Source organism: Streptomyces sp. NPDC091376 (assembly GCF_044757085.1).
Classification (GTDB): Bacteria; Actinomycetota; Actinomycetes; order Streptomycetales; family Streptomycetaceae; genus Streptomyces; species Streptomyces pratisoli.
In genome coordinates, this window is record NZ_JBIVUF010000008.1 from 1 (window position 1) to 54660 (window position 54660).

The following is a 54660-nucleotide window of genomic DNA, read 5'->3' on the forward strand; positions in this document are numbered from 1 at the left end:
CCTTGCCCGCGTCCGTACCGGCCCACAGCTTCGGGCACGGCCACCTCCGAAGTCGTTGCCTGTATTAGCCCCAGCAGACGACTTCGCCAGCATGTCCTTACCGAGCGATCCTGTCGCGCGCATCCCCATGAGTGGTCGAGTCGTCGCGGGATGCCAGGCGGCCAATCGTTTGAAGCCACCACCGGGCTGGAGACACGCAGCCACACCCAGCACCCCTGGGCCTTCCGATCCTACGAGTGACCGGAATCAACCCAGCAACAACGTAAGGAGACACGACCCGCACCGGGGTCGCTACTTCAAACCCCAACGCCTGCATGCAGACAAGGCCTACGACATACCTGAACTGCGAAAATGGTTACGCGGAAAACGCATCGCCGTGCGGATCGCCCGCAAGGGCATCGAGTCCAGCGAACGAGTCGGCCGCCGCAGGTGAGTGATCGAACGGCCAATGTCCTGGCTGACCGGCTACCGCAGACTCAACCACCGCTACGAACGCCACCCCGTAACTACCTGGCCTTCCTTGGCCTCGCCGCCGCCCTCTGCTGCTATAACCGCCTCATCCGCCTCACCACATAGGACACAGTTTTACTGATTTACAGGAGATTGTCCTTCGCATTGAATCTGAGATCATAGCTGTGGAAGCCGCAAGCGTTTGTCGAGCAACCAGTTCGTGACGTGGTCCGCCGGCAGCGCGGGCGAGACGACCCAACCTTGGACCACATCCGCCCCCATGTCCCGTAGTCGCTCCCAAGTCTGCGCGTCCTCCACCCCCTCTGCGACAGTTGTCAGCCCGAGTGCGTGGGCGAGGTCGATGGACCACTGAACCAAGGCCGCGTCACGCGGGTTGGTCGTCAACCCGGCGATGAACGAGCGATCGATCTTCATCTCGTCCACGGGGAGGTCGCGTAGTCGAGAGAGCGAGGAGTGCCCGGTGCCGAAGTCGTCGAGTGACACCCTCACCCCGAGTCGTCGCAACCCGGCGAGGGATTGGGCAGCTTGCCGGCAATTGTCGATCAGAGTGTTCTCGGTAATTTCCAGGCGCAGCGAGTTTGCCGGGACCTGGTGGAGCGTCAGGCTGTTCGAGACGCGTCGAGCGAAGCCAGGACTCATCACATCCCGAGGGGAGATGTTGACCGCCACTGGTACGTCAATTCCCAGGGCTCGCCACCGCGCCGATTGTTCGATGGCGACATCGAGCAAATATTCTGTCAAGCGGGGCATCAGCCAGCTGGCCTCCGCCACCGCGATGAACTCATCCGGGGGGACGAATCCCTGGCCGCCTCTGTTCCAGCGCACCAGCGCCTCTAAGCCGACGGTCAGCCCTTCGAATGTGACCTGAGGCTGATAGTGCAGGTGCACATCACCGCTCGCGAGAGCGTGCCAGAGGTCAGCCAGGAGTCTGCTTCGGTCGGTCTTCCCGAGATCCCGTGTCGCGTCCCACAGCTGCGTCCTCTGGTTGTCTCTGCGGGCATCACGCACCGCCGCCTGGGCGCCGCGGTACAAAGCATCGGTGCTCTGGATGCCATCCCGCTGGACACAGATCCCGGCGGTGGCCTCCAGAATGAGGCGCCGCCCGTCGATCTGGACGGGTTTGGCGAGTTCGGACAACAGTAGTTGAGCGAGTTCCACCAAGGACGCGGGTATCTCGGGCTCGGTCAGCAGGAGCGCGAAATCGGAATTTCCGGTCCGGGTCAGGATTCCCCGTGGGCGCTCACGGCGCCGCGCCACCTCAAGGCGGCTGGCGCTTAGTGACATGAATCGGTTCGCGAGGTTCGGTCCCAGTGTGTTGCTAATCGAATGGAAGTGGTCGATGCCGAGCCAAACCAGCGCATAATCCGCCCCCTTCGGGGACGGGTTCATTCGACGGGCTTGCCCCACCTGCCCGGACTCGATCGTCCGCCCTGGGTTCACGTGAATCTATCCCCACTGCCGGATCGGCCATCAATAAGAACAGCGACATCAGAATTCATGAGACCACACCAATCATGCGGGTAAGATATATCTGGGATGGGACCACATTAAGTCTCGAAAAGCGCGAAGGATGAGCACCGGATACGCAAACTTTCGGGCAGTGCGAGATGACCGATGTCCAGCGTTCGCGGGTGCCTGTCGCAGGGATTCGCTCGAGTCGAGCGATAGGCGGCGACGAGCCGCGCGAACTCGGCGCTTTGGGTCGTGGCCAGTCGGGACGGCGTCTTCGAAGTGCAGTGGCTGCGACAGTCGAGCAGCAGGGGATCTTCGCCGACGTCGAGATGCCCGCTGAGCGCCGCAACTTCGCCGACCGCCAGGCCCCGCCCCGGTCGGACACCTGTGCGGCTGGGTAGCAGATGTGACCTCAGAATGGCCCGATGAGTCATTCTCGCTATCCCGCAGCGGGATACCCTGACAACGTCGCGATCAGACGGCCAAGTAGTCCCGATTCGAGATCCACGTACGCGACCGGCCGAGTCGCAAAGTTCCTCGTCGACTCCAAGAGTGATAATGGAAGTGCCTATGGGGAATCACCGCAGGGCAAAATATGCGATCGTCGGTGCGACCCTCGCTGCCGCTATCGGATGCGCGGCCGGCCCCGCGCTTGCCGCGTCGCCCGTTTCGCCCCTTAATGCTAAGGCCAATCAGCATGCTTTCTGGCCGGCGACAAGGGCGCCACCGCGTATGTCGAAAAAGGACGGAAAGATGCTGAGTGAGCGCTTCGCTCTCAATACTTACTACGGCGAACGGAGCCGCTCCGACGCCTGGATCCGGACCGGCCACGGATGGGCTCGGACCAATGACCGCGACCTCGACGGCGGGATCAGCGGCTCCGCAATCTCCCACAGCCCGTCCGGAACAATCCAACTCCACGTACCCCGACCCATGAACAGCCCAACGAGCACCACATGGGACACGGTCTTAGGAACCCTGGGCAGCCGCCGACCGTAGTCGGCGGAACTCCTCCGCCATGGCCGGGAGCGTCCAGTGGGCATTCAGTCCGCTGGGATTGGGCAGAGCCCAGATCCGGGTGTCGCCGATCATCCGGTCCTGCGGACCGATACGCGCCTTGCGGTCACCGAAAGCCGTCCGGTACGCCGTCACCCCGGCAACCGCCAGCCAGCGGGGCCTGAAGCGCTCCACCTTCTCGGTGAGGAGCCGGCCGCCTTCGCGGAACTCCTCGTCGCTCAGCTCATCCGCCCGTGCGGTCGCCCGGGCTGCGACATTGGTGATGCCGAGCCCGCAGGCAAGCAGCTCCTCCTGCTCTGACGGCTTCAACTGCCGGGCGGTGAAGCCCGACAGATGCAGCGCCGGCCAGAAGCGGTTGCCCGGACGGGCGAAGTGATGGCCCGTCGCAGCCGTCATCAGGCCGGGATTGATGCCGCAGAACAGGACGGAGAGCCCGTCCGCGATCACATCGGGGACCAGGCGATCGCGGGCGGCCTCCAGCTCGGCGGGAGTGATCCGGGGCATACGAGCGGACCGCGTCAGAGGATCGAACCCGGCGTGTACGCGGCGGCCTCCGGGTGCTGCTTGGCGATCTCCTCGATGCGGGAGACCACCGAGGCGACCTGGTCGCCCGCCGCGCCGGTGAACGACAGCTTGTCCGCCATCAGCGCGTCGAGCTGGTCGCGGTCCAGCGGGATGCGGTCGTCGGCGGCGAGCTTGTCGAGAAGCTCGTTGCGCTCCGCACCCTGCTCGCGCATGGCGAGGGCCGAGGCGACCGCGTTCTCCTTGATCGCCTCGTGAGCGAGCTCACGGCCGACGCCGGCGCGCACGGCACCCATCAGGACCTTGGTGGTGGCCAGGAACGGGAGGTACCGGTCCAGCTCGCGGGCCACGACAGCGGGGAACGCGCCGAACTCGTCGAGCACGGTCAGGAAGGTCTCCAGCAGACCGTCGAAGGCGAAGAACGCGTCCGGGAGGGCGACCCGGCGCACGACCGAGCAGGAGACGTCACCCTCGTTCCACTGGTCGCCCGCCAGCTCGCCCGTCATGGAGGCATAGCCGCGAAGGATCACCATGAGGCCGTTGACGCGCTCGCAGGAGCGGGTGTTCATCTTGTGCGGCATGGCGGACGAGCCGACCTGGCCGGGCTTGAAGCCCTCGGTGACCAGCTCATGGCCGGCCATCAGCCGGATCGTCTTCGCCATCGAGGACGGCGCGGCGGCGAGCTGGACCAGCGCCGTGACGACGTCGTAGTCCAGCGAGCGCGGATAGACCTGACCGACGGAGGTGAAGGCGTGAGAGAAGCCCAGGTGGCCCGCGATGCGCTGCTCCAGTTCCGCGAGCTTCGACGCGTCCCCGCCCAGCAGGTCCAGCATGTCCTGGGCGGTGCCCACCGGACCCTTGATGCCCCGCAGCGGGTAGCGGCCGAGCAGCTCCTCCAGCCTGCCGTACGCGACCAGCAGCTCGTCCGCGGTGGTCGCGAACCGCTTGCCGAGCGTCGTGGCCTGCGCCGCGACGTTGTGGGAGCGGCCTGCCATCACCAGCTCCGCGTACTCCCCGGACAGCTTCCCGAGCCGCGCCAGCACGGCGACCGTACGGTCACGCACCAGCTCCAGCGAGAGCCGGATCTGCAGCTGCTCGACGTTCTCGGTGAGGTCGCGGGAGGTCATGCCCTTGTGTACGTGCTCGTGACCGGCGAGCGCGTTGAACTCCTCGATACGCGCCTTCACATCGTGCCGGGTGACCTTCTCGCGGTCCGCGATGGAGGCCAGGTCGACCTGGTCCAGCACCCGCTCGTAGTCCGCGAGGGCGGCGTCCGGCACCTCGATCCCGAGGTCCTTCTGTGCGCGCAGCACGGCCAGCCAGAGCTGACGCTCCAGCTTCACCTTCTGCTCGGGGGACCACAGGACGGCGAGCTCCGCGGAGGCGTAGCGGCCGGCCAGGACGTTGGGGATGCGAGGCTTTGCAATCACGTGTACGGAGTTTACCCGCCGTCCACAGCGGCTCGTGAACGTCCGCACACTCCATGGAGCACCAGGTCAGGGGCTGCCCGCGCGTTCGATCGCAGCGAGTCCGTGAGACGGATGTGACACGGATGGGCGAGTCCGTGAGACGGATGTGAGACGGATGAGAGACGCGGTGAGATGGGCGGCGGCCCGGAGCCGGTGGGATGCGACCGGCTCCGGGCCCTGATCGGAACCCATTCGATCAAGGATTCCCGATCATGCGAGTCCGTATGGAGCTGAGTGCGGAAACCCGCGTCCTTCTCGTCCAGCTCGCCAGGCGACTGGGCCGGCTGGACCCCGGACGGTGGCTGACCGCGTTCACCCGTGACTCACTGGCCCACGTGCTCGCCGAAGGCATGCACGACATCGGCGAGGCCCCTCGCAACGCCGAAGGCGCGCTGCTCGCAGCCTGCCCGCCCATCCCCGACGGGCACACTCGGCCTCAGGGGCTGTGCGCAGCGCCCTCGCCATCGACGCCGGGAAGCGGCCACGCCGGTTCCGGTGCTGGTGCCGGCACCCCTCGGCGGACGACCGTAGTCAGGTCATTGCGGCGCTGAGGGCCGGCGTCAGGCGGACAAGGGCCTGGCATTCGGCCGGCAGTGGCGGCCCGCTATGCGCAGCGGGAGCTTCCGCTTCCCTGAGCAGCTCGACCAGCGACGTCCGGGCGCGAGCCACCCGGGAGCGGACGGTGCCGACAGGGCAGTTGATGGCGGCGGCTGCTTCGGCGTAGGGCAGGCCCAGAAGTTGGGTGAGCACGAAGGCTTCGCGGCGCTCGGAGGGGATCAGGGCCAGGAGCTCGGCGAGCGCGATCCCGTCCTCGAAACCGGGCAGCCCCCGGGGTTGTGTGCGTTCGGCGGCGGACTGCCAGTCCTCCAGGTCCGACACCCTTGGCCGGGCCGCGGTGTGGCGGAGGTTGTCCACGACGGTGCGTCGGGCGATGGAGAGCAGCCAGGTGCGGGCGGAGGAGCGGCCTTCGAAACGGTGGAGGCTGCCGAGTGCGCGCAGGAACGTTTCCTGGGTGAGGTCGTCAGCGGCTTGGGGATCGGCGCTGAGGTAGGCGACGTAGCGCCAGACGTCGCGGTGTATGGCACGGACGAAACGATCGACGGTGCCGGGGTCTCCGTCGCGTGCGGCGAGTGCCAGTTCGGTGACCGTTTCATCGGCGCCGTGCGTGCGGCGTGGCGGGGTCTCGTCGGCGTGCGTGGGGTGTGGGGGCAGGGCAGGAGTCATCGCTTGATGTCCTTCTGAATCCGGGATCCGGGCGCGCGTCGGCAGCGGCCGGTGTGCGGTGGTACGGCCTCTCGAAGAAGGGGCCGATGCCCGAGGCGCGCGAGAGTGCGCGCGGTCGGGGAGCCGGCTGTCAGATGACAGCTGTCCCGGGGGGCGGACCTCGCATGGTGATGGCGTGTACGAGGAGCAGGCGTCGCAGGGCGCAGGCCCGTCGGGCCCGGCGGGCGCGGATGCGGGGCCGGTGCGGTGGCGGCGCGAGGCGGAGGGGAAGACGCAGCGGTGCGATCAGCCAGGCCGCGAATGAGCGCAGGACGCGGAAGGCGGCCTGCTCTCCGTGCGCGAGCCAGAGGCCGCACAGGAGCGCGGCGAGGAGGTGGGCGGACAGCATCCCAGCCGGGGACATTCCGCCCATGTCGTGGCCGACGGGCATCACCGAGTTGACGGCGTCGGCGGCGTTGTCGGCCATGCCCTGCATGGCGTGGTGTGCATGCTCCGGTCCGACCGGACTCGTCATCGTCGACGAGCCTTCCGGCACCGGGTGCAGGTGCCCGCTGTGGACCGTTCCGGCCACGCTCGGCAACTCGGACACGGACACGGACACGGACACGGACTCGGACTGGGGCGAAGGGCCCGACTCAATGGCTCCGGACAACAGGTACCGGACCCACTGGCGGGCGAGCGAACCATGGTCGGACACAGAGGGATGCACTGCCGCCTGGGCGAGTGAGAAGCCCGAGTGCATGACCGCCTGGGCCGCGACGGCCGCTGACGTCACGACGAGGACGCCGCGTTCCCGGGCGGCTAAGCGCCAGGCGATCGCGGTCGTGGCGCCGAACGCCGCCGCCACGGCCCACCAGGGGACACCCCTGTCCGACATGAGCAGGTGGCCGAGGGCTGCGAGCAGCACGCAGGTGGCTGCGAACATCGCAGCCCGTACCGCGCGGCAACATCGGCCTGGAGTCATGGCGGGCACATCCTCGCATCCCTCTCGTGGCCGACACAGGTGGGTACGCAGGGTTTCGATGCCCCATCTCAACAACTCCTATGTGGCGCACGGCACAGAAGTTGTGGGGAACTCCAGAGCCGGCTCGGCCGACTCCTGGCGTGACGTGGAGATTCTCAACCGGGCCGAACGGAGTGATGGTTGAGCGAGGACAGGGTGACTGAGAAGGCACCGACAGGGGGATCGAGAGGAGGGCTGACGGCGCTGCTCACATGTGCCATGGCCTTCTCGATGCTGCAACTCTTCCTGCTCGGCGCGCTCGGCCCTCGCCTGGTGGACGACCTGGGCATCTCCGCCACGCTGCTGGGGCTGACGACCACGATCGGGTTCGGTACGGCGGCTGTTCTGTCGCCTTCGAGCGGCCGGATCGTGGACCGGGTCGGCCCGAGGCGTGCGCTCGTCACGCTCTTGCTCGTCTCCGCCGTCGCTCTGGTGCTCATCGGCGCGGCGCCGGGCGCCGGGATCCTCCTCGCTGCGGTCGCCGTGGGCGGACTGCCGCAGGCGCTGGCCAATCCGGCGACGAACAAGGCGATTCTTGCCACTGTTCCGCCGGCCGGGCGGGGCTCGGTGACCGGGATGAAGCAGTCGGGTGTGCAACTGGGTGCTTTCGCGGCAGGGCTGCCCCTCACGGCGCTGGCCGCCTGGGCCGGGTGGCGCGGGGCGGTATGGACGGCCGCGGGCGCGGCAGTCGTGGCTGCTCTCTGGGCGCTCCGCGTGCTGCCGGCCGATCCTCCCGCGAAGCCGACGGCACCGCGCACGTCCCTGTTTCCGCGTGGAGCCATCGCGTGGCTCGCGGGGTTCTCTCTGCTGCTGGGGTGTGGAATCGCCTCGGTCAACACCTACCTGGCCTTGTTCGGGGTCCGGGAACTGGGGATGGGGCCCACGGCCGCCGGTGCCCTGGTCGCGGTGCTGGGTGTTGCCGGGATCGCAGGCCGGGTGGGCTGGTCGAAGGCCGCCACGCCGGGTCGGGCCGAGTGGCTGCCGAGCCGGCTGGCCGCAGGGGCTGTCCTGGCGGCGTTGCTGCTGGCGGGTGCGCTGTTTGCGCATCAGCTGGTCTGGGCGGCTGCTGTGGCGGTGGGCGTGTTCGCCGTGTCCGGGAACGCGGTCTCGATGGTGCTGGTGATGCAGCGCGCCGCCCCTGGACGGGCGGGGCAGGACTCGGCACTCGTTTCGGCCGGATTCTTCGCCGGGTTCGCCGTGGGGCCGCCCGTGTTCGGGTTGCTCGCTGAGGCGGGCCGCTACGGGCCCGGATGGCTGCTCGTCGCTGCGGAGTTCGCCGCCGCCGGCATCGTGGCGTACGCGTGGGCCCGGCGCGAGCGGCGCAAGAGCGCGGTTGCGGCATGACCGCCGCCGGAGAGTGGGCCGATCGCGCGCTTGCGGACGTTCTGGAGCGGGTGGCGGTCACTGCGTCGCAAGTCGGGGAGCGCTTCCCGCTGTTCGCCGATCCGGACAGCGGACGCTGGACGACGACCCGGCGCGGTACGTGGACCGGCGGGTTCTGGGCCGGGTTGCTGTGGCTGAGGGCCCACTGCACCGCCCATGGGGCGGACCGTGCCCTGGCTTCGGCGTGCACGGGGCGGCTGGCGGACTGGGTGGACGCCGACACCGCCACCCGCGGGCTGATCTTCTGGTACGGAACCGCGCTTGCGGACGGAGCCGGCGAGGCCGCGGCGGCCGCCGCGCTCCGCAACAAGGCAGCCCGCGCCTGCCTGTCCGCGGTGGAGCCCGAACTCGGCCTGGTGCCCTGGGGGTCGGCGTTCGCAGGCGAGCGGCTGCTGGCCCGGGTGGACGGCGTACCCGGCATGGTGCCGCTTCTCACCGAAGCGGGCCCGGAAGGTGCGACGGCCGCCGCCGCCCACCTGCATCGCCATCTCGAACTCTGCCTCGGTGACGGCGCTCTCGTCCCGTCGTGGCGCTTCGACACGGACACCGGCTGGCACGCGTGCGACGATCCGCCCTCCGGCTGGAGCCGCGGACGGGCGTGGCTGCTGCTGGCAGTGGCCGACGCGCTGCTCCGTCCCGGCGTCGTGGCGGGGAACACGACCCGTCTGGAGCGCGCAGCGGCGCAGCTGGCCTCCGTTCAGGAAGAACCGTACGGACGCCTTGTCCCCCTGGCCGATGAGACGCGGCCCGACGGCCCGCTGGACACCTCGGCCGCCGCGATCACGTCAGTCGCGCTCATGAAGCTCGCCCGCATCCCCGGGCCGCGATCGGCGGAGTACTCCCGTCGCGCCGACGCGATCCTGGAGCTTCTCGTCAGCGCGCACCTCACCGGACCCGGTGAGAGGCGTCCCGCCGGGATGCTGCTGGACGGCTGCTACGACGCGGCACGAGGCACCGCCACCTGCCACGAGCTGGTGTGGGGCGACTTCTTCCTCGCACTCGCGCTCGCCGCGCACACCGGCATCGTCGACCTCCGGTGCGTGTAGCAACGGCGCCGTAGGTCTAGGCGTGGTGGCCGCGCAGGACCCGTCGTGCGACGGACGTGATGTGCAGCTCGTCCGGGCCGTCGAGGATCCGGGCGGCCCGACCGGTACGCAGGAGCGCCGGCAGCGGCGTGTCCGGGCCCAGCCCGGCGGCGCCGTGGACCTGGACGGCCGCGTCGGCCACGTGGTGCAGCATGCGGGCCGCGGCGACCTTGGCCAGGCCCACTTCGACATGCGCGTCCAGTCCGGCCGCGATCCGTGCCACAGCTTCGTGCACGAGGGGGCGCGTGGTGCGGATGGCGAGCAGCGACTCGAAGACGTGCTGCTGGACCAGTTGCCGGCCGGCGAGCGGGCCATGGGATCCGGTACGGACGTTGGCGCGTTCACACATGAGGTCGAAGGCCCGTTGTGCCTGGCCGAGCCAGCGCAGACAGCGCAGGATGCGGCCGAGTTGAAGCCGCTCGCCTGCGATGGCGACGGCCGTACCGCGCTCGCCGAGCAGATGGTCGCCCGGGACGGTGACGTGGTCCAGGTCGATCTCCCACTGCCCGCCCGCACCGAGCACGGGCAGTTCTCGGACCACGCGAAATCCGGGACAGTCGGTGGGGACGAGGAAGAGGGAGAGTCCTGCGCGGTCGGATGGCTCTCCGTCGGTGCGGGCGAGGACGGTCACCAGGTCGGCCTCGCCGGCCCCGGAGGTGAACCATTTGCGGCCGGTGACGGTCCAGTTCCCGTCCGTCGACCGCACCGCACGGGCGCCGGTCATGAACGGGTCGGTGCCGGGAACGTCCGGTTCGGTCATTGCATAGCAGGTGCGGAGGCCACCTGCGGTCAGCGCCTTGAGGTACTGCTCGCGTACGCGGGGGCTGCCATGGCGTTCCAGCATGAGGACGTCCAGCAGGGGAGCGGAGCCCAGGGCGGCAGGACCGTGGTCGCTCGCGCCCTCGACCTCCGCCAACCGGGAGTACTGGAGGAGAGGAATCCCCTGGCCACCCAGTTCGACGGGCAGTGGAAGGGCCCACAGCCCCGCCCTCCTGGCCTGGTCCTGCAGATCGCCCAGGGCGGCTGCGGCGGCGGGGCCACCTGCGTCCAGTACGGGCTCGCACGGCATGACCCGGGCACGTACAAAGGCCGCCACCCGAGTCTTCACGTCCGCGATGTCGTCCGTGCCTTCATCGGGAGCGGACGTCACATCGCCTCGACTCTCCATCGCTCTTCTCCGCTCTGCCGGGAACCCGTACGAACGACAGTCCGACTGTCTCTCCGTGGAACTGGTCGGGCGCACGCCCGTCCGGGTTCCCGCGTTCCGCGTATTCCCCGCTCGGCCACCGCCGCGCAAGGAGAGGAGAGGCATGGCGTCACCAGCCACCACGCAGACGGTCCGGCCGCTCGACGGACTTCGGCTCGGCGCCTCCGGACCGCCGGAATCGGCCGGGCTCGTGGCTCGGCACCTGCGGCTTCTGGGAGCAGCCGGCAAGGAGCTGGAGCCGGCCCCGTCGGAGCAAGGCCGCGCCGCCCGCATCACGCTGAGCGGAGGCGACTTCTCCGAGGGGGAAGCGCGAGTGACCTGGGCGGACGACGCCGTCAGCGGGATCACCGACGAGACCACCGCACAGGCCGCCACTGGCATCATGGCCGTCCACGGTCGGCGCGACGGAGAGCCGCGCGGCCTGGCCGCCGACTACGCCGCCACGGCAACAGCCGTTCTGACCGTTCAGGGACTCCTCGCCGGGCTGCTAGGCCAGGCCCGCGGAGGCCCGGCGGCACGCGTGGCCACGAGCGCGGAACGGGCCGGGCTGCTGACCGTCTCCCAGTACCTCGCCGCGAGCGGAGCCGACGAAGGCGAGGCTGCCGAACTCGCGCCCGGCGGACCGCCGTTCACCGCAGGCGACGGCACCCTCTTCGAGCTGGAGACACTGGACGCCGGAGCCTGGGCCGCGTTCTGGCGCGCCCTGGACGCGCCGGCCGACGCCGTACGGGCCGGGTGGCGCCCCTTCCAGTTCCGGTACGCCACGGCCTGCGCCCCCTTCCCGCAGGCGCTGCACGCCACCACGCTCGCCCACACGTGGTCGCGGATACTCCGAGCGGCGTCGCAATCCGGTGCGCAGGTGTGCCCGCTGCACACCCTGTCCGCACGCGCCGCCGAGCACGACGGAGCCGCCCCCTGGTCGCTCACCCTCTGTGGAACGGGGCACCGGCGCCCAGTAGTCGCCCCTGCCGCGACCGGGCCGCTGTCCGGACTGACCGTGCTGGAGGCGGGCCGTCGTATCCAGGCACCGCTCGCCGCCCATCTGCTGGGGCTGCTGGGTGCTGAGGTGATCAGGATCGAGCCTCCCGGCGGTGATCCGCTGCGCGGGATGCCACCCGCCTGCTCAGGCGTCTCCGCACGCTGGCTCGCTCTGAACCGGGGCAAGAAGGCGGTCGAGGTGGACATCAAGGCGGAGTCCGACCGGCGTCGGCTGAGGGAGATGGCGGCACACGCCGATGTGTTCCTGCACAACTGGGCCCCGGGCAAGGCGGCCCAGCTCGGCCTCGACGCGGACGACCTGGCCGCCGTCAACCCCGCGCTCGTCTACGCCTACACCAGCGGCTGGGCCGGTCGGCTCCCCGGGGCGCCGATGGGGACGGACTTCATGGTGCAGGCCCGCACCGGAGTCGGCGCAGCCGTCCGACCGGCGGACGAGACTCCCGCCCCGTCCCTGATGACGCTGCTCGACGTCCTGGGCGGCCTCCTCGGCACCGAGGCCGTCCTCGCCGGACTGCTGCTGCGCGAGCGCACCGGCCGGGGCGTCCGCGTCGACTCCTCCCTGCTGGGTGCGGCCGATCTCCTCACGGCACCCGCGCTGCACCGCGTTGCCACGGGCGGCGACGCGCGGCGACCGGCCGGATTCCGCCGCCCTCTGCGCACGGCGGACGGCTGGATCGCCCCCACCGACCCCTGCGCGGTCGCGGCCCGTGCGTACGACGTGCGCCAGATGTCCACCGGCGAGGCGCTCACGCTGCTCCGCGAACACGGCCTCGCCGCCACCGCCGTCACCACGGACCTGGCCGACCTCCAGCACGATCCGCGCTTCGCCGGCTCGATCAGCCGAGACGCGCATGGTGCCTTCGCCGTTCCCGACCCCTGGAGCTTCATGTGACCGTGGCCCTGCACGACCTCCTGCCCGCCGGCCTCCGCCGTTCCTGGGCGATCGACGGCACCTGCCCCGACCTCGACCTCTACAGCCTCTTTCGCGCCCGGCAGATCGCGGACCTGCACCGCACCGCCGTCCTCGACGCCAAGGGGAAGCTCTGTTACACCGCACTCGACCGGAAGGTGCGATGTCTGGCCACCGGCCTCAGAGACCTCGGCATAGGCCCGGGCGACGTGGTCGGCGTCCAACTCCCCAACAACCGCAACGCCGTCATCGCCGACCTCGCCCTGGCCGCACTCGGCGCCGTGGCGCTGCCCTTCCCCGTAGGCCGCGGCATCCTGGAAGCCGAATGCCTGCTGCGCCGGGCAGAAGCCGTCGCCGTCGTCGCTTCCGTCGAGCACCGCGGCAACCACCATGCCGCCGACCTCCTCGCCCTGGCTCCGTCCCTGCCCGCCCTCCGCCACGTCATCGCGGGAGGCCCCGGCAGCGTCCCAGAAGGAGCGATTCCCCTCTCCCGGTTGCTGCGCTCGGACCCGAGCGCCTTCGTCCCGGCACGCCCCGACCCGGACAGCGCGGCCCGCATCCTCGTCTCCTCCGGATCCGAGGCCGAGCCGAAGATGGTCGCCTACTCCCACAACGCCCTGGCCGGTGGCCGGGGCAACTTCCTCGCCTCGCTCATGCCCGACAGGACCCCGCCGCGCTGCCTGTTCCTGGTGCCACTCGCCTCGGCCTTCGGTTCGAACGGCACCGCCGTCACCCTCGCCCGGCACGGTGGAACACTCGTCCTCCTCGACCACTTCACCCCCGAGGCCGCACTCGCCGCGATGCGGGAGCACGAGCCCACGCACATCCTCGGCGTGCCCACGATGGTGCGCATGATGCTCGACCGGCTCGACGGCAAGTTCGACGCCTCCGGACTCGACGCCTCCGGACTCGACGCCTCCGGACCTGACGCCTCCGGACTCGACGCCTCCGGTGGGAGACTGCCTGCACCCACGGCGCTGGTCCTCGGCGGCTCCGCCCTCGACGAGGCCACGGCCGAGCAGGCCGCCCGCGCGTTCGGCTGCCCGGTCGTCAACCTCTACGGATCGGCCGACGGCGTCAACTGCCACACCGGGCTGGACAGCGACACCCCGGCGGCGGACGGCCATGGTGTCGTCGCGGGACGCCCGGACCCGCGCGTCGCCGACATCCGTATCGCCCACCCCGCCACCCACGAACAGCTGCCGGACGGAGCGATCGGGGAGATCATCGCGCTCGGCCCGATGACACCGTTGTGCTACGTCGCTTCGCCGGACCTCGACGCCCGCTACAGGACTCCCGAAGGCTGGGTACGCACCGGCGACCTCGGATACCTCGACAGCGACGGCACACTGCACATCGTGGGGCGCCTCAAAGACGTCGTCATCCGCGGCGGCGCCAACATCAGTCCCGCGGAGGTCGAGCGGGAACTGGTCACCCATCCCCTCATACGCGACGTGGTCTGCGTCGGCGTACCGGACGAGGTGATGGGCGAGCGGCTCGCGGCCTGCGTCGTAGCGCGCACCGCCGACGCGCCGACGCTCGAGTCGCTGTGCGCGCACCTGGCGGAGCGGGGACTAGAGCAGCGCAAGCATCCGGAGCGCCTCCTGGTGGTCGCGGAGCTGCCACTGACCCCGGCGGGCAAACCCGACCGGGCAGGACTGCGCCTACGGCTGACCGACGACTCCGCGCCGCCGGAAAGCCGGCGGACGGCAGCTGCCCTGGCCGAGGCAAGCTGACGCGAGGTCCGGAGGGCAGGGCCTGCCCTGCCCTCCGGACCTCACTGCTCGTTATGCGGCCCGGCCTCGCCGGACCAGACCGGCCACCACGTCCACGACGAAGAAGGCAGCCAGCGTCACGCCGAAGACCGGCAGCGCCCAGCCGAGAGCGGCGACCGCCGGAACGCCCAGGACGAGCACGGGCAGCGGCAGCCCCCGCCAGGTTCCACGGGCCGGTGCCTTGCCGACCACCGCCGTGCGGTCGTCGCGGGTCGGGCGGCGCTGCCACCACATGCGGTAGCCCCAGACGGTCACGGCGATGAGGCCGATCGCGATCACGGCCAGGACGATCTGGTTGACGATCCCGAACAGGATCCCCATGTGCCCCTGCACACCGAGCTTGCTGAGCTTGGCCGGCAGCGGGTAGTCCGCCCACCGGCTGTGGGCGGTGATCTCGCCCTTCTCGGTGTCCACGGCAACCTGGTCGTAGTGCACGGGCCAGACGTTGTCGCCCTGCGCCACGACCCACGTACTCGCGTCGTCGGCGGGAGGCGTCACCTCCACCGTTCCGCCGAGACCGGCGCCCCGGGCCGCGGCGAGGGCCGCGTCGAAACCGGCCGGATCCGCGGAAGCGGGCTCATGAGCGGCGCCGTGCCCGGCGTGCTCCCCACCCTCACCCTCCGCCGGCGGCTCCGCGCCGGGAAGCGTCGTGTCCAGCGCGGGCGCGTGGGCCTCGGCCGCGTCCAGCAACTGCCCGAACCGCTCGCCCGCATAGTGCGACCAGGTCAGGCCGGTGGCGCTCAGGAAGAACAGACCGAGTGCCAGCCACACACCCGTGGCCGCGTGCCAGCTGCGGGTGCGGCGTACGCCCCGGGCGGAGCGGTCGGGAAGCAGAACGCCCCGCGCGGACTTGGCCCGCTGTCCACGGCTGCGTCCGAGCCAGAGCACGAGACCGCCCGCGACGATCACCCAGAGCCAGCTCGCGGCGACCTCCGAGTAGAGACGGCCGGTCTCGCCCAGGTGCAGATTGCGGTGGAGGTCGTCGAGCCACGTGGTGAGCGGCGTCGAGCCGTACCAGGTGGTCAGCTCGCCCCGTACCTCGGCCGTGTACGGGTCGACGAACACGGTGCGCTGCTTGTCACCGAGCTCCGGCAGGGACAGCACCACGCGCGTGGTGTCCTCGGGACCGGGCGGGGTGACGACGGAGGCCAGGGTGCCCTCCGGGTGGGCGGACCGGGCGGCCGCTATCTGCGCCGCGAGCGGACGCGGCGCCTCGCCCACCTTCTCGACGCGCAGTTGGTCGCCGTAGACCAGCTGGTCCAGCTGCGGCGTGAAGGTGTAGGCCAGCCCGGTCAGGGCGGCCACCATCAGGAAGGGCGCGACGAACACGCCGGCATAGAAGTGGAGCCGTACGAGCAGGGCCCGTACGCCCTGCCAGGACCGGCCGTTCCCGGGGTCGGACGCGGGGGCCGGGGCGGGCTCGGCGACGGCGACCGCTGCCGGCGCGGCAGCGGAGGCGTCGGTAGGACCGTCGTCGTTCTGTGGTGGTTCTTCGGTTCTGGAAGACATGCGTGCTCCTCAGTGGGACGCGTCCGCAGGGTGAGCCGAGGACGTGGCGAAGCCGGTGAAGGACGTTCCGCCGGTGTGGCGGTGGGACGTGATCGCCCCGGCCCGGCCCCGCCCGTACGCATGCCTCACCGACGCCGGAGAACAGCCGGCGCGGGAGAACACGGAGAGGGGGCCGTCAGGCCGGGGCCACTGAGGGAGGGCCCCGCCGGGTCCGGGAACAGGCGAGCAGCACCCCGAACCGGGGATGCACCGACGACAGGGTCGGCGGCCGACGGCGCGGGACGACGGGCAGGACCAGGCGATCGCGGAAGCGGAATGCCGGCACGACCAGCGCGGCCAGCCCTCGCAGGACACGCTCTCCGTAGATCACGCACAGCGCGGTCCCGAACACCGCGACCGCGTGGGCCGACGTCATGGCAGGAGAGAGGGAATGCCAACCACCGGCACCCGCCATGTCCGCCGCAGCCATGGTCGAGGCCACGTCCATCTGCATGCCGGCCATGTGATGTGACGCATGGCCCGCTTCAGGCGTCGACAGTTGATGGAATCCGAGGTGGAGAGAGAACTGCGTTGCGCCCAGAGCCAGCACCGTGACATCGAAGCGGCGCCGTCGGCTTCCGAAAAGCACCGCGCCGAGGACCGTCAGCGCGACGAAGACGATCGCCAGCGAACCTGCGCCAGGCAGCCGTCCACCGGCCGAGACATGGCTCACCGCGCCCAGAAACAGGCATGCCGAAGCGCAGAGCAGACCTCTTCCGGTCCGCCCGGCCCATCGTCCCGGTCCGCGCATGGGCACAACCTATCCAGCATGTACACGGCGGTGAGCTATGTCTGCACGGTGCATCGAACGGTCGGACGGAGACGGCGCCCCCGTGGAGGAGCCACCACTGCGACCGGGGGCGGTCGTTGAGTGGTGAGCGGACGTGTGTACTCGGCCGGGTGCGTGGCGCGTCCCGGCTGCTCTGTGGGCGGGATCATGCGGGGTGCCGGAGGGGGCCGTGGCCGGGGAGCCCGTGCGGAGTCCCCGGCCGGAGGACGGCTTTTCCGTCTCGCCGTGGGTCTAGGACCTCATGGCCTTCGCCAGCTCGGCTGCCGCGTTGCGGTACACGGGCAGCAGGTCCAAGTCGTCTCCCGGATAGTTGACGATCCTCACCTGCTCGGCACCGGAGTCGGGCAGGACCGTCCCGGTCGACATGTGTGCGTTGTCCAGGACCAGGAGCGGCTTCTTCCGCGACAGCTCGGCCAGCTGCGCCGGGGTCACGGCCTCGGGCCCGTAGGTGCCGACGGTCGTCGCACCCGCCAGCTTCGCCGCCCACGCCGTGAAGACCTGACTGACCACGTCAGGGCTCTTCCCGCCCGGCCAGGCGGCCTTCAGGTCCTTGGACAGCTTCGCGTGCTCGGTGGCGAACGTGGTCTTCCACGTCGCCGCGGCGTCCTCGGTGCCGAACAGCTTGCCCAGCCGCGCCACTTCGGCGTTCACCTTGTCGGCGTCGTTGTCGAGGTTCACCTCGACCAGCTCTGCCTTGGAGCCCGCGGCTTCCTTGATCTTCTCGGCGTACGGTTCGAAGGGCGCGTAGAGCACGAAGTCGGCCTTGGCGACAGCCGCGAGGTCGGAGGGTTTCGGGTCGTAGTCGGGTGCGTGGTGCACGGACTGGGGCACGATGACCGTGACGTCCTCGGCGCCCGCGGCCTTCGCGAAGGCGCCTTCCCAGGTGGTGGTGACGACCACGACCGGCTTCCCCTTCGTGCCGTCGGCGCCGGCCTTGGACGACGTGTCGCTGTCGGTGTCACTGCCGCAGCCCGTGATCAGCGCCGCCAGCGCTGCGCTCAGTGCGAGGAGGGAAGTGATACGGCCGCGGGTGCGCGCCATGAGCTGATTCTCCGTTCGGGTACGAGATGGACCGCGAGGACGACTGCCCCCGCGGTCAGGACGAGGACCGGCCCGGGAGGCCAGTCGAGCCAGAGGGCGATGAGGAACCCGGTCAGGTTCACGGCGATCCCGATGCCGACCGCCCAGAGAGAGATCGACTTCAGTGAACTGCCCAGGCGGCGTGCCGAGAGCGCGGGCAGCAGGGTCAGGGCGTCGACGAGCAGGGCGCCGGTGAGCTTGATCGCGCCGGCGACCGACACCGCGACCAGGACCAGCAGCACCAGAGTGAGCATGCGGACCGGGACACCCGAGCACTGGGCGAGTTCCCGGTCGTACAGCAGCAGGGCCACATCACGGCGCCGCCACCAGAAGAGCCCGGGTACGGCGAGCGCGAGTCCGCCGAGGACGATCAGGTCCGTCGTGCCCACGGACAGGATCGACCCCCACAGCAGCGCGAACGCGCCGGAGGCGTTGACGCCGGAGACGGCGAGGACCAGCAGCGCGGCCGCGATGGCCAGGCTCATGAGCAGGCCCATCGCTCCCGACAGGCCGTCCGGTGTCCGGGCGAGCGGTGCGACGCCGGCCCCGGCCAGGGCGCACGCCACCAGCGCGCACAGCATCGGGTCGATGCCGGTCAGAAGGCCGAGCGCGATGCCGAGCAGTGCGACGTGCATCATCGCGAAGCGCACCGGCATGATGTCGAGTCCGACGATGACCACGCCGATGACCGGTAGCCCGACAGCGGCAAGCAGCAGTGCGAGCCCTGCCCGCTGCACGGGGACCAGTTCGAGGAGCGCGCCGACGTCGGCCGTGGCGAGGGTCACCGGACCTCCCGAAGGCGTCCGGCGGCCATCTCCAGTACCCGATCGCAGCGTTCGGCCAGTGCCCGGTCGTGGGTGACGACGACCAGAGTCACCGGGAGTGCGGTGAGGACCTCCGCCGCTTCCTCCTGGCCGGAGAAGTCCAGGGCGGCGGTGGGCTCGTCGGCGAGCAGCACCTGGGCCCCGGCGGCCACGCAGCCGATCGCACGGGCGAGATACATACGCTGCAACTGGCCGCCGGAGAGCGTGTGCAGGGGCCGCGTCGTCAGCGGTCCGACACCGAGCCGGTCCGCCGCTTCGGCGGCATCCGCCGCCGCACCACTACTGGCCAGCAACTCGTCACCCAGGAGCGGGAACCGGCCTGCGGCCGGCTTCTGCGGGACCCAGGCGCAGGCTCGCCGCCGCCAGGCCCATTCCGCAGGTGAACGGGCGTCCCGGCCGCCGACGAGGATCCGGCCCACGACCTGGCGGTGCAGGCCCAGTACGGCGCGGAGCAGGGTCGACTTCCCGGAACCGTTGGTCCCGGTCAACGCGACGCGCTCTCCCGCGGCGATCTCCAGATCCACGTCCGACACCGCCTCGACCCGGCCGTGGCGGCAGGCGACCTCCCGCATGCGCACATCCAGCCCGCCCATCACATGCCTTTCCCTCGGTCCGCAGCCGCATCGGTGTGGCGGAGCCGCAGCCACGCCCACGCGGCAGTAGTCGGATGAGGAGTTCGTGAGGTTCCCGCGGCGCGGAGGCTTCTTGCGGTACCGGCCCCGATCAGGTCGTGCCCCGGGCCCGCGTGACCGACCTCGAGCGCCCATGGTGCGCGCGTTCTCCACGCCCCGGAGAGCGGGACGTGGACCCGCAGCCGCCGCGCAGCCGGACACGACCCCGGCCGGACGGCTGGCCGGACGGACGGGCGGACTGCCTGCCGGGCGCCGCGTGCGGCGTGCCGGCGGCCGGTGATGGCGCTACGACCGGCCGCAGCCTGATGGGTCGTGTGGGCGGGCCGATACGAAGCCGCCGGTGTCCCTTCGAGGGACACCGGCGAGGGAGGATCTCAGGGCGGGCCGAAACTCCCGTTGAGTGCGTTCCCGGAGGCGGCGGCGTTGCCCTGCCTCTCCTGGCGGTTCACGCAGGCCGGGCGTCCCGCACCGAGGTGTGCGTTGCTACGAGAGGCCGCTCTCGTGACGGGTCGTCCGCGGGCTGCCGTCCGGGGCTGTGTACGGCAGGAGCTCGGGTCGCTTCGCCGGGCGGCCGTCGCCCGAGGAACGTCCGGTGAGTCGCCGCCCGATCCACGGCACCAGATGTTCCCGCGCGAAGCGGACGTCGGCGGTGCGCCGGGTCGTCCAGCCCGGGCGCGCCTGCGGGGGCAGCGGCGAGCGCCAGTCGTCCTCCGAAGCGAGGCCGAGGGCCTGCCATACGGCCTCGGCCACCCTGCGGTGCCCCTCCGCGGTGAGATGGAGCCGGTCGACGTCCCACAGGCGCTGGTCGCCGAGAACCTCGGTTCCGTACAGGTCCACCACGAGCGCGCCGTGCCGCGCCGCCAGGGAGTCGATGTGGTCGAACAGCTCCTCCATGCGGGGCCGGAAGCGCTGCATCACGGGACCCTGGCGGCCGGGGCTGCGCATCAGCACCAGCTGCCGGCACGCCGGAGCCAGCCGTTCCACGGCCTCCTCCAGGAGGTCTCGCACCCGGCCCATGTCGCACTTCGGGCGCAGGGTGTCGTTGAGCCCGCCGACCAGCGTCACGACATCCGCCCGCATCGCGGTGGCGGGTCCCACCTGCTCCTCGACGATCTGGCCGATGAGCTTGCCGCGGACGGCGAGGTTCGCGTACCGGAAGCCCGGGGTGCGGGCCGCGAGCCGCGCGGCGAGGAGGTCGGCCCAGCCCCGGTACGAGCCGTCGGGCAGCAGGTCCGACATGCCCTCGGTGAACGAGTCACCGACCGCGACAAAGCTGGTGTATGAGGCATTTATCTCCATGGCGGAGCGATCCTACCGCGCGGTAGGTGCCCTTCTGCCCCGGGCCCTGGTCCGGCGACCCAGGGGGCGCCCCTGGGCCCGACGGCCCAGGGGGGCACCCCCTGGGCCCGGTGCCCTCAGCGGGCCTGGCCCGGCGGCCCGACCAGTTCCCGCAGCACGTCCTCCATCGTGACCAGGCCGGCCAGCGTGCCGTCCTCGTCCAGGACCGCCGCGAGGTGGGTGCGGCTGCGTCGCATCGCGGTCAGGACGTCGTCCAGCGGGGTCACCGCACGCACCCGGGCGATCGGCCGCATCGCCGTCACCGGGAAGGGCATGTCGCGCGGAGCCTCGTCCAGGGCGTCCTTCACATGGAGATAGCCCAGGATCTTGCGCGTGCTGTCGACCACCGGGAAACGGGAGAATCCGGACTCGGCCGAGAGCCGCTCCAGTTCCTCGGGCGTGGTGCCGACCTGCGCGTACACCACCCGCTCCACCGGCATCACCACATCGGCGACCGGGCGGCGCCCCAGTTCCAGGGCGTCGTGAAGTCGCTCGGCCGCCCGGTCGTCGAGCAGCCCGGCGGCTCCGGAGTCCCTGACCATCCGGGCCAGTTCGTCGTCCGAGAAGGTCGCGGCGACCTCGTCCTTGGTCTCCACCCGCAGCAGCTTCAGCAGGCCGTTCGCGAAGGCGTTGATCGTGAAGATGACCGGGCGCAGCGTCCGGGCCAGTGCCACCAGCGGCGGACCGAGCAGCAGGGCCGTCCGCGTCGGTTCGGCCAGTGCGATGTTCTTCGGCACCATCTCGCCCAGCAGCATGTGCAGGTACGTGGCGACGCCGAGGGCGATCACGAACGAGATCGGGTGGATCAGGCCGTGGGGCACTCCGGCGGCGTTGAAGACCGGCTCCAGCAGATGCGCGATGGCCGGTTCCGCGACCACACCGAGCACCAGCGTGCACAGCGTGATGCCGAGCTGGGCCGCGGCGAGCAGCGCCGAGACGTGTTCCAGGCCCCAGATGACGCTGCGGGCGCGCCGGTCCCCGGCCTCCGCCTGCGGTTCGATCTGGCTGCGCCGTACGGAGATCAGGGCGAACTCCGCTCCGACGAAGAAGGCGTTGACGACCAGCGTCAGAAAGCCGACGAGGAGCTGAATCGTGGTCATCGCGAGAACCTCCCACTGCGCGAGCCGGCGGACCCGCCGCTCCCGTCGGGCCCACGCGTGTCGGACCTGTCGCTCCCGTCCGACTCCGCCGACTCCAGCGGGACGTGGATCAGTACGCGTGCCGCCCGCCGCCCGGAGGCGTCCACGACGTCCAGCCGCCAGCCGGACAGTTCGATGCTGTCGCCGACGGCCGGGATACGGCCGATCTCCGTGGCGATCAGCCCGGCGAGGGTCTCGTACGGTCCTTCCGCGACCCGCAGCCCGATGGCCTCCAGCTGGTCCGTGCGGGCCGCACCGTCGGCCGACCACAGGTCCCGCCCGTCCGCGTCCTCTCCGGCCCTGGCGAGGTCCGGGGTCTCATGCGGATCGTGCTCGTCGCGGACCTCGCCGACGACCTCCTCGACGATGTCCTCCAGTGTCACGACGCCGGCGGTGCCCCCGTACTCGTCGATGACGACGGCCATGGTCCGTTTCTCGGACAGCCGGTCCAGCAGCCGGTCGACCGTGAGGGTCTCGGGTACCAGCAGGGGATCGCGGAGCAGCGCGGTCACCGGGCGGCGCGACCGTTCCTCCGCCGGTACGGCCAGGACGTCCTTGATGTGTGCGATCCCGACGACGGTGTCCAGGCCGCCCCGGTAGACGGGGAAGCGTGACAGTCCGGTGGCGCGCGTGGCGTTGGCCACGTCCTCCGCGGTCGCCTGCAGATCGAGGGCGGTGACCTGGACACGGGGGGTCATCACGTTCTCCGCCGTCAGCTCGGCGAGCCTGAGGGTGCGGACGAACAGTTCGGCGGTGTCGGCCTCCAGCGCCCCCTCCTTCGCGGAGTGCCGGGCCAGCGCGACGAGCTCCTGCGGGCTGCGCGCGGAAGCCAGCTCCTCGGTCGGCTCCAGGCCGAGCCGGCGCAGTATGCGGTTGGCCGTGTTGTTGAGATGACCGATCAGGGGACGGAAGGCCGCCGAGAAGACGCGCTGAGGGGTGGCGACGACCTTGGAGACGGCGAGCGGGGACGAGATCGCCCAGTTCTTGGGGACGAGCTCACCCACCACCATCAGGACGATCGTCGACAGGCCGGTACCGATGACGAGGGCCGCCGACGAAGCGACGGACGGTGAGGCGCCGAGCGCCTCGATCGGCCCGCTGAGCAGCTTGGCGATCGACGGCTCGGCGAGCATGCCGACGACGAGATTGGTGACGGTGATGCCGAGCTGAGCGCCGGAGAGCTGGAAGGTGAGTCCGCGGACGGCCTTGAGCGCGCTTGCCGCGCCGCGCTCGCCCCGTTCGACCGCGCGTTCGAGGTCGGAGCGCTCGACCGTCGTGAGGGAGAACTCCGCCGCGACGAATCCTCCGCAGGCGAGGGCGAGGAGCACTGCCACGAGAAGCAGGAGCACTTCGGTCATCGGTTCACCTCCGTCCCATGATCGGCCAGGGGGAGGAGGATCGCGCGATGTCTGCAACTGGGAGGCTCGCCCATGGGCGGACGCTCACACCTTTCGTTCTCTGTGGATGGAGCATCCATGGTAAAGCACGGGTAAAGCGCACCCGGGCCATGGGGCGCTGAGCGCCTCTCCGGCTCCCGTGAGAGGTCCCGTGAGAGCTCCTGTGAAAGGCCGACGCGAGAGGCCGGTGCGAGAGGCCGGTGCGAGATGCCAGTGCGAGAGACTGCCGCGAGAGGTCGATCCGAGAGGTCGCGTTCCGGTCAGTCCGTGAGCGGCTTCACCCAGCGGCTCCACTGCGGCTCGGGCGCGTAGCCGGCCGCCCGCCAGGCAGGGTGGGCCTGCTCGTTCCGGTCGAGCACCATCGCGTCGCCCCGCCGCCCGCCGAGTCGTACGAAACGGTCCTCTGCCGCCGCCAGGAGCGCCCCGCCGATGCCGCGCCGCCGGTGGTCGGGGTGTACCGCGAGCCGGTAGAGGTGACAGCGCCAGCCGTCGAACCCCGCGATCACCGTGCCCGCCAGGTCGCCGTTCCGCTCGGCGAGGATCAGTGCCTGCGGGTCGCGGGCGACCAGCCGCTCGACGCCCTCCCGGTCGTCACTGATGCTCGTGCCCTCCGCGGCGAGCTTCCAGAAGGCGAGTACGGCATCGAGATCGGTCGGCAGCGCGGCCCGGATCCGTAGATCATCCATGGCCGCCATCCCATCACCCACCGGGCCGCGCCGTCGAGGCGTTTCCGGCGCGCGGCCCCGGCATCACGTGCCGCGCAGCTCCTCGATCACTCGGCCGAAGGCCTCCATGGACGGGTCGAGCACCGTGAGGTACGAGAAGCCGTACCGCTCACGCCGCGCGCGCAGCTGGTCGGCGATCTGCCTCACGGTGCCGACCGCGAGCAGCGGCAGATCCAGAGCCTGCTCCTCGCTGAGATACGGGACCCGCGGAAGCGGCTCCCTGACCGCGGCCCGGCGGTCGTCGGTTGAGGACGAACGTGCCCACCCTCGGCCGCTCCGTCGCATCCGCGGCGGCGATCATCGCGGGGAACGGCGCCACCATAACCAGGTGGTCGGGCACCAGGATGACGTCGTAGCCGAGCTCCTCGGCGCGCCGGCACCGCTTGCGCCACTCCTCGCCCTCCGCGGGCGTCGTCATGCTGACCCCGAACCGGAACTGCCGCATCAACCACCCCTTTCCGAGCCGGATGTGCCTATCGGGACCGTGCGTTGCCGGACCGTGCGCTGCCGGTTCAAGCACTGCCGGATGGGGCGTTGCCATGGGTGACGCCGAGAACTCGACGGCCCGGCCCACTCCGTTGCCTCTCTCCCCTTGCCGACGCTAGCGCAACGGCGCTAGCATCGCGGTGTGGCCAAGACACAGTTGAACGTGCGTGTGGACGAAAGTACCGCCGAGGCGGCGCGCCGGCGGGCGCAGCAGCGCGGGGTGAGTGTGAACCGCTACATCGAGGAGCTCGTCAAGCAGGACGCGGGCGAGGTGGGTCGCACCTTCGTCGAGGCGGCGGCCGACTTCATGAAGCAATACGAGTCGGTGTTCGCCGAGGAGTTCGGCACGACCGGGACCGCCGGTTCCGAGTCGACGACAGGGTCCGGGGTCCGGTCCGCCAAGCACAACGAGCCCGTGAAGCGCGGCGAGCGTTGAACCTTTCGATCGACCTCGCCTGGCTCCTCATGGTCGCCGAGCACAAGATGCCCGGCGATCCGCAGGTCACCGACTGGGGCGCGCTCATCGCCGCCGTCAGCCGCCATGACGCGGAGATCTTCGGGACCGCCGTGTACGACGATCCGTTCACGCGCGCGGCGGCCCTGATGCAAGTCCTCCTGCACGTACCGGCGCTGGAGCACTCGAACGCGATGTTCGCCACGGCCGTCGCGTACGGCTATCTCGTCGCGAGCGGACTGAGGGTGTCCACCTCACCGGAGCGGGTCCGCGACCTGGCCCGGCTGGTGAAGGAGGGCAAGACCGGGGTCCTGGGCATCGCCCGTGAACTGCGGCAGTGGATTCAGTGAGTGTCCTCGTGCGGTCGGCGCGCCACGCCCAGCACACAGCAGGACGTGGGCAGTCGGGGACCCTTGTCCGGCACCCGCAGCCTCCGGTACGTACCCAGTTCGAACCCGGCCGCCTCGATCGCCGCCAGCGGGTCGCGGGACGTGTGACAGCCCCCGAAGAGCCGTGGCCACACCGTACGGTCCAGGCCCCGCTGCACGGTGGCCATCGCCCCGCCCGGTGCCACACCGTGCTCGAAGAACCGCAGCTCGCCTCCGGGGCGCAGCACCCGCCGCATCTCGGACAGTGCACGCGATAGGTCACGTACGCTGCACAGCACGAGTGACGCCACCGCCCCGTCGAAGGCCTCGCTCTTCACCGGCAGGGCCTCCGCCGCACCCGGGACCACATCGACCGGGACGTCCGCGTGCAGCGCGGCGGTCACCGCCAACTTCCTGAGCGTGCGCTCCGGTTCCAGCGCGACCACCTCGGACACCGCCGCCGGGTAGTGGGCGAAGTTCAGCCCGTTGCCCGCACCGATCTCGATGACCCGTCCGGACAGCCCGGCCAGCAGCTCCTCGCGGTATGCGGCGATACCGCCCCTGAGGTCGGCCGACACACTGAACCGGGCGTAGAAGCGCGCGAAGACCGGATGGTGCACGGCGTCCCGGGGCACTCTGGCACTGCGCGACGGCATGGGGGGCCTCCTCCGGCTGGGCGACGTACGGCGTGCGGCGAGCGGCGTACGACCTGTGGCGTGTGACGTTGCGACCGGCCACCGCCCGCCGCGCGTCGTCCGCCACCGTCCGAACCCGGGCGAACGCACGGATACGGAGATTCTCCCCCCGGACGCCCCGGCTCAGTCAGCCCCGTTCATCCGGCCCCGCATCCGCCAGGCGACCGACCGTCCATCCACCGGGCGACGGGCCGTTCATCCGACAACGACAGCAAAACAACGACAGCGACAGCGACCGCTCCGTCAGTCGCCGACGAAACAGAACTCGTTGCCCTCCGGGTCCCGCAGCACCTGGAACCGGCCGTGGGCGTCGGTGACCACGGCTCCCACCAGGGTGGCGCCGAGACCTACGGCCTCGGCCGCGGCCGCATCGACACCACCCGCGTCCACGTCCAGGTGCAGCCGGTTCTTCACCGTCTTCCCCTCGGGCACGCGCTGGAAGGCGACGCGGACGAAACCGGGCGGATCGACGTAGGCCCAGTCCGCGCTCCGCTCGACCGCCTCGCCGCCGAGCAGCGCGGACCAGAACCGGGCGAGTGCCGCCGGCTCCGCGCAGTCGAAAACGATCTCCTGAACCTGTGCTCGCATGGCGCTCAGCGTACGGCCGCGGCGAAGGCGTCCACGTCCCACACACCGCCCAGCGCAGGAGCCAGCCAGCGCGCGGCCGTGGCGCGGAACGCCTCGGGCGGCAGTGACCCGGAACCCTCGGGCACGGCCCCGAGCAGTGCGGTTCCCGCCGAGTCCGGGAGGTCGGCCACATTGCAGCGTGCCGCGAGGTCCGGCACCTCGGGCCAGCTGCCCACGACGACGCCCAGTGGTTCCAGCGAGCGGGCGCGCAGGGCCTCGGTGGTGAGTGCCGTCGCGTTGAGCGTGCCGAGTCCGGCGTGGGCCACGACCAGCACCGGCGCGCCGAGCAGCCGGGCCGCGTCGGCGAGCGTGCCGCCCCGGTCGTCGAACCGTACGAGCAGTCCGCCCGCGCCCTCGACCAGCACCAGATCGTGCTCGGTTGCCAGTTTCGCCGCGGCGTCGGCGACGTCGCGCGGGCCGATCGGGGCCATTGCGGCCCGCCGTGCGGCCGTCGCGGGGGCGAGCGGCTCGGGGAACCGGGCGAGTTCGACCCCCGTCACGCCGGAACCCGCGAGCCGTGCGGCTTCCTGGGCGTCACCGGACTCGCCGTGCGCGAGCCCGGTCTGCGCGGGCTTCAGCACCGCCACGGTCCGTCCCTGTGCGGCGGCGGCAGCGGCGAGGGCCGCGGTGACCACGGTCTTCCCGATCTCGGTCCCGGTGCCGCTGACGACGATGACGCCCATGTTGCTCCCTTGCTGCTGCACCCTGCTCATGCCGGAGGTCCGGGGACGAGGCCCCGGGTCAACCCGCCGCCGCGGCCGCGCACACCGCTCGTGCGATGCGCGAGAGATCCTCGTTGCCGGTCACGTACGGCGGCATCGTGTAGATCAGATCGCGGAACGGACGCAGCCACACGCCCTCGCGCACGGCCGCCTCCGTCGCCGCCGCCATGTCCACCTGGTGGTCGAGCTGGACGACGCCGATCCCGCCCAGGACGCGGACGTCCAGGACCCCCTCGAGCGCCGCGGCGCCCGCCAGTCCCTCGCGGAGTCCGGCCTCCAGACGCTTGACCTCCTGCTCCCAGTCCTGGCCCAGCAGCAGGTCGATCGACGCGCACGCGACCGCCGCCGCCAGCGGATTGGCCATGAAGGTCGGACCGTGGGCCAGCACGGGGACGTCGCCCTGTGAGATCCCGTCCGCCACCCTGCCCGTGCACAGCGTTGCCGCCATGGTCAGATATCCGCCGGTCAGCGCCTTGCCGAGACACATCACATCGGGCGAGACGCCCGCGTGTTCCGCCGCGAAGAGCCTGCCCGTGCGCCCGAACCCGGTCGCGATCTCGTCGAAGACGAGCAGCACATCGTGCTCGTCGCAGGCCTCCCGCAGCACCCGCAGCCAGTCGGGGGAGTGGAACCGCATCCCTCCGGCCCCCTGCACCACGGGCTCCACGATCACCGCGGCCAGTTCGTCCGCGTGGCGCCCGATCTGCTCACGCAGATGCTCCGCGTACGCGGCGTCGCAAGGCCGTTCGTACCCGGCCGGCGGAGCGTCCGCGAAGATCTGACGCGGCAGGACGCCCGACCACAGGTCGTGCATCCCGCCCTCGGGGTCGCACACCGACATCGGCTGCCAGGTGTCCCCGTGGTACCCGCCGCGCCACGTCAGCAGCCGCTGCTTGCCCGGCCGGCCCACGGAACGCCAGTACTGCAGGCACATCTTCACCGCGACCTCGACGGACACCGAGCCCGAGTCGCAGAGGAAGACGTGCCGGAGCGGTTCCGGGGTGATCTCCACGAGCCGTGTCGCGAGCCGGACGGCGGGCTCGTGGGTGAGGCCGCCGAACATCACATGGCTCATGCGGTCCAGCTGCCCGCACGCGGCCTCGTTGAGCACGGGGTGGTTGTAGCCGTGGATCGCCGACCACCACGAGGACATGCCGTCCACCAACTCGGAGCGCCCGTGTGCCGGTTCGGCGAGCCGGAGCCGTACGCCGGACGCGGACTCCACGACCAGCGGGTCCGTGCGGCCCGGCATCGGGCCGTACGGGTGCCAGACATGGGCCCGGTCCAGGGCGACGAGCTCGCGCGCGGCGGAGCTACGCATTGGGCGCGAGGTCCGTTCCGGCGCCGCGGCGCCGCACGGCCACCAGGTCGGGGCGCGCGGCGGAGACGCTCTCGGTCTCCGGAGCGGTCTCCACAGCAGTGCTGGTCCCGGTGCTGGTCCCCGTGCTGGTGCTGGTCCCCGTGCCGGTGCCGGTTTCGGTCCCGGTGTCGCCGCAGGGCGCGCAGCCACCGCCGCCGCCCGAACCGCAGCCGCCCGCGACGGCGTCCGCACGGTGCTCGGGCAGCGTCGTCGTGTCCGTGCCCTCCACTTCGAAGCCCGCGTCCGCGATCATGTCGAGGTCCGCCTTGCCCGCCTGGCCCTCGCTCGTCAGATAGTCACCGAGGAAGATCGAGTTGGCGAGGTGCAGCGCCAGCGGCTGCAGCGTCCGCAGATGAACCTCACGTCCACCCGCGAGCCGTACCTCCACGTCCGGGCAGACGAACCGGACCATGGCGAGGATCCGCAGCGCCCGCTGCGGCGTCAGATTCCACTCCTTGGCGAGCGGCGTGCCCTCGAACGGGATCAGGAAGTTCACCGGCACCGAGTCCGGGTCCAGCTCGCGCAGCGCGAACACCACGTCGACCAGGTCCTCGTCGCTCTCGCCCATGCCCGCGATCAGACCCGAACAGGCCGACAGACCGGCGGCGTGCGCCTTCTGGACGGTGTCTACACGGTCCGCGTACGTGTGGGTGGTCGTGATGTCCCCGTACGTCCCCTCGGACGTGTTGAGGTTGTGGTTGTACGCGTCGGCGCCCGCGTCCCGCAGCCGCTCCGCCTGGCCGTCGGAGAGCAGGCCGAGACAGGCGCACACCTCGACGCCCTCGTTCTCCTCCTTGATGGCCTCGATGGTCTGCGAGACCCGGTCGACGTCACGGTCCGTCGGCCCGCGGCCGCTGGCGACCAGACAGACCCGCTTGGCGCCGCCCGCGACCCCCGCGGCCGCCGCCTTCGACGCCTCGTCCGGCTTCAGCCAGGTGTACTTGAGGATCTCCGCCTTGGAACCGAGCCGCTGGGAACAGTACGAACAGTCCTCGGGACACAGACCCGACTTGAGGTTGACCAGATAGTTCAGCTTCACCCGCCGCCCGAACCACTGACGGCGCACCTTTCCGGCCGCGGCCACCACTTCGAGCAGATCGTCGTCGGAGGTCGCCAGTACGGCGAGCGCTTCTTCGCGGGTCGGCAGCTCACGCCGCAGGCCCTTGTCCACCAGCGTGTTCAGGAGGTCCATGGCGCAGATCCTCGCCTACCGGACACCCCGCGGCCAAGGAGGAACTCGACAACACCCGCCGATTGAGGTGTGTGTATGGCCACACTCTGACCTCTACCGTCCCCGGCTAGGGTCTGTGCGCTGCCTACAAAAGGACCGGAACATGCCCCAGGTGCCTCAGGATCCTTTCGACTGGACCGACGACGCGGCGCGCCACCGCGCGGACGCCGGACTCGTCCGTACACTCCGGCCGCGTCCCGCCACCTCCGCGCTGCTCGATCTGGCGAGCAACGACTACCTCGGCCTGACCCGGCGGCCGGAGATCACCCAGGCGGCGGCCGAGGCCGCACGGCGGTGGGGCGCCGGCGCGACCGGCTCCCGGCTCGTCACCGGCAGCACCGAACTGCACGCGGAACTGGAACGTGAGCTGGCCGAGTTCTGCGGATTCGAAGCGGCGCTCGTGTTCTCCTCGGGCTACGCGGCGAACCTCGCGGCGCTGACGGCGCTCGGCGCGCACGGGTCGCTGATCGTGTCGGACGCCGGCAACCACGCCTCGATCGTCGACGGCTGCCGGCTGTCCCGCGCCGAGACCGCCGTCGTGGCGCACGTCGATCCGGAGGCCGTACGCAAGACCCTGGACGCCCACCCGGGGCGGCGCGCCCTGGTCGTGTCCGACTCGGTCTTCTCGGTCGACGGCGACGCCGCCCCGCTGCGCGAGTTCGCCGAGGTGTGCCGTTCGCACGGCGCGGCCCTGGTCGTCGACGACGCACACGGTTTCGGCGTCCTGGGCGACGGAGGAAGGGGAGCCCTGGACGCGGCGGGCCTCGCGGGCGCCACGGGCGTCGTCGCCACGCTCACCCTGTCCAAGTCCCTGGGCAGCCAGGGCGGAGCGGTGCTCGGTCCGGCACGGGTCATCGACCATCTCGTCAACGCCGCGCGTACGTTCATCTTCGACACCGGCCTCGCGCCGGCCGCGGTGGGCGCGGCCCTCGCTAGCCTGCGGCTGCTGCGCCGCGAGCCCGGTCTCGCGGACCGGGCCCGGGGCGTGGCCACCACGCTGTACGAACGGCTGGCCGGCGCCGGGCTGACCGCCGTACGCCCGGACGCGGCCGTCGTGTCCGTCCAGGCGCCGTCACCGGAGTCGGCCGTGCGCTGGGCGGCGGACTGCCGGGAGGCGGGACTGGCCGTCGGATGCTTCCGGCCGCCGTCGGTTCCGGACGGGATCTCGCGGATCAGGCTCACCGCGCGCGCCGATCTCACCGATCGGCAGATCGGGACGGCGGTCTCCACGATCCTGGCGACGGCGCCCGCCGGCTGACCCGTCCCCCGGATCAGCCGCCCGCGCCCTCGCGCAGCCCGCGCACGAAGCCGGTCCAGGCAGCGGGCGAGAACACGAGGACGCACAGGTGGGTGTTCTTCGAGTCGCGCACGGCCAAGGCGCCGTCGGCGCACCGTGCGGTCTCCACGCAGTTGTTCATTCCGACACTGCGGCTGCTGCGCTGCCATCCAGTGCGCAGCCGAGGGCGAACACGTGCGTCGTGAGCAGACATTGGGGGGTGCCTTCCCTACGCGCTGTCGCCGATTCCGGCGATGAGATCCAACGAGTCCTGGAGCGAGAGCGCATGCGCCTGCATGGTGCGGAAAGCGGCGCCGTACGCGTCGAGGTCTTCCTTCCGTTCGAGGTAGAGACTACTCGTCAAGTGGTCAAGGACAACCACGTCCAGATCAGAAGTGTTCGGGAATGAGAAGATAACGAAAGGTCCGGTCAGTCCCACATAGCCACCGGTCGAGAAGGGGAGCACCTGCAGGCGCACATGCGGGAGTTGGGCCATCTCCACCACCCGGCGCAACTGCCCGCGCATCACCCGGCGGCCGCCCACCTGCCGCCGCAGCACCGCCTCGTCCAGCACCGCGCTGAAGCTCAGCGGCCGCTCCGCACGGAGCACCTGCTGACGGGCGATGCGCACCTCCACCAGCGAGTCCACCGTGGCCGTCGGCGCTCCTTCGAGCGCGGAACGGGTCACCGCCCGTGCGTAGTCGGCGGTCTGCAGCAGTCCGGGCACCACCGACGTCTCCAGCGTCCGCGCCGTACTCGCCTGGGACTCCAGGCTGATGAAGTCGCGGTACTGGGGAGGGATCACCCCGCGGTAGGCGTGCCACCAGCCCGTGCCCCCGCCGTCCGCCGTGCCCGCCAGCGTCCCCAGCAGCTCCCGCAGCCGCGGATCGGCCACCCCGTAAGCGTCGAGCAACCGGGCCACATCGGCGGGTTTCACCCCGCTCGCACCGGTCTCGATACGGCTCACCTTCGACTGGTGCCAACCCGCCAGGCGTGCCGCCTCCCGGCTGGTGAGGCCCGCGTCCAGCCGCAGGCCGCGCAGTTCCTCACCGAGCTTGCGCCGGCGCACCGCGGGACCGTGCCGCATTCCGTCCCCTCCTCCGTTCCTCCTTCGGTCCCCGAGTGACCGGCGTACGGCCGGCGCGTGACCGGCCGGCGCAGCGCAAGTGTGCGCCCAAATACGTTCTCGCGTCGCAGAGTTCACCGCTTTGAGCGACAGATATATGCATATCAAGGTGGATCGGCACCAACAGGGGCGGCACAGTGGCACTCTGACGGCTAGCGCACACTCTGGCGCACAGCGCAGTCCGAGGCTGTTCAGGCACCGCATCCGCTGCGTGCCGCGCTCCCGCAGCCCCGGTGGGAAAGGGACAGCTCGCCATGGCCGACCATCAGGAAGCCTCCATCACCCTGCCGAGCGATCCCGCCTCGGTCCCCGCCGCGCGGAGATACGTCTCCGAGGTCCTCGTCGAGTGGGGGCTGCCGAGGGAGGACGACGCGGCCGACACGGTCCGTCTCATCGTCTCCGAACTGGCCACCAACGCCGTTCAGCACACCTTCGGACAGTCACCCACCTTCACGGTCGACGTCCGTCTGGAGCGCGACGAACAGCTGTGCGTCGGTGTGACCGACAGCCATCCGCGCTGGCCGCAGCGGCTGCCCGCGGCGGTGCAGCAGGACAACGGCCGCGGCATGGTGATCATCCGCTGGCTCGCCGCCGAGTGCGGGGGCCGGCTGCACGTCAGCCCCACCCCGGAGGGTGGCAAGACCGTCTGGATCGCCATGCCGTGGAGCCCCGCGCCGGCCGTCGTCCGCACCGAGCATGGGGTGGTCCCGTCAGGCGGGCTCCCCGGCGACCCCGCTCCGCAGGGGCACCGGCTGTGAGCCCTCCACGGCATCCCGCCGTCTCGTACGCGTACGGACGCCCGCGGACGCGTACCGGCCGCGCCGTGGAGGGCCGTGACCGCTCCTCTCGTCCGTCGGGGCCCCGAACGATGCCGGGGCCCCGGACACCTCAGCGCACGCGCCCGTAGCGCACGCTCTTGGACCAGATCTTGCTCAGCTTCACCACGGAACCGGTCTTCGGCGAGTGCCAGATCCTGCCGCCTCCCGCGTAGATGCCGACGTGGTACACGTATCCGCGGGCCTGGAAGAAGACCAGGTCACCGCGCTGCCGTTGGGAAGCGCGGATATGACGGGTCCGGTTGTACTGCTGCTGGGCCGTGCGCGGCAGCTTCTTGCCGGCCTTCTTGTACGCGTAGAGCGTCAGTCCCGAGCAGTCGAAGCGGTGCGGTCCCGTGGCCCCGTAGCGGTACGGAGAGCCCTTCTTCGACGCGGCCACGTTGAGTGCCTTCGTCGCGTGTGCCGCGGTGGCATGGGCCTCGGGCGCGCCGCCCGGCAGGACCAGCGAGCCGCCGACTGCCGCGATCGTGAGTGCCGAGACGGCACCCGTCCGGGACAACAGGGACGGGAGATGTGTCTGCGCAGTCATGCGCAACCCTTCGTCAGCCGCCTGTGAAGGATGACCTGTCGGGTTCGGACCGGCGAAGACGCCCGGCCGCGTACGCGGCTTCACCCCAAGGACCGGCCATGATGTGCGGCCGGCCCGTACTGCTCGGGTCCTCCACTCCTGCCGAAGCCCTCATGTCGACCAGGCATCCGGTGCGGCGGCAGGACTCGGCGTCCGCCCGGACCGCCCCGCCGCGGTGGCGGGGGCTTGTCGTCCCAGGGATCTTGACCCACGAACTGCCGGATTTCCTCTTAGAAACGGCGTTTTGTGAGGCTCCTCACCAATAACCTATTCGAGTGGACAGAGCCGTTTGGCGGACAGGGCGTCGCCCGGTGACGAGCGCTGTACCAGCGGCGGAACGGGCCGTTGCGCCAGTCGGCTCAGCCCACGGCGCAACTTGCCCGGTGCCTGTCGCGAAGCCGCGACTGGTCCGGATGGGCGACACCCACTCGTACGCCTCCGGCGTGCCGCGAGGTGTGCGGTGGCCGTCGGGCGCCGGACCGTCAACTCGGCGACTCCGGAGGTACGGTGATTCTCGACGCCCTGCGCTCCCCGTCCAACACCCGCAGCGCACGGGCCAATGTCGGTGCGTGCAGCTCGCTCTCACCGCGCATGTGCATGACCGTCAGCGCGTCCCGGAGCGCCGTGGCCCGTACGACGAGCGCCTGGGCGGCACGAAGCGCGCCGTAGGTGTGCGTGCCGCGCGCCGGGTTGATCCTTCCGAGCTGATCGACGACTTCGAGATAGCTGTCGATGAACTCACTTTCGGCACGCGTCAGTGCGGGGAGCGGCGGCAGTTCGGGCAGCACGGCCGGTTCACCGGCCGTGGAGGGAAGTCATGGAAGTCTTCCGGTTCTTGACGATGTGATCGATCAGCCCGTATTCCACGGCGCCCGTGGCGTCGAAGACCTTGTCACGCTCGATGTCCTCGGCGATGCGCTCGGCGCTCCGACCGGTGTGGCGTACGAGCACGGCGGCCATCAGCTCCCGCATCCGCAGCAACTCCCGAGCCTGGAGATCGAGATCGGTCGGCTGCCCTTGCACCGGCTCCGCCAGGGAAGGCTGCTGGACGACGACCCGGGCACCGGGCAGGGCCATCCGCTTGCCCGGGGTGCCTGCCGCCAGCAGGACCGCGGCCGTCGAGGCGGCCCGGCCCAGACACGTCGTGGCGATGTCGCAGGTCACCACCTGCATCGTGTCGTAGATGGCGGTCATCGCGCTGAGGGAACCGCCGGGGGAGTTGATGTAGAGCGCGATGTCCTGGTCCGGGGCGGCGTACTCCAGGTACAGGAGCTGCGCGATGACGTCGTTGGCCGAGGTGTCGTCGACCGGTGCGCCGAGGAACACGATCCGCTCGGCGAGGAGCTTCGCGTACGGATCGAGGGTGCGGAGCCCCGCGCTGGTGCGCTCCGTGAACTCCGGCAGGACATGGCGGGCGGACGGGTGGTTCATGGCGTACCACTCCTCATGCGGCCGCGACGGTGCGGCGGCGTCTGTGGGCAGCGTCTGACGGCGGCGCTTCTGTAAAAAATGTACAGGACGTACAGGCCGTTATGATGGGGAGCATGGCCTATGAGATTCCGGTGACGCAAGCACGGGCAGAGCTCGCCGAGCTGATCAACCGTGTCGTGTACGGCGGCGAGCGCGTGGTCGTCACCCGCCACGGAAAGCCGCTCGTGGCCCTTGTCTCGGCCGCTGACCTGGAGCGACTGGAGGCCGCGGAGCACCCGGCCGAAGAGGCCGTGCTCCCCTCGGTCTCGACGCTGCGCACCTCCGCGCCGTCCGCGCCGTCCGCTCCGGGCGAACGCGGCCGCTTCGGCATCGCGGCGGAGCATCGTCCTCCGGGCACGGGCGGCCGGGGCGTCTGAGCGGTACGGCAGGACCGGCGGGAGGGCGGCGTGACCGATCGTCGGCAGGCCCGGGACGGCCTGCGCGCCCTGATGTCCACGCGGGTGCCAAAGATCAGTTAACGCGCCGGAAAAACTTCCGCCCTAACGTTCAAGCCTTGGCAGTGGAACGTCTGTAGAACGTCAACAGATCGTTGACGTCAACCAGCGTCCGCTGCATCCGGATCCGTCCGGGCGGGACGATCGTGAGGTGGAATCGTGCAACTGACGCCGCATGAGCAGGAACGGCTGCTCATCCATGTTGCCGCCGATGTCGCGGAGAGGCGCAGAGCCCGCGGGGTGAAGCTCAACCACCCCGAGGCCGTCGCGCTCATCACCACGCACATCCTGGAGGGTGCCCGCGACGGGCGCACCGTCGCCGAACTCATGGTCTCCGGGCGGAAAGTGCTCACCCGCGACGACGTCATGGCGGGCATCCCCGAGATGATCCACGACGTCCAGGTCGAGGCGACCTTCCCCGACGGCACCAAGCTCGTCACCGTCCACGAACCGATCGTCTGACGGGGGAGCGGCGCCCATGATTCCCGGAGAGATCCTGTACGCGGACGAGCCGGTCCGGCTGAACGAGGGCCGCGAGACCACCCGGCTGACCGTACTCAACACCGCCGACCGGCCCGTCCAGGTCGGCTCCCACTACCACTTCGCCGAGGCCAACCCCGGACTGGACCTGGACCGTGCCGCGGCGCGCGGGTTGCGGCTGAACATCGCGGCCGGCACCGCCGTCCGGTTCGAGCCCGGCATCCCGGTCGACGTCGAACTCGTACCGATCGGTGGCCTCCGTGTCGTCGCGGGCCTGCGCGGGGAGACCGGAGGCGCGCTCGATGGCTGAGCTCAGCCGTGCCGTGTACGCGGACCTGTTCGGGCCCACCACGGGTGACCGGATCCGGCTCGCCGACACCGAACTGCTCGTCGAGATCAAGGAGGACCGCTCGGGCGGGCCCGGTCGCGCGGGCGACGAGGCGGTGTTCGGCGGCGGCAAGGTGATCCGCGAGTCGATGGGCCAGTCGCGCACGACGCGAGCGGAGGGCGCCCCCGACACCGTCGTCACCGGCGCGGTGATCATCGACCACTGGGGTGTCGTCAAGGCCGACATCGGCATACGTGACGGGCGCATCACCGGCATCGGGAAGGCCGGCAACCCGGACACGATGGACGGCGTCCACCCGGACCTGGTCATCGGTCCGGAGACCGAGGTGATCGCGGGCAACGGCAAGATCGTCACCGCCGGGGCGATCGACGCCCACGTCCACTTCATCTCGCCGACCATCGTCGACCAGGCGCTGACCTCCGGCATCACCACGCTCGTCGGCGGCGGCACCGGACCCGCCGAGGGCACGAAGGCGACCACGATCACTCCCGGCCCCTGGCACCTCGCCCGGATGTTCGAGGCGCTCGAAGCGTTCCCCGTCAACATCGGGCTGCTCGGCAAGGGCAACACGACGTCCCGCGAGGCCATGTACTCACAGCTGCGCGGCGGCGCGCTCGGCTTCAAGATCCACGAGGACTGGGGCGCGACGCCGGCCGTCATCGACGCCTGCCTCGGCGTGTGCGAGGAGACCGGCGCGCAGCTCGCCGTGCACACGGACACGCTCAACGAGGCAGGGTTCGTCGGCGACACCCTCGCCGCGATCGCGGGTCGCACCATCCACGCGTACCACACGGAGGGCGCGGGCGGCGGGCACGCACCGGATATCATCACCGTGGTCTCGGAGCCGCACGTCCTGCCCAGTTCCACGAATCCGACCCGGCCGCACACCATCAACACCATCGAGGAACACCTCGACATGCTGATGGTCTGCCACCACCTCAATCCGGCCGTGCCCGAGGACCTCGCCTTCGCCGAGTCGAGGATCCGGCCGTCCACGATCGCGGCCGAGGACGTGCTGCACGACATCGGCGCCATCTCGATCATCTCGTCCGACTCCCAGGCGATGGGGCGCGTGGGCGAGGTCGTCCTGCGGACCTGGCAGACCGCGCACGTCATGAAGCTGCGCAGGGGCGCCCTCCCCGGCGACGGCCGCGCGGACAATCTGCGGGTTCGTCGCTATGTCGCCAAATACACGATCAACCCCGCCGTCGCCCAGGGCCTCGACCACGAGATCGGCTCGGTCGAACCGGGCAAGCTCGCCGATCTGGTGCTGTGGGAACCGGCGTTCTTCGGCGTCAAGCCGCAATTGGTCATCAAGGGAGGCCAGATCGCGTACGCACAGATGGGCGACGCCAACGCCTCCATCCCCACACCGCAACCGGTGCTCCCGCGGCGGATGTTCGGCGCGCTCGGCAGGGCCCCGGCCGCGGGCTCGTTCAACTTCGTCGCCGGGGCGGCGATCGAGGACGGTCTGCCCGAACGCCTCGGGCTCGGGAAGCGATTCGTCCCGATCCGCAGCACCAGAGGCGTCACCAAGGCCGACATGCGGGAGAACGACGCCCTGCCGCGCGTCGAGGTCGACGCCGACACCTTCACCGTGACCATCGACGGCGAAGCGGTCGAGCCGGCACCGGCGGAGGAACTGCCCATGGCCCAGCGGTACTTCCTGTTCTGACCATGAGCGACGTCATGGATGCACGCGCGCCCGCCCCCGGTGGTGTCCCCGCCCACGGCCCGGCGGCGGTCACCGCCCCGGCTCCGGACACCGGGGCCGACGAGACCTCTGAGCCGGGGCGGGCGGCAGCGGGGTCGCGCCGGGCGGAGGAGGCCGGACCACGATCCGGTGCCCCGGCGCGAGCCGCGCTGCTCGTGCTCGCCGACGGACGCTTCCCCGCCGGCGGGCACGCGCACTCCGGCGGCGCCGAGGCGGCGGTCAAGTCCGGGCGGATCCGGGACGCCCACGGGCTGGAGCAGTTCTGCCGGGGAAGGCTCCACACCACGGGACTGACCGCGGCGGCGATCGCCGCAGCCGCCGCGCTCGGGCTCGATCCGCTCGAACTGGACGTGGCCGCCGACGCCCGCACCCCCTCGCCCGCCCTGCGCGCCTCGGGGCGGAAACTCGGCAGACAGCTCATGCGGGCCGCCCGGGCCACCTGGCCGTCGCCCGGACTCGACGCGCTGTCCCGGGCGTTCCCCAAGGGGGCGCACCAGCCCGTCGTGCTGGGGCTCCTCGCGCGCGCCGCCGGCCTCGGGCCCGAGGACGCCGCGCACTGTGCCGCGTACGAGACGATCGGCGGACCGGCCACCGCCGCGGTGCGACTGCTGAGCCTGGACCCCTTCGAGGCCACTGCCGTCCTCGCCCGGCTCGCCCCCGACACGGACGACGTCGCCTGCCGCGCCGTGGCCGCGGCACACCGGGCGGCCGAGCTGGGCACGGACGCCCTGCCCGCCGCCTCCGCCCCGCTGCTCGACATCACCGCGGAACAGCACGCCGCCTGGCCCGTACGACTCTTCGCCTCTTAGCACCACCCCAAGGAGCCGCAGCATGCACCTCGACCCCACGCACGGGCACCCGGGCCCGGCCGCCGTCAGCGCCGACGCGGTCCGCCCCGACGGAACCCGCCGTGCTCTGCGCATCGGCCTCGGCGGCCCCGTCGGCTCGGGGAAGACAGCGACGGTCGCCGCACTCTGCCGGGAACTGCGCGACCAGCTGTCCATCGCCGTCGTCACCAACGACATCTACACCCGCGAGGACGCCGAGTTCCTGCTGCGCCACGCCGTGCTGCCGCCCGAGCGCATCCAGGCCGTCGAGACCGGTGCCTGCCCGCACACCGCGATCCGCGACGACATCTCCGCGAACCTCGAAGCCGTCGAGGACCTGGAGGACACCGTCGGACCACTCGACCTGATCCTCGTCGAGTCCGGCGGCGACAACCTCACCGCCACCTTCTCCAAGGGCCTCGTCGACGCGCAGATCTTCGTCATCGACGTGGCCGGCGGCGACGACATCCCGCGCAAGGGCGGCCCGGGCGTCACCACGGCGGACCTCCTCGTCGTCAACAAGACCGACCTCGCCCCGTACGTGGGCTCCGATCTGCAGCGCATGGCCCGCGACGCCAAGGAGCAGCGCGGCGAGCTCCCGGTGGCCTTCACCTCGCTCACCGGCGAGGACGGCGTCCGGCCGGTCGCCGACTGGGTACGCACCCGGCTTGGCGCCTGGTCCGCCGCGTGAGCGGCGTATGAGCGTCGAGGCCACCGCCCGCGTCGTCGCCACCCGCGACGGGCTGCCGGTGCTGGAGAGCGCGGGGCCGCTCGCGCTGCGCCGCACCCGGGCCGCCGGACCGTACACCCGCGTCACCGTCGTCGGGGCCATGAGCGCACCGCTCGGCGGTGACCGGCTGGCTGTCGAGGCGGACGTCCACGAAGGCGCCCGGCTGCACCTGGACTCCGCCGCGGCGACCGTGGCCCTGCCCGGCCGCTCACCGGCACCCGCCACGTACGACGTGGTGCTCACCGTGGCGCAGGACGCGGAACTGCGCTGGCTGCCCGAGCAGCTGATCTCGGCACGCGGCAGCGACCTGCGGATGCGTACCCGTGTCGAACTCGCCGCCAGGGCACGGCTGGTGCTGCGCGAGGAGCAGATCCTCGGCCGCCACGGCGAGGACCCCGGCACGCTCACCACGCGCCTCACCGTGCACCGCGACGGCCGTCCCCTGCTGGACCAGGAACTCTCCTTCGGACCCGGTGCGCCGGGCGGCTGGGACGGCGGGGCGGTACTCGCCGGACACCGGGCGGTCGGCCAACTCCTCGTCGTCGAACCCGACTTCGAGAAGAACCCCGTCGAGTCGCGACAGCTCGGCGAGAGCGCCGTCCTCACTCCGCTCGCCGGCCCGGCGGCACTGGTCACCGCGGTCGCCCCGGACGCGCTGCGGCTGCGCAGGCTGCTCGACGCGGCCCGGTGCGAGCTGCTCGACGGCTGACCCGGCGCGACGTCGGAAACCGCGCGACGGCGGAGACGGCACCGGGGCGGGCGCGGCGCCACGGCTGGGACGACGCCCCAAGTGGGCCGTGCGCACCGCTATTGCTTCGGCAAAGAAACACCAGTTCGCCCTTTCGCCCGGCGTCGCGCGGACGGAAGGATCCCCCGTACGGACCATGACCCGCGCTGCCGTGGGGAGCGGCGCATCATCAGGGGGAGGCACCCACGTGAGACGCAGCGCAGTGCTCGGCTCGGCCGGCACGTTGCTCGCGAGCACACTCGTCGCAGGCGCGATCGCCGCACCACGGGCGACCGCGGACGGCCCGTACCGGCCGAGCGCCGAGGCGTACGGAGTGAAGACCGCGGCTCAACGGGCGGCGAAGCAGGGCATCGACTGGGCCGACTGCCCGGCCGACTGGGGACTGGAGAAGCCGATCCAGTGCGGTTGGGTCAGCGTCCCGCTCGACTACGCGCGGCCCGACGGCAAGCAGATACGTATCGCCGTCGACCGCATCGGGAACACCGGCACCGCCGAGGAACGCCAGGGCGCCCTCGTCTACAACCCGGGCGGCCCCGGCGCCTCCGGCCTGCGCTTCCCGCGCCGGGTCGTCACCGGCAACGCCCTCTGGGCCGGGGTCGCCAAGGCGTACGACTTCGTGGGCTTCGATCCGCGCGGCGTCGGGCGTTCCTCGCCCCTGTCCTGCGTCGATCCGCAGGCGCCGAGAACGGCGCCCAAGCCCGATCCGGTCCCCGGCTCCGAGGCCGACGAACTCGCCGGGCGCAAGCTCGCGGCCGTGTACGCGGCGGGCTGCGCGGAGCGCGGCGGCGACCTCCTGCCGCATCTGACCACGCTCAACACCGCTCGCGACCTGGACGTCATCCGTGCCGCGCTCGGCGAGCGGCGGCTCAACTTCCTCGGTGTCTCCTACGGCACCTACCTCGGCGCGGTGTACGCCACCCTGTTCCCCGCACACGTCCGCCGCATGGTCATGGACTCCGTCGTCAACCCGAGGACCGACAAGATCTGGTACGGAGTCAACCTCGACCAGAACGGGGCCTTCGAGAGCCGGCTGAAGGACTGGATGACCTGGATCGCCGCCCACGACGACGTCTTCGGCATCGGCGGCACCGAGGCGGAGGTCCACCGGCAGTGGGAGAAGCTGCGTGCCGAGGCGAAGCGCAGCCCGATCGGCGGGGTCGTCGGTCCCGCCGAGCTGATCGACCACTTCCAGAGCGCCCCGTACTACGACACCCAGTGGGCGCCCGTCGCCCGGGTCTGGAGCAGCTACCTCGCCGGTGACCCCCAGCCGCTGATCGACGCCGCCGGCCCGCACCCCGGGGACACCGCAGGCAACGCCGCGGCCGAGAACAGCACCGCCGTCTACACGGCGGTCGAGTGCGCGGACGCCCCCTGGCCGACGGACTGGGAGACCTGGGACCGGGACAACACCCTGCTGCACGCGGAGCATCCCTTCTTCACCTGGTCGAACGCCTGGCTGAACCTGCCGTGCGCCACCTGGCCGACGAAGCGTCAGCAGCCGCTGGAGATCAGGACCGGCAAGGGCCTGCCCCCGGTGCTGCTGGTGCAGGCCGAGCGCGACGCGGCCACCCCGTACCAGGGCGCTCTCGAACTCCACAAGCGGCTCAAGGGCTCGCGCCTCGTCACCGAGGAGAACGCCGGCTCGCACGGCATCACGACCCTGGTGAACCCATGCGTCAACGGAAAGGTCGAGGCGTATCTGCTCCGCGGCGCGCTCGACGGTCACGACACGGTGTGCGCGCCGCACGCCCCGCCGACGCCCTGACGCACGCCGGAAGCACGGGAGGGGGCGGTCCGCATGCGGACCGCCCCCTCCTGATGTTCCGTCACCGCCGCAGCCGCGGGAACCTCCTGCCCGGCGCTCGAGCGGTCTGAGCCGCCTTCGCCTTGACGGCGTACTCGTCCACGTACTCCTGCCCGGACAGGGTGAGGATGTCGTACATGATCTCGTCGGTCACGGCCCGCAGCGCCGCCTTCTCGTTCTCCATCCCCGCGTAACGCGAGAAGTCCAGGGGCTCGCCGAAGCGGATCGTCACCCGCTTGATCTTCGGCAGGACCTGCCCCGGCGGCTGGATCTCGAACGTCCCGACCATCGCGCAGGGCACGACCGGCACCTGCGCGGTCAGCGCCATCACCGCCACGCCCACCTTGCCCTTGTACAGCCGCCCGTCGTGCGAGCGCGTGCCTTCCGGATAGATCCCGAGCAACTCACCCTTGCTCAGCACCCCGAGCCCCTCGCGGATCGCGGCCTGTCCCGCGTCCTTGCCCGACCGGTCCACCGGGATCTGCCCGGCGCTGCGGAAGAAGGCGGCGGTGAGCCGGCCCTTGATACCGGGGCCCGTGAAGTACTCGGCCTTGGCGAGGAAGGTGATGCGCCGTTTGAGGATGGCCGGCATCAGGAAGTGGTCGGAGAACGACAGATGATTGCCGGCGACGATCGCCGCGCCGTCCGCCGGAATGTGCTCGAGTCCCTCGATCCTGGGCCGGAACAGCAGACGTAGCAGCGGGCCCAAAATGACGTATTTGAGCACGTAATAGAACACAGGCTTCGCTCCCCACGTCCCGGATCGGCTCCGGCGTCGCGTTCTGCCAGGTCAAAGGGTGTTTCGGAGACGGTCAGTGTATGTGCATGTCCCCTCGCCCGTAACCACCTCCGGCCGCCGCCGGGGCGCCGGTCCGGAAAACGCCGCAGGTCTGGAAAACGCGGAGGCCGTTCCGTACGGTGATCACGCGTGGGGGAGCCGGTCCGAGGAAGTTCCTCCGGGGTGAAGGAGGTTCGGTGAAGGCAGCGGTGATCGGGGCGGGCGGAGTCGGTGGCTACTTCGGTGGCCGGCTGGCGGACGCCGGGCACGAGGTCCACTTCGTCGCGCGAGGCGCCCAGCTCGACGCGCTCCGCCACGGGGGACTGACCGTGGCGAGCCCGGCCGGCGACTTCTCCGTCGCGCCGGTGCGGGTGACCGGTGACACCAGGGACATCGGCGAGGTCGACTACGTGTTCCTCTGCGTCAAGACCCGCCAACTGCCGGACGTCGTCAAGACACTGACTCCGCTGATGGGCCCGGACACGGCTGTGCTGCCGCTGCAGAACGGGGTCGAGGCCCCCGCCGAGGTCGCCGACGCGGTGGGCCGCGGCGCGGTGCTGCCCGGAATCGCGAAGATCATCGCGTTTCTGGACGGCCCCGGCCGGGTGCGTCATGTGGGTGGCCCGGGCTCGCTGACCTTCGGGGAATGGGACAACGGCGTGACGCCGCGGGTGGAGCGGCTGCGGGCCGCCCTCGACGCCTCGGCGGTGACGGCGGTCGTGCCCGACGACATCTGGACCGAGCTCTGGGCGAAGTTCCTGTTCGTCGTACCCCTGGGCGGCCTCGGCGCCGTCACCGACGCGACCATCGGTGAGTTCCGCTCCCGGCCGGGTACCCGCCGGCTGCTGGTGGAAGCCATGACGGAGATCCAGCACGTCGCACTGGCGCACGGCATCCGGCTGCCGGACGGCATCGTGCCCTCCACGCTGGCCTTCGTCGACCAGCAGCCCGCCGTCGGCACTTCTTCGATGCACCGTGACATCGCGTCCGGCAGGCCTTCCGAACTCGAGGCATGGACCGGCGCGGTGGTACGGCTCGGCGAGCGGAGCGGGACGCCGACCCCTGTCAACAGCTTCCTCTACGAGGTGCTGAGCCTGCGCGAGTCGCGCGCCACCGGCACCACCGGCTGACGGCGCGCGCCCCGGCCTGCCGGTTCAGGTGGGCTTGGACGCCAGCATCCCCAGCGTGGCCAGCCCGAGCACGACCCAGCCGAACCACAGCCAGCCGTTGCTGCCGAGCGCCACCGTGTAGGCCGTCACGACCACCAGGGTCCCGACGGTGAGCACACCCATCGTCTTCGCGGAACTGGACATGCGCCCTCCTCCAGGCCGGGCCACGGACGGATCCATGGCCAGGGGCCGTGAAGCCATCGTCACCCCTGAGGCGGGTCCACCGCTACTCCCGTGCGCCCCCTGCGGGCCCCAGCTGCCGGGTGGTCGGCCCCCGCTAGCGGCTCCGTGCCTGGAGCGAGGCCAGGTAGGCGTTGTAGGCCTCCAGCTCCTTGTCGCCGTCCCGGTCGGCGGCGCGGTCCTTACGGACGGCCTGGCGCTGCTCGGAGCGATACCACTGGAACACCAGTGCGATCAGTACCAGGACCGACGGGATCTCGCTGAACGCCCAGGCGATGCCGCCCGCCGCGTTCTGGTCCGACAGCGCGGTGATCCCGAGGGACGACGGCGGATCCGCGTACGCCTTCACCATCGGCTCGGACGCCATCATCAGCGCGATGCCGAAGAACGCGTGGAACGGCATGCCGGCGAAGAGCTCCAGCATCCGCATCACATAGCCGGGGCGGTGCGGACCGGGGTCCACGCCCATGATCGGCCAGAAGAAGATCAGTCCGACGGCGAGGAAGTGCACCATCATCCCGACATGCCCGGCCTTGGACCCCATGAGGAAGTCGAAGAGCGGCGTGAAGTAGAGCCCGTAAAGGCTCGCGATGAACATCGGGATCGTGAACGCGGGATGCGTGACGACCTTCATGTAGCGGCTGTGGAGCAGGGCGAGGAGCAGCTCGCGAGGTCCCTTGCGGCCACGGCCGGCCGGCGGCAGCGCGCGGAGCGCGAGCGTCACGGGGGCGCCGAGCAGGAGCAGGATCGGCGACAGCATGCTGATCACCATGTGCTGCACCATGTGCACGCTGAACATGACCATGCCGTAGTCGTTGAGCCCGGTGCACATCACCAGCGCGATGCTCAGCACGCCCACGGTGAAGAAGACCGTCCGGCCCACCGGCCAGGCGTCACCGCGCCTGCGCAGCCGTACCACGCCCCAGGCGTAGAGCCCGAGGCCCAGGACGCAGCCGATCAGGAAGAACGGATCCGCGGAGAACTCCAGCCCCCTGCCGAGCGTGAACGGCGGCAGGTCCATCGGCATACCGTGCTCGCCGTGCCCGCTGTGATCCATCTGTGTACTCCCGGAGCGTCCTGATTCGCGCTTGTTGCCCGGACAAGACTAGAACCGCCCCCGGCGTCCGCTGCCGCCGGGGGCGATTCGTCACGTGTGCAACCACCTCGGCCGAGGTCAGAGGACCGTCTCGGCCTCGTCGTACCGCTCCGCCGGGACCGTCTTCAGCGTCTCCACGGCCTGCGCCAGCGGGACCATCGTGATGTCCGTGCCGCGCAGGGCCGTCATCATGCCGAACTCGCCGCGGTGGGCGGCCTCCACCGCGTGCCAGCCGAAGCGGGTGGCGAGGACGCGGTCGTACGCGGTCGGCGTACCGCCGCGCTGGACATGGCCGAGGATCACCGGCCTGGCCTCCTTGCCGAGCCGCTCCTCCAGCTCGATGGAGAGCTGCCGGGCGACACCGGCGAACCGCTCGTGGCCGTAGACGTCCTTGCCGCCCTCGTCGAAGTCCATCGAGCCCTCACGCGGCTTGGCGCCCTCGGCCACCACGACGATCGCGAACCGCTTGCCCGCCTCGAAGCGCGCGCCGACCCGCCGGGTCAGCTCGTCGATGTCGAAGGGGCGCTCGGGTACGACGATGGCGTGCGCACCGGCCGCCATGCCGGAGTGCAGCGCGATCCAGCCGGTGTGCCGGCCCATGACCTCGACGATCAGCACCCGCTGGTGCGATTCGGCGGTGGTCTTGAGCCGGTCCAGCGCCTCCGTCGCGACGCCGACCGCGGTATCGAAGCCGAAGGTGACGTCGGTCGACGCGATGTCGTTGTCGATGGTCTTCGGTACGCCGACGATCGGCAGGCCGGCCCGCGAGAGGAGGTTCGCGGCCTTCAGCGTGCCCTCGCCGCCGATCGGGATGATCGCGTCGAGCCCCAGCTCGGCGACATGTCCCCTGGCCCGCTCCACACCGTCGACGAGATGCGCGGGCTGCACCCGCGAGGAGCCGAGGATGGTGCCACCTCGGGCGAGGATGCCGGCCACCGCGTCCAGGTCGAGCTTGCGGTAGTCGCACTCCAGCAGGCCTTTCCAGCCGTCGTGGAAACCGATGACCTCGTCGCCGTGGTCGACGACGGCGCGGTGCACGACTGAGCGGATGACCGCGTTGAGACCGGGGCAGTCGCCGCCGGAGGTGAGGACACCAATGCGCATAGCCCGAATACCTTTGCAACGTGGGCCGACTCCCGGACCACGTCGTCCGGTTGGATCCCCGCCACCCTACCGGCGCCGGGTGGCGGGAACCGAACCGGACGTCCGCACAGTGGACACCGTATGTTCGTACGAGTCGGGTTGTCGGACGAGCGGCCTGTGGGGGCCGCGGTCAGGCGGGCTGTGTCGCCGCCGCGACGCGCTCGGCGCGCAGCGCCTCGTACCAGCGGTCGTCGGTGGGCGGCAGCGCGTTCACGTCGAGCGCCAGCTTCAGCAGCAGGTCCGCGATCTGCGGATTGCGCGCCATCACCGGGCCGTGCATGTAGGTGCCGAAGACGGTGTCGTTGTACGCGCCCTCGGTACCGTCACCGGTGCCGTTGCCCTTGCCGAGGACGGTGCGGGCGAACGGGCGGGCCGTCGGTCCGAGGTGGGTGATGCCCTGGTGGTTCTCGAAACCCGTCAGCTGCGGCAGGCCGAGGCGCGGGTCGATGTCGGCCAGTACGTCACCGACGCACCGCTCGCCCTCGCCCCGGGTGGAGATCACGTCGAGCAGGCCGAGGCCCGGCTCGCGCTCACCCAGGTCGTTGATGAACTCATGGCCGAGGATCTGGTAGCCGGCGCACACCGAGAAGATGATCGCGCCGTTGGACGCGGCCCTGGAGAGGCCGCCGTCGCGGCGCAGCCGCTCGGACGCGAGCCGCTGGGGCCGGTCCTCGCCGCCGCCGATCAGATAGATGTCGCCGGACGTCGGCACCGGCTGGTCGCTGCGGACGTCCACGCGCGTGACGCCCAGTCCGCGCTGCCGGGCGCGGCGCTCCACGACCAGGGCGTTGCCCTGGTCTCCGTACGTGCTGAGCAGGTCCGGGTAGACCCACACCAGACGCAGGCTGCTGTCGCTCATGCTCGTAATCCTCTGCGGTCCGTGCGGTCAGTTGCCGACGCGGCGGCGTACGTCCTGGAAGGCGGTGTAGTTGGCGATCAGCTCGATCCGCCCGGGCGGGGCGTACTGGACCGCCTCGTCGACGCTGTCGCAGACCCGGAAGTCCAGCCCGGCGACCTCGAGGCGCACGGCCAGGTCCAGCCGGCGGTCGCCGATCACGAGGATCGGGTGACCGGCGAGCCGGGTGTAGTCGACGTCCCAGAGCCAGGAGGTGTCGGTGCCGTCGGCGCCACGGGCGTTGACGGAGAGGATCACCGGGGTCGGCGGCGGGTCGATCAGCGAGAACGTCTCCAGCCAGCCGGCCGGGTTCTTCGCCAGCAGCAGCCGCAGATCGCGGCCGAGGAACGACACGACGTCGTACCGGCCGGCGACCGCCTGCACCTGGTACATGCGCTCGAGCGCGACCTGCGGCGGTACGCCGAAGACCGCGGCCACCGCGGCGGAGGTGGCGGCGTTGGCCTTGTTGGCGCGGCCCGGGAGCTGAAGGTGGATCGGCCACGCGGAGCCGTGCGGGTCGAGGACGTAGTCGCCGCTGAGCGCCCAGCTCACCGCGGGGCGGCGGAATCCGCACTCTCCGCAGAACCAGTCGTCGCCGGGACGCTGCATCACACCGCCGCAGGCGGGGCAGGACCAGGCGTCGTCCTTCCACTCCTGTCCCGCGGCCACCCACACCACATTGGGCGAGGAGGACGCGGCCCACACGATCAGCGGGTCGTCGGCGTTGGCGATGACCACGGCCTTCGTGCCGGACAGGCCCTCGCGCCACTTCTCGGCGAGCATCCGGGTCTCGGCCGCCCGGTCCAGCTGGTCGCGGGAGAGGTTGAGCAGCGCGATGGCCTTCGGGGTGGTGTCGCGCGCCACGCCGGCCAGGTACTTCTCGTCGACCTCGATCACACCGAACTTGGCGTCGGAGCCGCCGGCCAGGGCGGAGGTGATGCCCGCCGGCATGTTCGCACCCAGGGCGTTCGAGACGACCGGGCCGCTGGCGCGCAGGGCCTCGGCGATGAGCCGGGTGGTGGTGGTCTTGCCGTTCGTCGCCGACACCAGGATGACGTCGAGATGCTGTGCCAGCCGGCTCAGCAGATCCGGGTCGAGTTTGAGCGCCACCCGGCCGCCGATCACCGATCCGCTGCCACGGCCCGCCGCGCGCGACACCGCCGCTGCGGCCTTGCCCGCCGTCACGGCCAGCTTGGCCCGCGGCGACAGTGGGTCTGCGTTGCCAGGGTGTCCTGCCATCGTCCTTGATCCTCCTTGCGTCGGTCGGGGCTCAGCCTATCGACCTCCGGGCGGCGCCCCGAACCGCGGCTCCATGACGAAACCTGGAGGTCATCGCCCCGACGTGCGGAACGTACCCTTACCGCCATGCGAAACCGACCGATCCCCGGCAGTTCCGGACTCGTCCGAGCCATGAGCCTGCTCGGGGATCCGGTGCTGCACGCGCCCTGCGAGCCCGTCACGGACTTCGGTCCGTCCCTGGCGAGCCTCGTCGAGGACATGTACGCGACAATGTACGCCGCCCAGGGCGTCGGCCTCGCGGCGAACCAGATCGGCGTCCCGCTGCGGGTGTTCGTCTACGACTGCCCCGACGACGAGGACGTCCGCCACCTCGGACACGTGGTCAATCCACGGCTCGTCACGGCGGACGGGATCGAGCTGCGGGGGCCGGAGGGCTGTCTGTCGCTGCCCGGCATCGAGGCGGGGACGCCACGCTTCGACCACGCGGTGGTCGAGGGCGTGACGGTGGACGGGGAGCCGGTCCGGGTGGACGGGACGGGATTCTTCGCGCGGTGCCTGCAGCACGAGTGCGACCACCTGGAAGGCGCCGTCTACGTGGACCGTCTCACCGGCCTGCGCCGGGCCCGCGCCCTGCGGGCGGCCCGCCGCGCGCCGTGGTTCCGCTCCACTCCGCAGTCGCCGTAGGGGCTCTCACGAGCCACTGCGGCGACCGGGATTCACCCCTGCGGCGACCGGGATTCAGAAGCCCGGGCTGCCCGGGCGGTCCTCGGCGACCGAGAGCCTGCCCCACAGCAGGTCCGCGAGGCTCGTCACCAACTGCTGCCGCGAGCAGGGGCGTTCGCCGAGCCACCAGTCACCCGCGCCGTGCATCATGCCGACGATGCCATGGCTCCAGATCCGGGCCAGCTCGTCACCGCCGGGGCCGAGGTCGACGCGCTCGGCGATGACCTTGGCGAGTTCCTCGCCGAGCCTGCGCAGCAGCGGCGCCGAGTGGAGGCCGACGTCGAAGCCCTGCTCGGACTGCTGGGGGTCCTCGGCAGGGTGCATCAGGAAGCGGTACACCTGCGGTCGCGCCTCGATCGCGGCGAGATAGGTGTCGAGGGTGTGCTCGACCCGCTCCCGCCGGTCGGAGCTCGCATCGATCGCCGTGCGCAGCGCCACGAGCAGGGCGTCGGTGTGGCGCTTGGCGAGCGCCCGGTAGAGGCCGCTCTTGTCGCCGAAGTGCCGGTAGAGGATCGGCTTGGTGATCCCGGCCTCGGCGGCGATCGCGTTCATCGACGCCTGCGGCCCGTCCCGGAGCACGACGCGGTCCGCGGCTTCGAGCAGCTCCCGCCGCCGCTGGTCTGCCGACCGCTGCTGGTCGCTCTGATGAGTCGTGGTCGTGGTCTCCATAGCGTCTCCCCGCCCGTGCGAAATCCGTGAGGCCTGCGCAACGTAACACTCCATCGATGCTCCCCGTCGGTCACGGGGGCGTCGGTTGACAGCTCGTACTTACCGGTAACAGACTGCGGTTACCGCTAGTAACAAGCGTGGTTGATGCACATCAGGAGGGGACATGACCGAGTTCGCGCTCGATCTCAACGACGACCAGAAGCAGGTCCGTGACTGGCTGCACGGTTTCGCCAAGGACGTGATCCGCCCGGCCGCCGCGGAGTGGGACGAGCGTGAGGAGACACCCTGGCCGGTCATCCAGGAGGCCGCCAAGGTGGGCATCTACTCCCTCGACTTCTATGCCCAGCAGTTCTTCGACCCCACCGGACTCGGCATCCCGGTGGCGATGGAGGAGCTCTTCTGGGGCGACGCCGGCATCGCGCTGTCCATCGTCGGCACCGGCCTGGCCGCCGTCGGCGTCCTCGCCAACGGTACCGAGGAGCAGATCGGCACCTGGATCCCGCAGATGTACGGCGATGTCGACGACGTGAAGGTCGCCGCCTTCTGCTCCTCCGAGCCCGACGCCGGCTCCGACGTCGGCGCGATGCGTACCCGGGCCGTCTACGACGAGGCCAAGGACGAATGGGTCCTCAACGGTACGAAGACCTGGGCGACCAACGGCGGTATCGCCAACGTCCATGTCGTCGTCGCCGTCGTCGACTCCGAGCTGGGCAGCAAGGGCCACGCCTCCTTCATCGTCCCGCCGAACACCCCCGGGCTCTCCCAGGGCCAGAAGTTCAAGAAGCACGGCATCCGCGCGTCCCACACCGCCGAGGTCGTCCTGGAGAACGTCCGCGTCCCCGGCTCGTGCCTCCTCGGCGGCAAGGAGAAGCTCGACGAGCGCCTCGCCCGCGCCCGCGAGCGGGCCAGGGCGGGCGGCGGTGTGGGGGTCCCCGCGGCCGAAGGCTGGGGGAGGGTCAAGAACGCCGCCATGGCGACCTTCGAGGCGTCCCGTCCCGCGGTGGGCGCGATGGCCGTCGGCACCGCCAGGGCCGCGTACGAGTACGCGCTCGAGTACGCCAAGGAGCGCGAGCAGTTCGGCCGCCCGATCATCGACAACCAGGGTGTGGCCTTCCAGCTCGCTGACATGCGGACCCAGATCGACGCCGCCCGGCTGCTGGTCTGGCGCGCCTCCTGGATGGCGGTGAGCGGCAAGCCGTTCACCGCCGCCGAGGGCTCGATGTCGAAGCTCTTCGCCAGCGAGGTCGCCAAGAAGGTCACCGCGCAGGCCGTGCAGATCCTCGGCGGCAACGGGTTCACCCGTGAGTACCCCGTCGAGCGCATGCACCGTGACGCCGCGATCTACACGATCTTCGAGGGTACGAGCGAGATCCAGCGGCTGGTGATCGCCCGTACGCTCTCGGGCATGCCGATCCGCTGACGCGGCGTGGGGCGCCGCCCGGTGACGGGCGGCGCCCCACGCGTACCGTGCACCGCTCAGGCGGAGAGCAGCGCCTCGATCGCCGTGACGACCTCCGGAGCCTCCGGTTCCACGCGCGGCCGGAACCGGGCCACCACATGGCCCTCCGCGGAGATCAGGAACTTCTCGAAGTTCCACTGGATGTCCCCGGCTTCCCCGTCGGCGTCCGCGAAACGGGTCAACTCGGTGTAGAGCGGATGCCGGTGGTCGCCGTTCACCTCGGCCTTCTCCAGGAGCGGGAAGGTCACGCCGTACGTCGCCGAGCAGAAGGTGGAGATCTCCTCGGCGCTGCCGGGCTCCTGTCCGGCGAACTGGTTGCAGGGCACCCCGAGGACGGTGAAGCCCCGGTCGCCGTACGTCTTCTGCAGCGCCTCCAGGCCCGCGTACTGCGGTGTGAGGCCGCACCGGGACGCCACGTTCACCACGAGCACGGCCTTGCCGCGGTGCTCGGCGAGTGACGCCTCCTCGCCGGTCAGGGTGCGCAACGGGATGTCATATACGGACATCAAGGACTCCTTCGCATCTCATGTTTATCTGGTTCTTATTCTTCGTGTAGCGTGCGCGCGTTCGATCACCATGCGACCCCGAGGAAGACCGCCGATGAGCGCTCCCACGCCCCCCGCTGCCCCGCAGGACCCGCAGTTCCCGCAGGGACAGCCCATACCCGGCGCGGCCCCCGCGCCCGCCCCGAAGAGCAAGCTGAAGAAGTTCCTCGGCGTGGTCGTCCTCATTGTCGTCGCGGTGGTGGTGAAGCTCGGCATCGGCTACGTCTTCGACTCCCCGGTGCGCGCCGAGGCCGGCGACTGCGTCCGGGTCACCGGCGAGGAGAACAACCCCGAGGTCGAGACCAAGAAGTGTGACGACAAGGACGCCAACTACAAGGTCGTCAAGGTCGTCGAGAACACCTTCGACGTCGACGCCTGCACCGTCGGCGAGGCCGCCCTCGCCCAGCAGTGGGACGCGGACAAGTTCGTCCTCTGCCTGGACCCCGTCAAGAAGTAGGGACGCGTGCCGGGCGGCGGTCAGCCGCCCAGCCTGCGGAACAGTCCCTCCTGCACGACCGAGACGAGCAACCGGCCCTGCCGGTCGTAGATCCGGCCGCGCGCCAGTCCCCGGCCGCCCGTGGCGACCGGAGACTCCTGGTCGTACAGGAACCATTCGTCCGTGCGGAACGGCCGGTGGAACCACATGGCGTGGTCCAGCGAGGCCATGTCGAAGCCGCGAGGCCCCCACAGCGGCTCCACCGGGATGCGGACCGCGTCCAGCAGTGTCATGTCCGAGGCGTACGTCAGCGCGCACGTGTGCACCAGCGGGTCGTCGCCCAGCGGGCCGACGGCGCGCATCCACACCGCGCTGCGGGGGTCCGCCTCCTTGACGTCCTCCTCGGTCCAACGGAGCCGGTCCACGTAGCGGATGTCGAAGGGCTGGCGCCGGGCCATCCGCTCCAGCGTCTCGGGCAGCGCCCCCAGGTGCTCGCGGATCTCGTCGCTGACGTTCGGCAGGGACTCCGGTTCCGGGAAGTCCAGCCGGGGCGGCAGCTGGTGTTCGAAGCCGGCCTCCTCGGGCTGGTGGAAGGACGCCGTCAGATTGAAGATCGTGCGGCCTCGCTGGACCGCCGTCACCCTGCGGGTGGTGAACGACCGGCCGTCCCTGACCCGTTCGACCTGGTACACGATCGGCACCCCGGGGATGCCCGGCCGCAGGAAGTAGGCGTGCAGCGAGTGGACCGGACGGGCGCCGTCCGTCGTCCTGCCCGCCGCGACCAGGGCCTGCCCCGCGACCTGCCCTCCGAAGACCCGCTGGAGGGATTCGTTGGGGCTCAGCCCGCGGAAGATGTTGACCTCGATCTGCTCCAGATCGAGCAGATCGACGAGCCGCTCCGCGGGACTGACCTCCGGGGGACCGGCCTCCGGGGGACGGTCCGCGGGGCCGGACCCGGCGGCCCCGGCCGCGGCGGGAGCGTTCTCGGCGGCGTTGCTCATGTGTGCTCCAGTCTCACAGCTGGCCGACGGACGTGACCCGGACCACGGCCAGGCCCTCTTCGTCGGAGGCCGCCAGATCGACCTCCGCGCTGATGCCCCAGTCATGATCGCCGTTGGGGTCGGCGAACGTCTGCCGGACCCGCCACAGCCCGTGCCCGGGGTCCTCCTCGATCGACAGCAGCTTCGGCCCGCGCGCGTCCGGCCCGGTGCCGAGGTCGTCGTACTCGTCCCAGTACGCGTCCATCGCCTCTCCCCAGGCGTCCTCGTCCCAGCCGGACTCGGCGTCCAGCGCGCCCAGCTCGGCGACCTGGTCCAGCGCCGCCAGCTCCACCCGCCGGAACATGGCGTTCCGCACGAGCACGCGGAAGGCGCGGGCGTTCGCCGTGACCGGCTTGACCTGGTCGGCCTTCTCCTGGGCCTCCTCCGCGGTCTCCACCTCGGGATTGGCCAGCTGCTCCCACTCGTCCAGCAGGCTGGAGTCGACCTGCCTGACCATCTCGCCCAGCCAGGCGATCAGATCCTGGAGGTCCTCGCTCTTCAGGTCGTCCGGAATGGTGTGGTCCAGCGCCTTGTACGCGCCCGCGAGATAGCGGAGGACGATGCCCTCGGTGCGCGCCAGCTCGTAGAACGACGTGAACTCGGTGAAGGACAGGGCCCGTTCGTACATGTCCCGGATGACCGACTTCGGCGAGACCGGGTGGTCGCCGACCCACGGATGGGACTTCCGGTAGAGGTTGTACGCGTGCCACAGCAGCTCTTCGAGCGGCTTCGGGTACGAGATGTCCTGGAGCCGCTCCATCCGCTCCTCGTACTCGACACCGTCGGCCTTCATCGCCCCGACCGCCTCGCCGCGGGCCTTGTTCTGCTGGGCCGCGAGGATCTGGCGGGGATCGTCCAGCGTGGACTCGACGACGGACACCATGTCGAGGGCGTACGACGGCGATTCGGGATCCAGCAGGTCGAACGCGGCGAGCGCGAACGTGGACAGTGCCTGGTTCAGTGCGAAGTCCT

Annotated in this window: 55 protein-coding genes, 3 pseudogenes and 1 riboswitch (1 of these 59 only partly in view); of the genes and pseudogenes, 21 read left to right on the plus strand and 37 right to left on the minus strand. The window is 70.9% G+C overall.

Annotated features, from left to right (window positions below):
• Nucleotides 1–268: 268 nt before the first annotated feature.
• A pseudogene (locus tag ACIQMR_RS18505) lies at nucleotides 269–576 on the plus strand (transposase); the annotation flags it as partial.
• A gap of 51 nt (nucleotides 577–627) precedes the next feature.
• On the opposite strand, the gene ACIQMR_RS18510 reads toward ACIQMR_RS18505, so the two are convergent.
• From ACIQMR_RS18510 to ACIQMR_RS18535, 6 genes and pseudogenes are all read right to left on the minus strand, one after another.
• Nucleotides 628–1860: a putative bifunctional diguanylate cyclase/phosphodiesterase gene (locus ACIQMR_RS18510; RefSeq protein WP_401387928.1), complete on the minus strand. Its 1233-nt coding sequence runs from the start codon at nucleotides 1858–1860 to the stop codon at nucleotides 628–630.
• Nucleotides 1861–2774: 914 nt separating this feature from the next.
• Nucleotides 2775–2858 (minus strand): annotated as a pseudogene (locus ACIQMR_RS18515) (IS5/IS1182 family transposase); the annotation flags it as partial.
• Between the two features lie 34 nt (nucleotides 2859–2892).
• Nucleotides 2893–3444 (minus strand): G/U mismatch-specific DNA glycosylase, encoded by a 552-nt coding sequence (gene mug, locus ACIQMR_RS18520; RefSeq protein ID WP_401387931.1) that lies wholly within the window; start codon nucleotides 3442–3444, stop codon nucleotides 2893–2895.
• Between the two features lie 14 nt (nucleotides 3445–3458).
• Entirely contained in the window at nucleotides 3459–4892 is a 1434-nt protein-coding gene (purB, locus tag ACIQMR_RS18525; RefSeq protein WP_401387934.1) for an adenylosuccinate lyase, read from the minus strand.
• Nucleotides 4893–5462: 570 nt separating this feature from the next.
• A complete protein-coding gene (locus ACIQMR_RS18530; RefSeq protein ID WP_401387937.1) occupies nucleotides 5463–6155 on the minus strand; it encodes a sigma-70 family RNA polymerase sigma factor in 693 nt (230 codons plus the stop codon).
• A gap of 130 nt (nucleotides 6156–6285) precedes the next feature.
• On the minus strand, nucleotides 6286–7080 hold the full coding sequence (locus ACIQMR_RS18535; RefSeq protein ID WP_401387940.1) for a hypothetical protein: 795 nt from the start codon (nucleotides 7078–7080) through the stop codon (nucleotides 6286–6288).
• Nucleotides 7081–7377: 297 nt separating this feature from the next.
• On the opposite strand from ACIQMR_RS18535, the gene ACIQMR_RS18540 reads away from it, so the two are divergent.
• A complete protein-coding gene (locus ACIQMR_RS18540) occupies nucleotides 7378–8502 on the plus strand; it encodes an MFS transporter (RefSeq protein WP_401387943.1) in 1125 nt (374 codons plus the stop codon).
• Nucleotides 8499–9587, plus strand: coding sequence for a sugar ABC transporter permease (locus tag ACIQMR_RS18545; RefSeq protein ID WP_401387946.1), 1089 nt, complete (start codon nucleotides 8499–8501; stop codon nucleotides 9585–9587). The genes ACIQMR_RS18540 and ACIQMR_RS18545 overlap by 4 nt, the downstream gene beginning before the upstream one ends.
• 16 nt (nucleotides 9588–9603) lie before the next feature.
• Here ACIQMR_RS18545 and ACIQMR_RS18550 read toward each other — a convergent pair whose 3' ends face one another.
• Nucleotides 9604–10794 (minus strand): acyl-CoA dehydrogenase family protein, encoded by a 1191-nt coding sequence (locus ACIQMR_RS18550; protein WP_401387949.1) that lies wholly within the window; start codon nucleotides 10792–10794, stop codon nucleotides 9604–9606.
• A gap of 142 nt (nucleotides 10795–10936) precedes the next feature.
• Between ACIQMR_RS18550 and ACIQMR_RS18555 the strand changes: the two genes are divergently transcribed.
• Both ACIQMR_RS18555 and ACIQMR_RS18560 read left to right on the plus strand, forming a co-directional pair.
• A complete protein-coding gene (locus ACIQMR_RS18555; RefSeq protein ID WP_401387952.1) occupies nucleotides 10937–12724 on the plus strand; it encodes a CoA transferase in 1788 nt (595 codons plus the stop codon).
• Nucleotides 12721–14478 (plus strand): class I adenylate-forming enzyme family protein, encoded by a 1758-nt coding sequence (locus ACIQMR_RS18560; protein ID WP_401387955.1) that lies wholly within the window; start codon nucleotides 12721–12723, stop codon nucleotides 14476–14478. Before ACIQMR_RS18555 ends, ACIQMR_RS18560 begins: the two co-directional genes overlap by 4 nt.
• Before the next feature lie 51 nt (nucleotides 14479–14529).
• Here ACIQMR_RS18560 and ACIQMR_RS18565 read toward each other — a convergent pair whose 3' ends face one another.
• The 10 genes and pseudogenes from ACIQMR_RS18565 to ACIQMR_RS18610 all read right to left on the minus strand — a co-directional run bounded on the left by ACIQMR_RS18565 (nucleotide 14530) and on the right by ACIQMR_RS18610 (nucleotide 24438).
• Nucleotides 14530–16026, minus strand: coding sequence for a PepSY-associated TM helix domain-containing protein (locus ACIQMR_RS18565; protein ID WP_401387958.1), 1497 nt, complete (start codon nucleotides 16024–16026; stop codon nucleotides 14530–14532).
• 175 nt (nucleotides 16027–16201) lie between these two features.
• On the minus strand, nucleotides 16202–16816 hold the full coding sequence (locus tag ACIQMR_RS18570; protein WP_401387961.1) for a hypothetical protein: 615 nt from the start codon (nucleotides 16814–16816) through the stop codon (nucleotides 16202–16204).
• A 270-nt stretch (nucleotides 16817–17086) separates the two neighbouring features.
• Nucleotides 17087–17896 carry a metal ABC transporter solute-binding protein, Zn/Mn family gene (locus ACIQMR_RS18575; protein WP_401387964.1) on the minus strand — a complete coding sequence of 270 codons (810 nt, stop codon included), beginning with the start codon at nucleotides 17894–17896 and terminating at the stop codon, nucleotides 17087–17089.
• Nucleotides 17854–18720, minus strand: coding sequence for a metal ABC transporter permease (locus ACIQMR_RS18580; protein ID WP_401387967.1), 867 nt, complete (start codon nucleotides 18718–18720; stop codon nucleotides 17854–17856). Before ACIQMR_RS18580 ends, ACIQMR_RS18575 begins: the two co-directional genes overlap by 43 nt.
• Nucleotides 18717–19352 (minus strand): ATP-binding cassette domain-containing protein, encoded by a 636-nt coding sequence (locus ACIQMR_RS18585; protein WP_401387970.1) that lies wholly within the window; start codon nucleotides 19350–19352, stop codon nucleotides 18717–18719. The genes ACIQMR_RS18580 and ACIQMR_RS18585 overlap by 4 nt, the downstream gene beginning before the upstream one ends.
• A gap of 522 nt (nucleotides 19353–19874) precedes the next feature.
• Entirely contained in the window at nucleotides 19875–20690 is an 816-nt protein-coding gene (locus ACIQMR_RS18590; protein WP_401387974.1) for an SGNH/GDSL hydrolase family protein, read from the minus strand.
• 116 nt (nucleotides 20691–20806) lie between these two features.
• Entirely contained in the window at nucleotides 20807–21829 is a 1023-nt protein-coding gene (locus tag ACIQMR_RS18595; protein ID WP_401387977.1) for a hemolysin family protein, read from the minus strand.
• Nucleotides 21826–23226, minus strand: coding sequence for a hemolysin family protein (locus ACIQMR_RS18600; protein WP_401387979.1), 1401 nt, complete (start codon nucleotides 23224–23226; stop codon nucleotides 21826–21828). The genes ACIQMR_RS18595 and ACIQMR_RS18600 overlap by 4 nt, the downstream gene beginning before the upstream one ends.
• A gap of 299 nt (nucleotides 23227–23525) precedes the next feature.
• Nucleotides 23526–23951, minus strand: coding sequence for a GNAT family N-acetyltransferase (locus ACIQMR_RS18605; RefSeq protein WP_401387982.1), 426 nt, complete (start codon nucleotides 23949–23951; stop codon nucleotides 23526–23528).
• Nucleotides 23952–24014: 63 nt separating this feature from the next.
• Nucleotides 24015–24438: pseudogene (locus ACIQMR_RS18610) on the minus strand (LLM class flavin-dependent oxidoreductase).
• 180 nt (nucleotides 24439–24618) lie between these two features.
• Here ACIQMR_RS18610 and ACIQMR_RS18615 point away from each other — a divergent pair.
• Together ACIQMR_RS18615 and ACIQMR_RS18620 are read left to right on the plus strand one after the other, a co-directional pair.
• A complete protein-coding gene (locus ACIQMR_RS18615; RefSeq protein WP_401387985.1) occupies nucleotides 24619–24912 on the plus strand; it encodes a toxin-antitoxin system HicB family antitoxin in 294 nt (97 codons plus the stop codon).
• Nucleotides 24909–25280 (plus strand): fic family toxin-antitoxin system, toxin component, encoded by a 372-nt coding sequence (locus tag ACIQMR_RS18620; RefSeq protein WP_401387988.1) that lies wholly within the window; start codon nucleotides 24909–24911, stop codon nucleotides 25278–25280. The genes ACIQMR_RS18615 and ACIQMR_RS18620 overlap by 4 nt, the downstream gene beginning before the upstream one ends.
• Here the strand turns inward: ACIQMR_RS18620 and ACIQMR_RS18625 are convergent.
• The 5 genes from ACIQMR_RS18625 to bioB form a co-directional block, all read right to left on the minus strand.
• Nucleotides 25274–25954 carry a class I SAM-dependent methyltransferase gene (locus ACIQMR_RS18625; RefSeq protein ID WP_401387991.1) on the minus strand — a complete coding sequence of 227 codons (681 nt, stop codon included), beginning with the start codon at nucleotides 25952–25954 and terminating at the stop codon, nucleotides 25274–25276. The two genes, ACIQMR_RS18620 and ACIQMR_RS18625, sit on opposite strands and share 7 nt — an antisense overlap.
• 282 nt (nucleotides 25955–26236) lie before the next feature.
• Nucleotides 26237–26581 carry a VOC family protein gene (locus tag ACIQMR_RS18630; RefSeq protein WP_401387994.1) on the minus strand — a complete coding sequence of 115 codons (345 nt, stop codon included), beginning with the start codon at nucleotides 26579–26581 and terminating at the stop codon, nucleotides 26237–26239.
• 5 nt (nucleotides 26582–26586) lie between these two features.
• Nucleotides 26587–27303: a dethiobiotin synthase gene (bioD, locus tag ACIQMR_RS18635; protein ID WP_401388863.1), complete on the minus strand. Its 717-nt coding sequence runs from the start codon at nucleotides 27301–27303 to the stop codon at nucleotides 26587–26589.
• Between the two features lie 58 nt (nucleotides 27304–27361).
• Nucleotides 27362–28663 carry an adenosylmethionine--8-amino-7-oxononanoate transaminase gene (locus tag ACIQMR_RS18640; protein ID WP_401387997.1) on the minus strand — a complete coding sequence of 434 codons (1302 nt, stop codon included), beginning with the start codon at nucleotides 28661–28663 and terminating at the stop codon, nucleotides 27362–27364.
• Nucleotides 28656–29894 carry a biotin synthase BioB gene (gene bioB / locus ACIQMR_RS18645; protein WP_401388000.1) on the minus strand — a complete coding sequence of 413 codons (1239 nt, stop codon included), beginning with the start codon at nucleotides 29892–29894 and terminating at the stop codon, nucleotides 28656–28658. Before bioB ends, ACIQMR_RS18640 begins: the two co-directional genes overlap by 8 nt.
• A 151-nt stretch (nucleotides 29895–30045) precedes the next feature.
• Between bioB and ACIQMR_RS18650 the strand changes: the two genes are divergently transcribed.
• Nucleotides 30046–31191 (plus strand): 8-amino-7-oxononanoate synthase, encoded by a 1146-nt coding sequence (locus ACIQMR_RS18650; protein ID WP_401388866.1) that lies wholly within the window; start codon nucleotides 30046–30048, stop codon nucleotides 31189–31191.
• Nucleotides 31192–31204: 13 nt separating this feature from the next.
• Here ACIQMR_RS18650 and ACIQMR_RS18655 read toward each other — a convergent pair whose 3' ends face one another.
• Complete coding sequence (locus ACIQMR_RS18655; protein WP_401388003.1) at nucleotides 31205–31339, minus strand: DUF397 domain-containing protein; 135 nt, start codon at nucleotides 31337–31339, stop codon at nucleotides 31205–31207.
• A gap of 99 nt (nucleotides 31340–31438) precedes the next feature.
• Nucleotides 31439–32296: a helix-turn-helix domain-containing protein gene (locus tag ACIQMR_RS18660; protein ID WP_401388006.1), complete on the minus strand. Its 858-nt coding sequence runs from the start codon at nucleotides 32294–32296 to the stop codon at nucleotides 31439–31441.
• Nucleotides 32297–32589: 293 nt separating this feature from the next.
• Between ACIQMR_RS18660 and ACIQMR_RS18665 the strand changes: the two genes are divergently transcribed.
• On the plus strand, nucleotides 32590–33093 hold the full coding sequence (locus ACIQMR_RS18665) for an ATP-binding protein (RefSeq protein ID WP_401388009.1): 504 nt from the start codon (nucleotides 32590–32592) through the stop codon (nucleotides 33091–33093).
• A gap of 130 nt (nucleotides 33094–33223) precedes the next feature.
• Here ACIQMR_RS18665 and ACIQMR_RS18670 read toward each other — a convergent pair whose 3' ends face one another.
• From ACIQMR_RS18670 to ACIQMR_RS18680, 3 genes are all read right to left on the minus strand, one after another.
• A complete protein-coding gene (locus ACIQMR_RS18670; RefSeq protein ID WP_401388012.1) occupies nucleotides 33224–33700 on the minus strand; it encodes a C40 family peptidase in 477 nt (158 codons plus the stop codon).
• A gap of 3 nt (nucleotides 33701–33703) precedes the next feature.
• Nucleotides 33704–33859: riboswitch (cyclic di-AMP (ydaO/yuaA leader) on the minus strand.
• Nucleotides 33860–34221: 362 nt separating this feature from the next.
• Complete coding sequence (locus tag ACIQMR_RS18675; RefSeq protein ID WP_358664004.1) at nucleotides 34222–34527, minus strand: hypothetical protein; 306 nt, start codon at nucleotides 34525–34527, stop codon at nucleotides 34222–34224.
• Between the two features lie 7 nt (nucleotides 34528–34534).
• A complete protein-coding gene (locus ACIQMR_RS18680) occupies nucleotides 34535–35170 on the minus strand; it encodes an ATP-dependent Clp protease proteolytic subunit (protein ID WP_401388015.1) in 636 nt (211 codons plus the stop codon).
• A 113-nt stretch (nucleotides 35171–35283) separates the two neighbouring features.
• Here ACIQMR_RS18680 and ACIQMR_RS18685 point away from each other — a divergent pair, with 113 nt between their 5' ends.
• The 8 genes from ACIQMR_RS18685 (at nucleotide 35284) to ACIQMR_RS18720 (ending at nucleotide 42277) form a co-directional block, all read left to right on the plus strand.
• Nucleotides 35284–35586, plus strand: coding sequence for a type II toxin-antitoxin system Phd/YefM family antitoxin (locus ACIQMR_RS18685; RefSeq protein ID WP_401388018.1), 303 nt, complete (start codon nucleotides 35284–35286; stop codon nucleotides 35584–35586).
• A gap of 237 nt (nucleotides 35587–35823) precedes the next feature.
• Nucleotides 35824–36126 carry an urease subunit gamma gene (locus ACIQMR_RS18690; protein ID WP_401388021.1) on the plus strand — a complete coding sequence of 101 codons (303 nt, stop codon included), beginning with the start codon at nucleotides 35824–35826 and terminating at the stop codon, nucleotides 36124–36126.
• Nucleotides 36127–36142: 16 nt separating this feature from the next.
• Nucleotides 36143–36454: an urease subunit beta gene (locus ACIQMR_RS18695; protein ID WP_266376194.1), complete on the plus strand. Its 312-nt coding sequence runs from the start codon at nucleotides 36143–36145 to the stop codon at nucleotides 36452–36454.
• Nucleotides 36447–38168, plus strand: coding sequence for an urease subunit alpha (locus tag ACIQMR_RS18700; RefSeq protein ID WP_401388025.1), 1722 nt, complete (start codon nucleotides 36447–36449; stop codon nucleotides 38166–38168). The genes ACIQMR_RS18695 and ACIQMR_RS18700 overlap by 8 nt, the downstream gene beginning before the upstream one ends.
• A 14-nt stretch (nucleotides 38169–38182) precedes the next feature.
• Nucleotides 38183–39016, plus strand: coding sequence for an urease accessory protein UreF (locus tag ACIQMR_RS18705; RefSeq protein WP_401388028.1), 834 nt, complete (start codon nucleotides 38183–38185; stop codon nucleotides 39014–39016).
• 22 nt (nucleotides 39017–39038) lie between these two features.
• Nucleotides 39039–39725 carry an urease accessory protein UreG gene (ureG, locus tag ACIQMR_RS18710; RefSeq protein ID WP_401388031.1) on the plus strand — a complete coding sequence of 229 codons (687 nt, stop codon included), beginning with the start codon at nucleotides 39039–39041 and terminating at the stop codon, nucleotides 39723–39725.
• A 7-nt stretch (nucleotides 39726–39732) separates the two neighbouring features.
• Nucleotides 39733–40473 (plus strand): urease accessory protein UreD, encoded by a 741-nt coding sequence (locus tag ACIQMR_RS18715; protein ID WP_401388034.1) that lies wholly within the window; start codon nucleotides 39733–39735, stop codon nucleotides 40471–40473.
• Between the two features lie 226 nt (nucleotides 40474–40699).
• The gene (locus ACIQMR_RS18720; protein ID WP_401388037.1) at nucleotides 40700–42277 is read left to right on the plus strand and encodes an alpha/beta hydrolase; all 1578 of its coding nucleotides are present in this window, start codon (nucleotides 40700–40702) and stop codon (nucleotides 42275–42277) included.
• Nucleotides 42278–42338: 61 nt separating this feature from the next.
• Here the strand turns inward: ACIQMR_RS18720 and ACIQMR_RS18725 are convergent, their stop codons facing one another.
• Entirely contained in the window at nucleotides 42339–43055 is a 717-nt protein-coding gene (locus ACIQMR_RS18725; RefSeq protein WP_401388040.1) for a lysophospholipid acyltransferase family protein, read from the minus strand.
• A gap of 236 nt (nucleotides 43056–43291) precedes the next feature.
• On the opposite strand from ACIQMR_RS18725, the gene ACIQMR_RS18730 reads away from it, so the two are divergent.
• The gene (locus ACIQMR_RS18730) at nucleotides 43292–44224 is read left to right on the plus strand and encodes a 2-dehydropantoate 2-reductase (RefSeq protein ID WP_401388043.1); all 933 of its coding nucleotides are present in this window, start codon (nucleotides 43292–43294) and stop codon (nucleotides 44222–44224) included.
• A 24-nt stretch (nucleotides 44225–44248) separates the two neighbouring features.
• Here the strand turns inward: ACIQMR_RS18730 and ACIQMR_RS18735 are convergent, their stop codons facing one another.
• The 5 genes from ACIQMR_RS18735 to ACIQMR_RS18755 form a co-directional block, all read right to left on the minus strand.
• Nucleotides 44249–44407 (minus strand): hypothetical protein, encoded by a 159-nt coding sequence (locus tag ACIQMR_RS18735; RefSeq protein WP_266376202.1) that lies wholly within the window; start codon nucleotides 44405–44407, stop codon nucleotides 44249–44251.
• Between the two features lie 133 nt (nucleotides 44408–44540).
• The gene (locus tag ACIQMR_RS18740; protein ID WP_401388046.1) at nucleotides 44541–45500 is read right to left on the minus strand and encodes a cytochrome c oxidase assembly protein; all 960 of its coding nucleotides are present in this window, start codon (nucleotides 45498–45500) and stop codon (nucleotides 44541–44543) included.
• Nucleotides 45501–45617: 117 nt separating this feature from the next.
• Nucleotides 45618–46643, minus strand: coding sequence for a 6-phosphofructokinase (locus ACIQMR_RS18745; RefSeq protein ID WP_401388049.1), 1026 nt, complete (start codon nucleotides 46641–46643; stop codon nucleotides 45618–45620).
• Nucleotides 46644–46812: 169 nt separating this feature from the next.
• Complete coding sequence (locus ACIQMR_RS18750; RefSeq protein WP_401388051.1) at nucleotides 46813–47541, minus strand: type 1 glutamine amidotransferase; 729 nt, start codon at nucleotides 47539–47541, stop codon at nucleotides 46813–46815.
• Between the two features lie 27 nt (nucleotides 47542–47568).
• Entirely contained in the window at nucleotides 47569–48816 is a 1248-nt protein-coding gene (locus ACIQMR_RS18755; RefSeq protein WP_266376210.1) for a MurT ligase domain-containing protein, read from the minus strand.
• A gap of 126 nt (nucleotides 48817–48942) precedes the next feature.
• On the opposite strand from ACIQMR_RS18755, the gene def reads away from it, so the two are divergent.
• A complete protein-coding gene (gene def, locus ACIQMR_RS18760) occupies nucleotides 48943–49500 on the plus strand; it encodes a peptide deformylase (protein ID WP_401388054.1) in 558 nt (185 codons plus the stop codon).
• A gap of 54 nt (nucleotides 49501–49554) precedes the next feature.
• Here def and ACIQMR_RS18765 read toward each other — a convergent pair whose 3' ends face one another.
• On the minus strand, nucleotides 49555–50208 hold the full coding sequence (locus ACIQMR_RS18765) for a TetR family transcriptional regulator (protein WP_266376214.1): 654 nt from the start codon (nucleotides 50206–50208) through the stop codon (nucleotides 49555–49557).
• A 163-nt stretch (nucleotides 50209–50371) separates the two neighbouring features.
• Here ACIQMR_RS18765 and ACIQMR_RS18770 point away from each other — a divergent pair, with 163 nt between their 5' ends.
• Complete coding sequence (locus ACIQMR_RS18770) at nucleotides 50372–51628, plus strand: acyl-CoA dehydrogenase family protein (protein ID WP_401388058.1); 1257 nt, start codon at nucleotides 50372–50374, stop codon at nucleotides 51626–51628.
• Between the two features lie 56 nt (nucleotides 51629–51684).
• Here the strand turns inward: ACIQMR_RS18770 and ACIQMR_RS18775 are convergent, their stop codons facing one another.
• Complete coding sequence (locus ACIQMR_RS18775) at nucleotides 51685–52173, minus strand: glutathione peroxidase (protein WP_401388060.1); 489 nt, start codon at nucleotides 52171–52173, stop codon at nucleotides 51685–51687.
• A gap of 94 nt (nucleotides 52174–52267) precedes the next feature.
• Here ACIQMR_RS18775 and ACIQMR_RS18780 point away from each other — a divergent pair, with 94 nt between their 5' ends.
• Nucleotides 52268–52669 (plus strand): hypothetical protein, encoded by a 402-nt coding sequence (locus tag ACIQMR_RS18780; RefSeq protein WP_266376220.1) that lies wholly within the window; start codon nucleotides 52268–52270, stop codon nucleotides 52667–52669.
• Between the two features lie 20 nt (nucleotides 52670–52689).
• Here the strand turns inward: ACIQMR_RS18780 and ACIQMR_RS18785 are convergent, their stop codons facing one another.
• On the minus strand, nucleotides 52690–53649 hold the full coding sequence (locus ACIQMR_RS18785; RefSeq protein WP_401388063.1) for an acyl-CoA thioesterase: 960 nt from the start codon (nucleotides 53647–53649) through the stop codon (nucleotides 52690–52692).
• Nucleotides 53650–53662: 13 nt separating this feature from the next.
• On the minus strand, nucleotides 53663–54660 hold the 3' end of the coding sequence (locus ACIQMR_RS18790) for a DEAD/DEAH box helicase (protein ID WP_401388066.1). The gene runs 1516 nt beyond the window's last position; 998 of the gene's 2514 nt are visible here — the last part of the coding sequence; its start codon lies off the right edge, out of view; it ends in the stop codon at nucleotides 53663–53665.

What these genes read in the sequence shown, in the direction of transcription:
- ACIQMR_RS18685 (WP_401388018.1), top strand. Translation starts at nt 35,284, where the DNA reads ATGGCCTATGAGATTCCGGTGACGCAAGCACGGGCAGAGCTCGCCGAG.
- ACIQMR_RS18660 (WP_401388006.1), bottom strand. Translation starts at nt 32,296, where the DNA reads ATGCGGCACGGTCCCGCGGTGCGCCGGCGCAAGCTCGGTGAGGAACTG.
- ACIQMR_RS18775 (WP_401388060.1), bottom strand. Translation starts at nt 52,173, where the DNA reads ATGTCCGTATATGACATCCCGTTGCGCACCCTGACCGGCGAGGAGGCG.
- ACIQMR_RS18765 (WP_266376214.1), bottom strand. Translation starts at nt 50,208, where the DNA reads ATGGAGACCACGACCACGACTCATCAGAGCGACCAGCAGCGGTCGGCA.
- ACIQMR_RS18595 (WP_401387977.1), bottom strand. Translation starts at nt 21,829, where the DNA reads ATGACCACGATTCAGCTCCTCGTCGGCTTTCTGACGCTGGTCGTCAAC.
- ACIQMR_RS18665 (WP_401388009.1), top strand. Translation starts at nt 32,590, where the DNA reads ATGGCCGACCATCAGGAAGCCTCCATCACCCTGCCGAGCGATCCCGCC.
- ACIQMR_RS18785 (WP_401388063.1), bottom strand. Translation starts at nt 53,649, where the DNA reads ATGAGCAACGCCGCCGAGAACGCTCCCGCCGCGGCCGGGGCCGCCGGG.
- ACIQMR_RS18700 (WP_401388025.1), top strand. Translation starts at nt 36,447, where the DNA reads ATGGCTGAGCTCAGCCGTGCCGTGTACGCGGACCTGTTCGGGCCCACC.
- bioD (WP_401388863.1), bottom strand. Translation starts at nt 27,303, where the DNA reads ATGGGCGTCATCGTCGTCAGCGGCACCGGGACCGAGATCGGGAAGACC.
- ACIQMR_RS18600 (WP_401387979.1), bottom strand. Translation starts at nt 23,226, where the DNA reads ATGACCGAAGTGCTCCTGCTTCTCGTGGCAGTGCTCCTCGCCCTCGCC.
- ACIQMR_RS18535 (WP_401387940.1), bottom strand. Translation starts at nt 7,080, where the DNA reads ATGTTCGCAGCCACCTGCGTGCTGCTCGCAGCCCTCGGCCACCTGCTC.
- ACIQMR_RS18715 (WP_401388034.1), top strand. Translation starts at nt 39,733, where the DNA reads ATGAGCGTCGAGGCCACCGCCCGCGTCGTCGCCACCCGCGACGGGCTG.
- ACIQMR_RS18680 (WP_401388015.1), bottom strand. Translation starts at nt 35,170, where the DNA reads ATGAACCACCCGTCCGCCCGCCATGTCCTGCCGGAGTTCACGGAGCGC.
- ACIQMR_RS18565 (WP_401387958.1), bottom strand. Translation starts at nt 16,026, where the DNA reads ATGTCTTCCAGAACCGAAGAACCACCACAGAACGACGACGGTCCTACC.
- ACIQMR_RS18510 (WP_401387928.1), bottom strand. Translation starts at nt 1,860, where the DNA reads ATGAACCCGTCCCCGAAGGGGGCGGATTATGCGCTGGTTTGGCTCGGC.
- ACIQMR_RS18770 (WP_401388058.1), top strand. Translation starts at nt 50,372, where the DNA reads ATGACCGAGTTCGCGCTCGATCTCAACGACGACCAGAAGCAGGTCCGT.
- ACIQMR_RS18695 (WP_266376194.1), top strand. Translation starts at nt 36,143, where the DNA reads ATGATTCCCGGAGAGATCCTGTACGCGGACGAGCCGGTCCGGCTGAAC.
- ACIQMR_RS18605 (WP_401387982.1), bottom strand. Translation starts at nt 23,951, where the DNA reads ATGGATGATCTACGGATCCGGGCCGCGCTGCCGACCGATCTCGATGCC.
- mug (WP_401387931.1), bottom strand. Translation starts at nt 3,444, where the DNA reads ATGCCCCGGATCACTCCCGCCGAGCTGGAGGCCGCCCGCGATCGCCTG.
- ACIQMR_RS18590 (WP_401387974.1), bottom strand. Translation starts at nt 20,690, where the DNA reads ATGGAGATAAATGCCTCATACACCAGCTTTGTCGCGGTCGGTGACTCG.
- ACIQMR_RS18670 (WP_401388012.1), bottom strand. Translation starts at nt 33,700, where the DNA reads ATGACTGCGCAGACACATCTCCCGTCCCTGTTGTCCCGGACGGGTGCC.
- ACIQMR_RS18735 (WP_266376202.1), bottom strand. Translation starts at nt 44,407, where the DNA reads ATGTCCAGTTCCGCGAAGACGATGGGTGTGCTCACCGTCGGGACCCTG.
- ACIQMR_RS18745 (WP_401388049.1), bottom strand. Translation starts at nt 46,643, where the DNA reads ATGCGCATTGGTGTCCTCACCTCCGGCGGCGACTGCCCCGGTCTCAAC.
- ACIQMR_RS18555 (WP_401387952.1), top strand. Translation starts at nt 10,937, where the DNA reads ATGGCGTCACCAGCCACCACGCAGACGGTCCGGCCGCTCGACGGACTT.
- ACIQMR_RS18750 (WP_401388051.1), bottom strand. Translation starts at nt 47,541, where the DNA reads ATGAGCGACAGCAGCCTGCGTCTGGTGTGGGTCTACCCGGACCTGCTC.
- ACIQMR_RS18740 (WP_401388046.1), bottom strand. Translation starts at nt 45,500, where the DNA reads ATGGATCACAGCGGGCACGGCGAGCACGGTATGCCGATGGACCTGCCG.
- ureG (WP_401388031.1), top strand. Translation starts at nt 39,039, where the DNA reads ATGCACCTCGACCCCACGCACGGGCACCCGGGCCCGGCCGCCGTCAGC.
- ACIQMR_RS18530 (WP_401387937.1), bottom strand. Translation starts at nt 6,155, where the DNA reads ATGACTCCTGCCCTGCCCCCACACCCCACGCACGCCGACGAGACCCCG.
- ACIQMR_RS18640 (WP_401387997.1), bottom strand. Translation starts at nt 28,663, where the DNA reads ATGCGTAGCTCCGCCGCGCGCGAGCTCGTCGCCCTGGACCGGGCCCAT.
- ACIQMR_RS18705 (WP_401388028.1), top strand. Translation starts at nt 38,183, where the DNA reads ATGGATGCACGCGCGCCCGCCCCCGGTGGTGTCCCCGCCCACGGCCCG.
- ACIQMR_RS18780 (WP_266376220.1), top strand. Translation starts at nt 52,268, where the DNA reads ATGAGCGCTCCCACGCCCCCCGCTGCCCCGCAGGACCCGCAGTTCCCG.
- ACIQMR_RS18755 (WP_266376210.1), bottom strand. Translation starts at nt 48,816, where the DNA reads ATGGCAGGACACCCTGGCAACGCAGACCCACTGTCGCCGCGGGCCAAG.
- ACIQMR_RS18625 (WP_401387991.1), bottom strand. Translation starts at nt 25,954, where the DNA reads ATGCCGTCGCGCAGTGCCAGAGTGCCCCGGGACGCCGTGCACCATCCG.
- ACIQMR_RS18570 (WP_401387961.1), bottom strand. Translation starts at nt 16,816, where the DNA reads ATGCGCGGACCGGGACGATGGGCCGGGCGGACCGGAAGAGGTCTGCTC.
- def (WP_401388054.1), top strand. Translation starts at nt 48,943, where the DNA reads ATGCGAAACCGACCGATCCCCGGCAGTTCCGGACTCGTCCGAGCCATG.
- ACIQMR_RS18540 (WP_401387943.1), top strand. Translation starts at nt 7,378, where the DNA reads ATGGCCTTCTCGATGCTGCAACTCTTCCTGCTCGGCGCGCTCGGCCCT.
- bioB (WP_401388000.1), bottom strand. Translation starts at nt 29,894, where the DNA reads ATGGACCTCCTGAACACGCTGGTGGACAAGGGCCTGCGGCGTGAGCTG.
- ACIQMR_RS18575 (WP_401387964.1), bottom strand. Translation starts at nt 17,896, where the DNA reads ATGGCGCGCACCCGCGGCCGTATCACTTCCCTCCTCGCACTGAGCGCA.
- ACIQMR_RS18545 (WP_401387946.1), top strand. Translation starts at nt 8,499, where the DNA reads ATGACCGCCGCCGGAGAGTGGGCCGATCGCGCGCTTGCGGACGTTCTG.
- ACIQMR_RS18585 (WP_401387970.1), bottom strand. Translation starts at nt 19,352, where the DNA reads ATGGGCGGGCTGGATGTGCGCATGCGGGAGGTCGCCTGCCGCCACGGC.
- ACIQMR_RS18550 (WP_401387949.1), bottom strand. Translation starts at nt 10,794, where the DNA reads ATGGAGAGTCGAGGCGATGTGACGTCCGCTCCCGATGAAGGCACGGAC.
- ACIQMR_RS18630 (WP_401387994.1), bottom strand. Translation starts at nt 26,581, where the DNA reads ATGCGAGCACAGGTTCAGGAGATCGTTTTCGACTGCGCGGAGCCGGCG.